56 protein-coding genes, 1 tRNA gene, 1 pseudogene and 2 riboswitches (1 of these 60 running past the window's edge) are annotated in these 55,376 nt (G+C 74.5%); of the genes and pseudogenes, 19 read left to right on the forward strand and 39 right to left on the reverse strand.

Features of this window, described 5'->3' with window-relative positions:
- Positions 1-625 (forward strand): annotated as a pseudogene (locus ACSNOB_RS13805) (hypothetical protein); the annotation flags it as partial.
- Between the two features lie 152 nt (positions 626-777).
- Here ACSNOB_RS13805 and ACSNOB_RS13810 read toward each other — a convergent pair.
- Both ACSNOB_RS13810 and ACSNOB_RS13815 read right to left on the reverse strand, forming a co-directional pair.
- Positions 778-1,644: a bifunctional 5,10-methylenetetrahydrofolate dehydrogenase/5,10-methenyltetrahydrofolate cyclohydrolase gene (locus tag ACSNOB_RS13810; RefSeq protein WP_436687005.1), complete on the reverse strand. Its 867-nt coding sequence runs from the start codon at positions 1,642-1,644 to the stop codon at positions 778-780.
- A gap of 14 nt (positions 1,645-1,658) precedes the next feature.
- Positions 1,659-1,744, reverse strand: a riboswitch (ZMP/ZTP riboswitch).
- Positions 1,742-2,539: an endonuclease/exonuclease/phosphatase family protein gene (locus ACSNOB_RS13815; RefSeq protein ID WP_436687006.1), complete on the reverse strand. Its 798-nt coding sequence runs from the start codon at positions 2,537-2,539 to the stop codon at positions 1,742-1,744. Its footprint overlaps the riboswitch before it by 3 nt.
- 210 nt (positions 2,540-2,749) lie before the next feature.
- On the opposite strand from ACSNOB_RS13815, the gene ACSNOB_RS13820 reads away from it, so the two are divergent.
- From ACSNOB_RS13820 to ACSNOB_RS13830, 3 genes are all read left to right on the forward strand, one after another.
- Positions 2,750-3,523: a sulfite exporter TauE/SafE family protein gene (locus ACSNOB_RS13820; protein WP_436687007.1), complete on the forward strand. Its 774-nt coding sequence runs from the start codon at positions 2,750-2,752 to the stop codon at positions 3,521-3,523.
- Positions 3,524-3,580: 57 nt separating this feature from the next.
- A complete protein-coding gene (locus ACSNOB_RS13825) occupies positions 3,581-4,357 on the forward strand; it encodes a GNAT family N-acetyltransferase (protein WP_436687008.1) in 777 nt (258 codons plus the stop codon).
- 266 nt (positions 4,358-4,623) lie between these two features.
- Positions 4,624-6,204: a VWA domain-containing protein gene (locus ACSNOB_RS13830; RefSeq protein WP_436687009.1), complete on the forward strand. Its 1,581-nt coding sequence runs from the start codon at positions 4,624-4,626 to the stop codon at positions 6,202-6,204.
- A 138-nt stretch (positions 6,205-6,342) separates the two neighbouring features.
- Here ACSNOB_RS13830 and def read toward each other — a convergent pair whose 3' ends face one another.
- Together def and ACSNOB_RS13840 are read right to left on the reverse strand one after the other, a co-directional pair.
- Complete coding sequence (gene def / locus ACSNOB_RS13835; protein WP_393107865.1) at positions 6,343-6,852, reverse strand: peptide deformylase; 510 nt, start codon at positions 6,850-6,852, stop codon at positions 6,343-6,345.
- Between the two features lie 10 nt (positions 6,853-6,862).
- Complete coding sequence (locus ACSNOB_RS13840; protein ID WP_436687010.1) at positions 6,863-7,651, reverse strand: TetR/AcrR family transcriptional regulator; 789 nt, start codon at positions 7,649-7,651, stop codon at positions 6,863-6,865.
- A gap of 74 nt (positions 7,652-7,725) precedes the next feature.
- Between ACSNOB_RS13840 and ACSNOB_RS13845 the strand changes: the two genes are divergently transcribed.
- The 4 genes from ACSNOB_RS13845 (at position 7,726) to ACSNOB_RS13860 (ending at position 13,169) form a co-directional block, all read left to right on the forward strand.
- Entirely contained in the window at positions 7,726-8,709 is a 984-nt protein-coding gene (locus tag ACSNOB_RS13845; RefSeq protein WP_436687011.1) for an ATP-binding cassette domain-containing protein, read from the forward strand.
- Positions 8,706-9,521: an ABC transporter permease gene (locus ACSNOB_RS13850; protein ID WP_436687012.1), complete on the forward strand. Its 816-nt coding sequence runs from the start codon at positions 8,706-8,708 to the stop codon at positions 9,519-9,521. Before ACSNOB_RS13845 ends, ACSNOB_RS13850 begins: the two co-directional genes overlap by 4 nt.
- Before the next feature lie 112 nt (positions 9,522-9,633).
- Positions 9,634-12,369: a DEAD/DEAH box helicase gene (locus ACSNOB_RS13855; RefSeq protein ID WP_436687013.1), complete on the forward strand. Its 2,736-nt coding sequence runs from the start codon at positions 9,634-9,636 to the stop codon at positions 12,367-12,369.
- The gene (locus ACSNOB_RS13860; RefSeq protein WP_436687014.1) at positions 12,366-13,169 is read left to right on the forward strand and encodes an SWIM zinc finger family protein; all 804 of its coding nucleotides are present in this window, start codon (positions 12,366-12,368) and stop codon (positions 13,167-13,169) included. The genes ACSNOB_RS13855 and ACSNOB_RS13860 overlap by 4 nt, the downstream gene beginning before the upstream one ends.
- Positions 13,170-13,192: 23 nt before the next feature.
- On the opposite strand, the gene ACSNOB_RS13865 is transcribed toward ACSNOB_RS13860, so the two are convergent.
- Both ACSNOB_RS13865 and ACSNOB_RS13870 read right to left on the reverse strand, forming a co-directional pair.
- Positions 13,193-13,879 carry a TioE family transcriptional regulator gene (locus ACSNOB_RS13865; protein WP_436687015.1) on the reverse strand — a complete coding sequence of 229 codons (687 nt, stop codon included), beginning with the start codon at positions 13,877-13,879 and terminating at the stop codon, positions 13,193-13,195.
- 116 nt (positions 13,880-13,995) lie between these two features.
- Positions 13,996-14,478, reverse strand: a complete 483-nt coding sequence (locus ACSNOB_RS13870) for a MarR family winged helix-turn-helix transcriptional regulator (protein WP_436687016.1) — start codon at positions 14,476-14,478, stop codon at positions 13,996-13,998.
- A 52-nt stretch (positions 14,479-14,530) separates the two neighbouring features.
- Here ACSNOB_RS13870 and pip point away from each other — a divergent pair, with 52 nt between their 5' ends.
- On the forward strand, positions 14,531-15,490 hold the full coding sequence (pip, locus tag ACSNOB_RS13875) for a prolyl aminopeptidase (protein ID WP_436687017.1): 960 nt from the start codon (positions 14,531-14,533) through the stop codon (positions 15,488-15,490).
- Between the two features lie 83 nt (positions 15,491-15,573).
- Here pip and ACSNOB_RS13880 read toward each other — a convergent pair whose 3' ends face one another.
- Positions 15,574-16,038 carry a DUF1801 domain-containing protein gene (locus tag ACSNOB_RS13880; RefSeq protein ID WP_436687018.1) on the reverse strand — a complete coding sequence of 155 codons (465 nt, stop codon included), beginning with the start codon at positions 16,036-16,038 and terminating at the stop codon, positions 15,574-15,576.
- A 170-nt stretch (positions 16,039-16,208) separates the two neighbouring features.
- On the opposite strand from ACSNOB_RS13880, the gene ACSNOB_RS13885 reads away from it, so the two are divergent.
- A complete protein-coding gene (locus ACSNOB_RS13885; RefSeq protein ID WP_436687019.1) occupies positions 16,209-16,652 on the forward strand; it encodes a helix-turn-helix transcriptional regulator in 444 nt (147 codons plus the stop codon).
- Between the two features lie 10 nt (positions 16,653-16,662).
- Positions 16,663-17,076, forward strand: a complete 414-nt coding sequence (locus tag ACSNOB_RS13890) for a VOC family protein (RefSeq protein WP_436687020.1) — start codon at positions 16,663-16,665, stop codon at positions 17,074-17,076.
- Positions 17,077-17,252: 176 nt separating this feature from the next.
- Here the strand turns inward: ACSNOB_RS13890 and ACSNOB_RS13895 are convergent, their stop codons facing one another.
- Entirely contained in the window at positions 17,253-17,831 is a 579-nt protein-coding gene (locus tag ACSNOB_RS13895) for a dihydrofolate reductase family protein (RefSeq protein WP_436687021.1), read from the reverse strand.
- A 305-nt stretch (positions 17,832-18,136) separates the two neighbouring features.
- Entirely contained in the window at positions 18,137-18,559 is a 423-nt protein-coding gene (locus ACSNOB_RS13900; RefSeq protein WP_436687022.1) for a MarR family winged helix-turn-helix transcriptional regulator, read from the reverse strand.
- A gap of 86 nt (positions 18,560-18,645) precedes the next feature.
- On the opposite strand from ACSNOB_RS13900, the gene ACSNOB_RS13905 reads away from it, so the two are divergent.
- Positions 18,646-19,644 carry a quinone oxidoreductase family protein gene (locus tag ACSNOB_RS13905; RefSeq protein WP_436687023.1) on the forward strand — a complete coding sequence of 333 codons (999 nt, stop codon included), beginning with the start codon at positions 18,646-18,648 and terminating at the stop codon, positions 19,642-19,644.
- A 193-nt stretch (positions 19,645-19,837) separates the two neighbouring features.
- Here the strand turns inward: ACSNOB_RS13905 and ACSNOB_RS13910 are convergent, their stop codons facing one another.
- The 3 genes from ACSNOB_RS13910 to ACSNOB_RS13920 all read right to left on the reverse strand — a co-directional run bounded on the left by ACSNOB_RS13910 (position 19,838) and on the right by ACSNOB_RS13920 (position 24,714).
- Positions 19,838-20,716 (reverse strand): alpha/beta fold hydrolase, encoded by an 879-nt coding sequence (locus ACSNOB_RS13910; RefSeq protein WP_436687024.1) that lies wholly within the window; start codon positions 20,714-20,716, stop codon positions 19,838-19,840.
- Between the two features lie 3 nt (positions 20,717-20,719).
- Positions 20,720-23,419, reverse strand: a complete 2,700-nt coding sequence (locus ACSNOB_RS13915) for an AAA family ATPase (RefSeq protein ID WP_436687025.1) — start codon at positions 23,417-23,419, stop codon at positions 20,720-20,722.
- Positions 23,420-23,493: 74 nt separating this feature from the next.
- Complete coding sequence (locus ACSNOB_RS13920) at positions 23,494-24,714, reverse strand: chorismate-binding protein (protein ID WP_436687026.1); 1,221 nt, start codon at positions 24,712-24,714, stop codon at positions 23,494-23,496.
- 96 nt (positions 24,715-24,810) lie between these two features.
- Here ACSNOB_RS13920 and ACSNOB_RS13925 point away from each other — a divergent pair, with 96 nt between their 5' ends.
- Entirely contained in the window at positions 24,811-25,011 is a 201-nt protein-coding gene (locus ACSNOB_RS13925; protein ID WP_088993863.1) for a DUF5999 family protein, read from the forward strand.
- Positions 25,012-25,137: 126 nt separating this feature from the next.
- On the opposite strand, the gene gcvP is transcribed toward ACSNOB_RS13925, so the two are convergent.
- Positions 25,138-27,960 carry an aminomethyl-transferring glycine dehydrogenase gene (gene gcvP, locus ACSNOB_RS13930; protein ID WP_436687027.1) on the reverse strand — a complete coding sequence of 941 codons (2,823 nt, stop codon included), beginning with the start codon at positions 27,958-27,960 and terminating at the stop codon, positions 25,138-25,140.
- A 73-nt stretch (positions 27,961-28,033) separates the two neighbouring features.
- Positions 28,034-28,132: riboswitch (glycine riboswitch) on the reverse strand.
- Positions 28,133-28,222: 90 nt separating this feature from the next.
- Between gcvP and ACSNOB_RS13935 the strand changes: the two genes are divergently transcribed.
- A complete protein-coding gene (locus ACSNOB_RS13935) occupies positions 28,223-28,585 on the forward strand; it encodes a YybH family protein (RefSeq protein WP_436687028.1) in 363 nt (120 codons plus the stop codon).
- Between the two features lie 35 nt (positions 28,586-28,620).
- Here the strand turns inward: ACSNOB_RS13935 and ACSNOB_RS13940 are convergent, their stop codons facing one another.
- Positions 28,621-29,493 (reverse strand): NAD-dependent protein deacetylase, encoded by an 873-nt coding sequence (locus tag ACSNOB_RS13940; RefSeq protein WP_436687029.1) that lies wholly within the window; start codon positions 29,491-29,493, stop codon positions 28,621-28,623.
- 97 nt (positions 29,494-29,590) lie between these two features.
- On the opposite strand from ACSNOB_RS13940, the gene ACSNOB_RS13945 reads away from it, so the two are divergent.
- Positions 29,591-30,250, forward strand: coding sequence for an NAD(P)H-binding protein (locus ACSNOB_RS13945; RefSeq protein WP_436687030.1), 660 nt, complete (start codon positions 29,591-29,593; stop codon positions 30,248-30,250).
- 46 nt (positions 30,251-30,296) lie between these two features.
- Here the strand turns inward: ACSNOB_RS13945 and ACSNOB_RS13950 are convergent, their stop codons facing one another.
- From ACSNOB_RS13950 to ACSNOB_RS14020, 15 genes are all read right to left on the reverse strand, one after another.
- On the reverse strand, positions 30,297-31,013 hold the full coding sequence (locus ACSNOB_RS13950) for a DivIVA domain-containing protein (protein WP_436687031.1): 717 nt from the start codon (positions 31,011-31,013) through the stop codon (positions 30,297-30,299).
- A 109-nt stretch (positions 31,014-31,122) separates the two neighbouring features.
- Positions 31,123-32,301, reverse strand: a complete 1,179-nt coding sequence (locus tag ACSNOB_RS13955) for a globin domain-containing protein (protein ID WP_436687032.1) — start codon at positions 32,299-32,301, stop codon at positions 31,123-31,125.
- Between the two features lie 2 nt (positions 32,302-32,303).
- Complete coding sequence (locus ACSNOB_RS13960) at positions 32,304-32,702, reverse strand: group I truncated hemoglobin (RefSeq protein WP_436687033.1); 399 nt, start codon at positions 32,700-32,702, stop codon at positions 32,304-32,306.
- A gap of 650 nt (positions 32,703-33,352) precedes the next feature.
- On the reverse strand, positions 33,353-33,949 hold the full coding sequence (locus tag ACSNOB_RS13965; protein WP_436687034.1) for a MerR family transcriptional regulator: 597 nt from the start codon (positions 33,947-33,949) through the stop codon (positions 33,353-33,355).
- Positions 33,950-34,139: 190 nt separating this feature from the next.
- Positions 34,140-34,604, reverse strand: coding sequence for a bifunctional nuclease family protein (locus tag ACSNOB_RS13970; protein WP_120730687.1), 465 nt, complete (start codon positions 34,602-34,604; stop codon positions 34,140-34,142).
- A 177-nt stretch (positions 34,605-34,781) separates the two neighbouring features.
- A complete protein-coding gene (gene ftsR, locus ACSNOB_RS13975; protein WP_436687035.1) occupies positions 34,782-35,483 on the reverse strand; it encodes a transcriptional regulator FtsR in 702 nt (233 codons plus the stop codon).
- Between the two features lie 50 nt (positions 35,484-35,533).
- On the reverse strand, positions 35,534-35,986 hold the full coding sequence (gene odhI / locus ACSNOB_RS13980) for an oxoglutarate dehydrogenase inhibitor Odhl (protein WP_393107919.1): 453 nt from the start codon (positions 35,984-35,986) through the stop codon (positions 35,534-35,536).
- Positions 35,987-36,201: 215 nt separating this feature from the next.
- Positions 36,202-36,582 (reverse strand): glycine cleavage system protein GcvH, encoded by a 381-nt coding sequence (gene gcvH / locus ACSNOB_RS13985; RefSeq protein ID WP_393107921.1) that lies wholly within the window; start codon positions 36,580-36,582, stop codon positions 36,202-36,204.
- 56 nt (positions 36,583-36,638) lie between these two features.
- Entirely contained in the window at positions 36,639-37,598 is a 960-nt protein-coding gene (locus ACSNOB_RS13990; protein WP_436687036.1) for a DUF881 domain-containing protein, read from the reverse strand.
- A gap of 10 nt (positions 37,599-37,608) precedes the next feature.
- The gene (locus ACSNOB_RS13995; protein ID WP_091106953.1) at positions 37,609-37,941 is read right to left on the reverse strand and encodes a small basic family protein; all 333 of its coding nucleotides are present in this window, start codon (positions 37,939-37,941) and stop codon (positions 37,609-37,611) included.
- Positions 37,938-38,876 carry a DUF881 domain-containing protein gene (locus ACSNOB_RS14000; RefSeq protein WP_436687037.1) on the reverse strand — a complete coding sequence of 313 codons (939 nt, stop codon included), beginning with the start codon at positions 38,874-38,876 and terminating at the stop codon, positions 37,938-37,940. Before ACSNOB_RS14000 ends, ACSNOB_RS13995 begins: the two co-directional genes overlap by 4 nt.
- On the reverse strand, positions 38,873-39,514 hold the full coding sequence (locus ACSNOB_RS14005; protein ID WP_436687038.1) for a CDP-alcohol phosphatidyltransferase family protein: 642 nt from the start codon (positions 39,512-39,514) through the stop codon (positions 38,873-38,875). The genes ACSNOB_RS14000 and ACSNOB_RS14005 overlap by 4 nt, the downstream gene beginning before the upstream one ends.
- Positions 39,515-39,829: 315 nt before the next feature.
- Entirely contained in the window at positions 39,830-40,300 is a 471-nt protein-coding gene (locus ACSNOB_RS14010) for a MarR family transcriptional regulator (RefSeq protein ID WP_436687039.1), read from the reverse strand.
- 53 nt (positions 40,301-40,353) lie between these two features.
- Positions 40,354-41,532 (reverse strand): PP2C family protein-serine/threonine phosphatase, encoded by a 1,179-nt coding sequence (locus ACSNOB_RS14015; RefSeq protein WP_436687040.1) that lies wholly within the window; start codon positions 41,530-41,532, stop codon positions 40,354-40,356.
- Between the two features lie 81 nt (positions 41,533-41,613).
- Complete coding sequence (locus tag ACSNOB_RS14020; RefSeq protein WP_436687041.1) at positions 41,614-42,360, reverse strand: SAM-dependent methyltransferase; 747 nt, start codon at positions 42,358-42,360, stop codon at positions 41,614-41,616.
- A 119-nt stretch (positions 42,361-42,479) separates the two neighbouring features.
- Here ACSNOB_RS14020 and ACSNOB_RS14025 point away from each other — a divergent pair, with 119 nt between their 5' ends.
- From ACSNOB_RS14025 to ACSNOB_RS14035, 3 genes are all read left to right on the forward strand, one after another.
- Positions 42,480-43,361, forward strand: a complete 882-nt coding sequence (locus ACSNOB_RS14025) for a universal stress protein (RefSeq protein ID WP_436687042.1) — start codon at positions 42,480-42,482, stop codon at positions 43,359-43,361.
- An 81-nt stretch (positions 43,362-43,442) separates the two neighbouring features.
- Positions 43,443-43,655, forward strand: a complete 213-nt coding sequence (locus ACSNOB_RS14030) for a phosphatidylethanolamine-binding protein (protein WP_436687043.1) — start codon at positions 43,443-43,445, stop codon at positions 43,653-43,655.
- On the forward strand, positions 43,652-44,131 hold the full coding sequence (locus ACSNOB_RS14035) for a hypothetical protein (RefSeq protein ID WP_436687044.1): 480 nt from the start codon (positions 43,652-43,654) through the stop codon (positions 44,129-44,131). The genes ACSNOB_RS14030 and ACSNOB_RS14035 overlap by 4 nt, the downstream gene beginning before the upstream one ends.
- Here the strand turns inward: ACSNOB_RS14035 and ACSNOB_RS14040 are convergent.
- Positions 44,128-44,331, reverse strand: coding sequence for a hypothetical protein (locus tag ACSNOB_RS14040; RefSeq protein WP_436687045.1), 204 nt, complete (start codon positions 44,329-44,331; stop codon positions 44,128-44,130). The genes ACSNOB_RS14035 and ACSNOB_RS14040 overlap by 4 nt on opposite strands.
- A 120-nt stretch (positions 44,332-44,451) precedes the next feature.
- Here ACSNOB_RS14040 and ACSNOB_RS14045 point away from each other — a divergent pair, with 120 nt between their 5' ends.
- Complete coding sequence (locus tag ACSNOB_RS14045) at positions 44,452-45,102, forward strand: hypothetical protein (RefSeq protein ID WP_436687046.1); 651 nt, start codon at positions 44,452-44,454, stop codon at positions 45,100-45,102.
- 46 nt (positions 45,103-45,148) lie between these two features.
- On the opposite strand, the gene ACSNOB_RS14050 is transcribed toward ACSNOB_RS14045, so the two are convergent.
- The 9 genes from ACSNOB_RS14050 to fdh form a co-directional block, all read right to left on the reverse strand.
- Positions 45,149-45,334: a hypothetical protein gene (locus ACSNOB_RS14050; protein ID WP_210838630.1), complete on the reverse strand. Its 186-nt coding sequence runs from the start codon at positions 45,332-45,334 to the stop codon at positions 45,149-45,151.
- A gap of 75 nt (positions 45,335-45,409) precedes the next feature.
- The gene (locus tag ACSNOB_RS14055) at positions 45,410-46,687 is read right to left on the reverse strand and encodes a hemolysin family protein (RefSeq protein WP_436687047.1); all 1,278 of its coding nucleotides are present in this window, start codon (positions 46,685-46,687) and stop codon (positions 45,410-45,412) included.
- Between the two features lies 1 nt (position 46,688).
- The gene (locus ACSNOB_RS14060; RefSeq protein WP_089000292.1) at positions 46,689-46,886 is read right to left on the reverse strand and encodes a hypothetical protein; all 198 of its coding nucleotides are present in this window, start codon (positions 46,884-46,886) and stop codon (positions 46,689-46,691) included.
- A gap of 41 nt (positions 46,887-46,927) precedes the next feature.
- Positions 46,928-48,691 (reverse strand): selenocysteine-specific translation elongation factor, encoded by a 1,764-nt coding sequence (gene selB, locus ACSNOB_RS14065; protein ID WP_436687048.1) that lies wholly within the window; start codon positions 48,689-48,691, stop codon positions 46,928-46,930.
- Positions 48,692-48,694: 3 nt separating this feature from the next.
- Positions 48,695-49,999, reverse strand: a complete 1,305-nt coding sequence (selA, locus tag ACSNOB_RS14070) for an L-seryl-tRNA(Sec) selenium transferase (protein WP_436687049.1) — start codon at positions 49,997-49,999, stop codon at positions 48,695-48,697.
- A gap of 20 nt (positions 50,000-50,019) precedes the next feature.
- Positions 50,020-50,115, reverse strand: a tRNA-Sec gene (locus ACSNOB_RS14075).
- A 45-nt stretch (positions 50,116-50,160) separates the two neighbouring features.
- Positions 50,161-51,216 (reverse strand): NrfD/PsrC family molybdoenzyme membrane anchor subunit, encoded by a 1,056-nt coding sequence (gene nrfD, locus ACSNOB_RS14080; protein ID WP_436687050.1) that lies wholly within the window; start codon positions 51,214-51,216, stop codon positions 50,161-50,163.
- Positions 51,141-52,205: a 4Fe-4S dicluster domain-containing protein gene (locus ACSNOB_RS14085; protein ID WP_436687051.1), complete on the reverse strand. Its 1,065-nt coding sequence runs from the start codon at positions 52,203-52,205 to the stop codon at positions 51,141-51,143. The genes nrfD and ACSNOB_RS14085 overlap by 76 nt, the downstream gene beginning before the upstream one ends.
- A protein-coding gene (fdh, locus tag ACSNOB_RS14090; protein WP_436687052.1) for a formate dehydrogenase crosses the window boundary here: on the reverse strand, positions 52,195-55,376 show its 3' portion. It continues 115 nt past the right edge of the window; the window shows 3,182 of its 3,297 coding nt (coding positions 116-3,297); its start codon lies off the right edge, out of view; it ends in the stop codon at positions 52,195-52,197. Before fdh ends, ACSNOB_RS14085 begins: the two co-directional genes overlap by 11 nt.

Genomic DNA, 55,376 nt, shown 5'->3' on the forward strand with positions numbered 1-55,376 from the left:
GTGTGCCGGGGTGCGGGCGCGGATCGAGGCGGGGTTGCGGGGGCTGGAGGGCTCGGGGCCGTTGCACGAGCAGGTGACGGCGTGGTTGTTCCCGACGTCGTTGACGGCGGTGCTGCCGCTGGTCGCGGCACTGGTGGAGCCGACGGTGCGGCGGCGGTACGTGGTGGCGCGGGAGGTGCTGGCGGCGTACGGCATGGCGGAGCGCTATGCGGCGGTGCTGGAGCTGTTGGACGGCGGTGGGGTGTCGGCGGGGCGGGTGGCGGAGCACCTGGCGGGGTTGGCGTGCACGTTCGACGTGGCGGCGGGTGTGGCGCGGACGCGGTTCCCCTTCAGCGCGGACATCACGGCGGTGGGGCGCCCGGTGGTGGTGGACGGTGGTGCCGCGCTGGTGGCGGCGGGCTGGCACCGGGAGGCGATGTTCTGGATCGTGGCGACGTACGCGCGGTGTCACGCGGTGCTGGCGGTGGACGCGCCGGAGCGGGGTGTGGAGCTGGCGCCGTCGTTCGAGGCGGCGGTGGCGGATCTGGGGGTGTTGTCGGCGGCGCAGCGGCGGCAGCGGGCGGACGAGGTGTTGGCGTTTCTGCCGGGGTGGTGTTCGGTGGTGCAGGAGATGGCGGCGCGGTGAGCCGTAGCGTGCGATGCGCGACGGGCCGCGGGCACGGCGGGTCCGGGCGGGTGGTGGCCGGTCGGCCCGGCGGCGGGCTGTCCGCCGCCGGGCCTGGCGCAGTCGCGGGCCGGCGGGCCCGGGCACCGTGGGTGGATGACCGGAGGGACGGGTCAGGCGTGGCCGGTGGCGCGGCGGGCGGCGTCGAGGGCGTTGCGGAAGAGCATGGCGACGGTGGTGGGGCCCACTCCCCCGACGCGGGGGGTGATGGCGCCGGCGACCTCGGCGCAGGTCTCGTCGACGTCGGGCAGCAGGCGTCGTCCTTCGTAGCGGACGCCGCCGCCGATGACGACGGCGCCGGGGCGGACGTGTTCGGGCTGGATGATGCCGGGGACGCCGGCGGCGGCGATGAGGATGTCGGCGCGGCGGGTGTGGGTGGCCCAGTCGGGGACGCCGGTGTGCACGACGGTGACGGCGGCGTTGGCGGTGGGGCGCTTCTGGGTGAGCAGCAGGGCGAGGGGGCGGCCGAGGGTGGCGCCGCGGCCGAGGATGACGACGTCGCGGCCGGCGACGGGGATGTCGTGGAAGGCGAGGAGGGCTTCGATGCCGGCGGGGGTGCAGGGCAGTGGTCCGGGCAGGCCGAGGGCGAGGCGGCCCATGTTGAGTGGGTGCATGCCGTCGACGTCGAGGTCGGGGTCCATGGTCTGCAGGGCCCGGTCGTAGTCGAGGTGGGCGGGGATGGGGTGCTGGATGAGCAGGCCGTGCACGTCGGGTGCGGTGTTGAATTCGGCGATGACGCGGTGCAGGTCGGCCTGGGTGGCGGTGGCGGGCAGGTGGACGTGGGGTGAGTCGAAGCCGAGTTCGGCGGCCTGGCGCTGTTTGATGCGGATGTAGCCGGCGCTGGCGTCGTCGTCGCCGACGAGGATGGTGGCGAGGCTGGGGGTGGTCCCGGCGGCGCGCAGGGCGGTGACGCCGGCGGCGACGTCGGTGAGGATGCGGTCGGCGACGGGGGCGCCGGGCAGGAGTCGGGCGGTGGGCATGGTGCTCCTCCGTCAGCGGGGGCCCAGGCGGTCGACCTCCGCTCGTGGAGCTCCCCGATGGTTGTTGCCCATCCCCTGGCCGCCAGTCGCGTCGGGTTCAGCTTGCCACAGGAGGGTGGCCGAGGTCGACCAGGAGGGGTCGGTGGTCGGAGATGGTGGACAGGGGCGTGTGCACGGCGGTGACGGGTGGCAGCCGGTCGATGCCCTGGCGGTCGGCGAGGATGTGGTCGAGTTGCACGCGGGGTTGCCCGGCGGGGTAGGTGGGGCGGCGGCCGAGGGGGCGCCAGCCGGTGAGGAGTCGGGCGGGGCCGGCGGGGAGGTTCAGGTCGCCGAGGAGGATGCGGGGCGCGGGCAGGGCGCGTAGGGCGCGGACGGTCTGGCGCAGTTGGTGGGCGTTCCAGCCGGGGACGAAGGACAGGTGGGTGGCGGCGACGGTGAGTTGCCCGTGGGGGGTGTCGAGGACGGCGGCGAGGACGACGCGGGGTTCGTCGTGCAGGAGGGTGAGTCCGCCGCCGGGCCCGGGGACGTAGACGGGTGAGCGTACGGGGGCGGCGCGCAGTCGGGTGACCTGCCAGCTGCGGACGCGGTAGCGGGTGACGAGGCCGATGCCGTAGCAGGGTTCGCCGTGTCCGTCGTCGTCGTGGCGCAGGGGGCGGAACTGTTCGCCGGGGGTGCCGACGACGGCGGCGGCGAAGCGGTGTTCGTCGGCGCCGAGGGCGCGGGCGGCGATGGCGGTGAGGTCGAGTTTGCCGCTGCGGCTCTGGTCGCGGTCGACTTCCTGCAGGGCGAGGATGTCGGCGTCGAGGGCGGTGACGGCGGCGGTGAGCCGGTCGGGGTCGACGAGGCCGTCGGTGAGGGACCGGCCGTGCAGCAGGTTGAAGGTCGCCAGGCGCACGCTTGCACCCTACGTGGCCGTGGGAGGGTTGCCGGGTGTTGAAGGTGTTGTGGTGTTCGGTGGTGCTTTTCGTGGCGCTGGGTGCGGTGGGTGTGTGGTTGCGTCGGCGGCGGGGTCGGTGACCGGGCTGGGTGGTGCTGCGGCCGGGTGCCGGTGAGGCTGGCCACAGGTGGTCTCGTCGGCGGGCGGCGGTGGGAAGAATGGCGGCCCGTGGATCCTCTGTCGCTGACCACCCTGCTCGCTGCGGCCGCCATGGCTGGTTGGGTCGATGCCGTGGTGGGCGGTGGCGGGTTGTTGCTGTTGCCGGCGTTGCTGGTGGCGGCGCCGGGGATGCCGGTGGCGTCGGCGTTGGGCACGAACAAGCTGGCGGCGATCGCGGGTACGACGACGGCGGCGCTGACGTACGCGCGGCGTACGAAGATCGATTGGGCGGTGGCGGGGCCGTCGGCGGGGTTGGCGGTGTTGTGCGCCGGGTTGGGTGCGGCGTTGGCGGGGGCGGTGCCGGCGTCGGCGTACCGGCCGGTGGTGTTGGTGGTGCTGGTGTCGGTGGCGGTGTTCGTGGTGTTGCGCCCGCGGTTGGGGGTGGTGGCGCAGCCGCAGCGGCGGACCCGGTGGCGGGTGGTGGCGGTGGTCGCGGTGGCGGGTGTGGGCATCGCCCTGTACGACGGGTTGATCGGGCCGGGGACGGGGACGTTCCTGGTGTTGGCGTTCACCGCGTTGGTGGGTGCGGACTTCGTGCACGGTTCGGCGATGGCGAAGATCGTGAACGCGGGCACGAACCTGGGGGCGTTGGTGGTGTTCGCGGCGACGGGGAACGTGTGGTGGCTGTTGGGTGCGGCGATGGCGGTGTGCAACGTCGCCGGTGCGGCGTTGGGGGCGCGGATGGCGCTGCGGCGCGGTTCGGGGTTCGTGCGGATCGTGCTGTTGGTGGTGGTGCTGGCGTTGGTCGGCAAGTTGGGTTTCGACCAGTGGATGGCGGCCTGACGGGTCGCCGCCCACTGGCCCGGGGGCGGACCCCGCCCGGTGTGTGATCATCATCCGATGCCGGTACGCGCCGAACACGACCGCACCGTCCTCGCCGGGCTGCTGGGGCGGGACCCGGTGCTGCACGCGTACCAGCTGGGCGACCTGGACGACTTCTTCTGGCCGTACACCTCCTGGTTCCGTCGGGGCGAGGAGGTGGCCCTGCTGTACCACGGCGCCGACCCGCCGACGCTGCTGGCGTTCGCGGCCCCGTCGCGGGTGGCGGAGCTGGCGGTGCTGCTGCGCGAGATGGCGCCGGTGCTGCCGGCGCGGCTGTGGGCGCACCTGTCCCCCGGTCTGGCGCCGGCGCTGGCCGGGGCGTACCGGATGGAGGCGGCCGGCCCGCACCACAAGATGGCGTTGACCGACCGGGCCCGGCTGGCGGCGGTCCCGCCGGCGGGGGTGGTGCTGGGCGCCGCCGACCTGCCGGCGCTGCGCCGGTTGTACGAGCAGGCCTACCCGGGCAACTGGTTCGACCCGCGGATGCTGGACACCGGCCAGTACGTGGGCGTGCGCGAGGGCCGTGAGGTGGTGGCGGTCGCCGGGGTGCACGTGTACTCGCCGGCGTACGGGGTGGCGGCGTTGGGCAACGTGACGACCCATCCCCGGGCGCGCGGGCGGGGGCTGGCCAAGGCGGTGGTGGCCGCGTTGTGCGGGCGGCTGCTGGGCGGCGTCGCGCACGTGACGCTGAACGTGAAGGCGGACAACGGGCCGGCCGTGCGGCTCTACGAGCGGCTGGGTTTCACCCGGGTGGCCGACTACGGTGAGTACGCGTTGACGGCCCACGGGCGGTGACCACCGGTCGTCCCGTGGCCACGGGCCGTGCGGGTGGGGTGCTCGAGCCGGGCGGCGCGGGGGTGCCTCCGGTCGGCGGCGCGGCCCGCACGACCGGCCGAGGGCCGACGTGAAAGCTCTTCCGCCTGCATGTCGGGCCGCGGTTGCGGGTCGGGAACCCGACGCTGAGCTGCGCTGGTGTCGGACCGGTGGGGCCCGGCCCCGGCCTTAGCGTCTCCCGGCGGAGGTCGCGCGTTCCACGCGCGGCGGAGCTGAGGGAGCAACGCATGGCAACAACAGCAGTGCCCTGGCGACGAACACGGACGGTGAGCCTGCTCGCCGGCGTGACGGCGGTGGTGACGGCGCTGGCGACCCCCGCGGCGGCGGCGCCGGGGGTGAGTCCGGCCCTCGTGGACCGCGACGCCGATCCGGGCACGACGATCGGTGTCAGCAAGGTGGTGTCCACCCCGCCGATTCCGCCGAAGCCCGACGTGGTGCTGCTGGTCGACACGACCGGCAGCATGGGCGGGGCGATCGCCAACGTGCGCACCAACCTGCAGCAGGTCATCACGGACGTGCGGGCGGCGCAGCCGTCGGCACAGTTCGCGGTGGCCTCCTACCGGGACACCGGCGACGGCGCGGAGCTGTTCCGGGTGCGGCAGGACCTGACCGACGACGCGACGGCCCTGCAGAACGCGGTGAACGGGCTGGCCGCGGGCGGCGGCGGGGACGTCCCGGAGGCGTGGGTGAACGCGCTTGTCGAGGTGTCCGAGGGGGCGGTCGCCTACCGCTCGGGCAGCAGCCGGATCGTGGTGCTGGTGGATGACGCGCCGAGCCACGACCCGAGCAACGGGCGCACCCTGGCGCAGGCGACGGCGGCGTTGCAGGCCGACGAGGCGCGGCTGCTGGCGGTGAACGTCAGCGGCGGCGGTGGCGGCCTGGACGCCAGCGGGCAGGCGACGGCGGCGGTGGCGGCCACCGGCGGGCAGTTGGTGGGCAGTTCCCCCGACACGGTGACCGCCGCCATCCTGGCGGGCCTGCGGGACCTGGACGTCACGGTCACCCCGACGGTGACGTCGTGCGACGCGGGCCTGTCGGTGGGCTTCGACGCGCCGTCGCGGACGCAGCAGTCGGGCACCGACGTGCCGTTCGCCGAGACGATCACGGTGGCGGCCGACGCCGCGCAGGGCGCGCAGTTGAGCTGCACGGTGGAGTTCCGGCTCAACGGCCTGTCCGGCGGGCCGGCGTTCACGCAGCAGATCCGTGTGCGGGTCAACGACGTCACGCCGCCGACGGTGCTCGTCGACGACCGGACGGTGGAGGCGACCAGCCCCGCCGGGGCGGTGATCGACTACCCGGCCACGGCGAGCGACAACGTCGACGGTCCGCTGAGCCCGGCGTGCGTGCCGCCGCCGGGCTCGACGTTCCCGCTGGGGGCGACGACGGTGACGTGCGCGGCCACCGACGCGGCCGGCAACACCGGCAGCGACACCGCGGTGATGCGGGTGGTGGACACGACCGCCCCGGCGACGGCGTGCGTGCCGACGAACAACCCGAGCGGGGACAACACGCCCGGCTCGTACAACCCGGACGGGTTCTACGAGCTGACGTCGACGGACGTGGTGGACACGGCGGTCGAGGTGTTCATCGGTGACGCGGCGGACCCGAGTGTGCGGTTCGGTCCGTTCCCGGCCGGCACCAAGATCAAGCTGGTGCAGGCGCCGGGGGCGCAGTCGCGGGTGAAGGACGGCACCGGCGACATCGACTACAAGGTGACGTTGCGCGGCGACGCGCTGATCGTCGGCGTGGACGACGCGGGCAACGCCTCGACGCCGGCGGTGTGCCTGGTGGCTCCCCCGCCGAAGTGACGCCCCGTCGCGCGGGGTGAGCCCCGCGGGTGACGTCGCGGCCGCCGGGCCCCGTCGGGGTCCGGCGGCCCTTCGCGTACGCGGGCGGGTCGGCGCGCCGGGTTCAGCGGCGGCGGCTGGGCGATCGGCGCGCCGGGTTCAGCGGCGGCGGCTGGGCGAGTCGAAGCGGCCGGCGCGGATCTCGCGCAGCGCCCTGCGGCGGGTGTCTCCGCGCAGGGTGTCGACGTAGAGGCGGCCGGCCAGGTGGTCGGTCTCGTGTTGCAGGGCCCGGGCGAGGAATCCGCTGCCCGAGATGGTCAACGGTTCGCCGTGCTGGTCGAAGCCGTGGGCGGTGGCGTGCATCGCCCGTGGGGTCGGGAAGTAGAGGCCGGGGATGGACAGGCAGCCCTCGTCGTCGTCCTGCAACTCCTGCGACAGCTCCAGCGTCGGGTTGACCAGGTGACCGCGTTCGCCGTCGGCGTCGTAGACGAACACCTGGGCGTTCACGCCGATCTGGGGGGCGGCGACGCCGGCGCGCCCGGGCGCGCCGAGCAGCGTGTCCATCAGGTCCGTGACCAGGGCGCGCAGTTCGGCGTCGAAGCTGGTGACCGGCTCGCTCGGGGTGCGCAGCACGGGGTCGCCGATGATCCTGATGGGCCGCATCGTCATGCCGGCAAGGTTATCCGTCGCCGGTCGCGGCGGCGGCCCCCGGGCGGCCGGCGACGAGCACCTCGATGCCGTCGAGGATGCGCGCCAGCCCGAACTCGAACGCGCGGGCGGGGTCGGCGGCGGCCTGGTACTCCTGCCCGGCGGCGGTGCCGACGCGGGCGGCGAGGGGGTAGCGGCGCGGGTCGAGGGCCTTCTCCAGGTAGGGGGCGTGGGCCTGCCACCACTGTTCCTCGGTCATGCCGGTGCGCGCGGCGGCCTGGGCGGCCTCCACGGCGCTGCGCACGGCGCCGTGGACGTACCCGGAGACGAGGGTGACCACGGCGTCCATCTCCAGGTCGGTCAGGCCGATGCCGTCGACGGCGCGCAGTTCGTACTCGTAGCGGGCGATGACGTTGGGGCCCAGCGGCGGGCGGTTGGTGGCGACCTGCAGCAGCCAGGGGTGGCGCAGGTAGAGCGCCCAGGTCTCGCGGGCGACGTGGGTGAGGCGCCCGCGCCAGCCGCCGGGCACGTCGTCGGGGCGGGCGGTCTCGCCGTAGACGGTGTCGAGCATGACGTCGAGCAGTTCGCCCTTGCCGGGGACGTACGTGTAGAGGGACATGGTGCCGACGCCGAGGCGTTCGGCGACGCGGCGCATGGACAGGGCGGCCAGGCCGTCGGCGTCGGCGACCTCGATGGCGGCGCGGACGATCCGGTCGACGGACAGGTCGGGTCGGCCCTTGCGGCTGGCGCGTTCGCGGGTGCGCCAGAGCAGGGCGAGGCTGCGCGCGGGGTCGCCGGTGCCGCTGTACTCGGTCGTCATGCTCCGGCACTCTACCGTGCGCCGTACCGTATGGTGTACCGTACGGCGTACGAAACGAGTGGGTGGGAGCGCGGATGCACCGGAACGGACCGGCCGTCGAGGCCGAGGGACTACGCAAGCGCTACGGCGACACCGAGGCCCTGGCCGGCCTCGACCTCACCGTGCCCGCCGGCACGGTCTGCGGGCTGCTCGGCCGCAACGGGGCGGGCAAGACCACGGCGGTGCGGGTGCTGACCACCCTGCTGCGGCCCGACGCCGGCACCGCCCGGGTGGCCGGCGCCGACGTTCGCCGCCATCCCGAGCGGGTCCGCGCCCGCATCGGGCTGGTCGGTCAGCACGCCGCCGTCGACGAGGTGCTCAGCGGCCGGCAGAACCTGGTGCTGTTCGGCCGGCTGCACCACCTCGCCCGGGCCCGGGCCCGCGCCCGGGCCGCAGAGCTGCTCGCCCGCTTCGACCTGACCGACGCCGCCGACCGGCCCGTCGGCACGTACTCCGGCGGGATGCGCCGCCGGCTCGACCTCGCGGCCAGCCTCATCCTCGACCCGCCGGTGCTCTTCCTCGACGAGCCCACCACCGGGCTCGACCCGCGCGCCCGGGCGCAGGTGTGGGACGCCGTGCGGGGGCTCGTCGCCGACGGCACCACCGTGCTGCTGACCACGCAGTACCTGGAGGAGGCCGACCAGCTCGCCGACAGCGTCCGGGTCGTCGACGCCGGTAGGGTGATCGCCGACGGCACCCCCGACGAGCTGAAGGCCGCCCTCGGCGGCGACCGGATCGACGTGGTGCTGTCCCGCGCCGACGAGCTGGCCCCGGCCGCGCGGGCCGTCGCCGCGGCCGTCGACGCGCCCCCGCACGTCGATGCGGCGGCCCTGCGGGTCAGCGTGCCCGTCACCGGGCGCGTCGCCGCGCTGGCGGCCGTGCTGCGGGCACTCGACGACGCCGGGCTCACGGCCGCCGACATCGCGGTGCGCCGCCCCACCCTCGACGAGGTGTTCCTGCGGCTCACCGGCGACGACTCCCCCGCCGCCCACCCCACCGAGGAGAAGGTGACCGCATGAGCGCGACCGTCCACCCGCTGCCGCACCGCCTGCGCTGGGCCGTCGCCGACGGCGTCACGCTGACCGGCCGGGCGCTGGCGCACTGGGTCCACCAACCCGCGCAGGCCATCGTCGGGCTGCTGTTCCCGGTGCTGCTGGTGCTGATGTTCGCCTACCTCTTCGGCGGCGCGATGAGCGTGCCCGGCGGCGGCGACTACCGCGAGTTCCTGCTGCCCGGCATGTTCGCCATGACGATGGCCTTCGGCATCGAGTCCACGTACGCGGCCGTGGCCACCGACACCGCCCGCGGCGTCACCGACCGGTTCCGGTCCCTGCCGATGGCCCCCTCGGCGGTGCTCACCGGCCGCGCCACCGCCGACCTGCTGCACGCCGCCGCCGGGCTGGCCGTCATGCTCGCCTGCGGCGTCGCCGTCGGCTGGCAGTGGCGCGCCGGCGCCGCGGCCGCCCTGGCCGCCGTCGGGCTGCTCCTGCTGCTGCGCTTCGCCCTGATCTGGGTCGGCATCCACCTGGCGCTGGTGCTGCGCAAGCCCGAGTCGGTGGTGGTGCTGCAGATCCTCGTCTGGCCCGTCGGGTTCACCTCCAACGCCTTCGTCTCCCCCGACACCATGCCCGGCTGGCTCGCCGCGCTCGCGCAGTGGAACCCGCTGTCGGCGACCGTCGCTGCCTGCCGGGAACTGTTCGGCAACCCCGGCTGGGGCGGCGACTCGTTCGCCGCGCAGCACGCCGTCGCCCTCGCCGTCGCCTGGCCGCTGCTGCTGATCGCCGTGTTCCTGCCCCTGGCGGTGCGCCGCTACCGCAGGCTCGGCCGGTGAGCGGCGCCGGGACCGCACGCAACGTCCCGATCCCGCCCCGCGCGGCGCGGGTCCGCGACGACCCGCCCCGCGCCGGGAACCCGACCGCCGACCCGCAGATGGAAGGACACCCGTGACGATCGGCTCCCACGCCGTCACGTTCACCCCCGCCGACCCGCCCCGCGCCGGGACGCTGCTCGTCTGGTCGCCCGACGGCGACCCCCCGCCCGACAGCCTCGGCGAACCCGTCGAGGCGACACTGGCGACGCCGCCGCACGGACACCCCGCACCGGTGCCCGCACGGCGGGTGTCGGTGGCGTCCGGCGTGCCGCTGCTGCTCACCGCCACGGTCACCGACCCGGCGGCCGCGTTCTGGGCCGCGGCCGCCCGCGAGGCCCTGCACCTGGCCGCCCGCGGCCTGCTGCTGCCCGCGGTGACCCCCGCCGGGCACGACGCCTGGCGGGTCGGGCCGCTCACCGCCGACGACGAGGCCCGGCACGCGCGGCTGGCCGCCGCGATGCCCGCCGCCGCGCGCGCGACGCCGGTGCCCGGACGCACCCCGACCTGGCTGCCCGACCCGGGGCGGCTGCTGCGCGACTTCCTCGACGCCGTCGCCGACACCCTGCCCCGCGCCGACGACGCCACCGGCGCGTGGTCGGCGCAGCCACCCACCCCGGTCGGGCGGCTGCGCGACTGGGCCGCCCGGGTCGCCGAACACGCCGACGCGGCGGTACGGCTGTCGCTGCGCCTGGAACACCTCGACACCCCCGACGAGCCGTGGCGGCTGGTGGCCCAGGCGCACCGCCCGGCGACGCCGGGGCTGCTCACCGACGCCGCCGCGCTGTGGCGCGCCCCGGTCCCCGGCTTCCCGTCCGGGTCCCGCGACGCCGTGCTGCTGGCCCTGCGGCACGCCGCGCGGGTGTGGCCGCCGCTGGCCGGGCTGCTGGAGGCGGCGGTGCCGGACGCGCTGGCGCTGACCGACGCCCACGTCGTCGACCTGGCCACCGGCGCAGCCGCCCGCCTCGCCGCCGACGGGATCGACACGCACTGGCCGGCCGGGCTCGACCGCGACCTCACCGCCTCGGCGGTGCTGCGCGCCCCGGCCCGCCGCGCCGGCGGTCCCGGGCTGCTCGCCGAGCCCGGCGACCTGGCGCTGCACTGGCGGCTGAGCCTGCACGGCACGCCGCTCACGCCGGCCGAGCTGGCCCGGCTCGTCGACGCGCACCGACCCGTGGTACGGCTGCGCGAGCGGTGGGTGCTGGTGCCCCCGGACCTGGCCCGCCGCGCCCGCGATCCGCACGCCGCGACGCTGGCCGCGATGCCCGCGCTGCGCGCCGCGCTGACCGGGGCGGCGCACGTCGACGGCGAGCGCGTCGACGTGACCGCCGAGGGTTGGCTGGCCGACACCGCGCGGCGCCTCGCCGACGGCGACACCGCCGCCCCGGTGCCCACGCCGGCCGGGCTGACCGCGACCCTGCGCGACTACCAGCGCCACGGGCTGCGCTGGCTGGCCCGACTGACCGCGCTCGGCCTCGGCGGCTGCCTCGCCGACGACATGGGGCTGGGCAAGACCGTCACCCTCATCGCCCTGCACCTGCACCGGCAGGCCGACCCCGCCACCGCCGGCCCGACCCTCGTGCTGTGCCCCGCGTCGCTGCTGGGCAACTGGGAACGGGAGATCCGCCGCTTCGCCCCCGGCACCCCCGTACGCCGCTTCCACGGCCCCGACCGCCACCTCGACGGCCTCGACGGCGGGTTCGTCCTCACCACCTGGGCCACCCTGCGCCGCGACGCGGCCCGGCTGGCCGCCCGGCGGTGGCCGCTGCTCGTCGCCGACGAGGCCCAGCACGTGAAGAACCCGCACTCGGAGACCGCCACGGCGCTGCGCGCGATCCCCGCCGCCGCCCGGGTCGCGCTGACCGGCACCCCGGTCGAGAACGACCTCACCGACCTGTGGGCGATCCTGGACTGGACCACCCCCGGCCTGCTCGGCACCCTGGCGGAGTTCCGCGCCCGCTGGGTGAAGCCGGTGCAGACCGACCGCGACCCCGACGCCGGGCGGGACCTGGCCCGGCTGGTCGGGCCGTTCCTGCTGCGCCGGCGCAAGAGCGACCCCGGCGTCGCCCCGGAACTGCCCGGCAAGACCGAAACCGACCAGCCGGTCGCGCTCACCGCCGAACAGGCCGCGCTCTACCAGGCGTGCGTCGCCGAACTGCTCGACCTGATCGCCGGCACCGACGGCTTCGCCCGACACGGGCTGGTGGTCAAGCTGCTCACCGCGCTCAAGCAGATCTGCAACCACCCCGCCCAGTACCTGCGCCAGAGCGCGCCGCTGGCCGGCCGCTCGGGCAAGCTCGACCTGCTCGACGAACTGCTCGACACGATCCTGCCCGGCGGCGGCGCGGTGCTCGTGTTCACCCAGTACGTCGCGATGGCCCGGCTGCTGCACCGGCACCTGAGCGACCGGGGCGTCGGCGCGCTGCTGCTGCACGGCGGGCTGCCCGTCGCCGCCCGCGACGAGCTGGTCCGCCGGTTCGACGCCGGTGAGGCCCCGGTGTTCCTGCTGTCGCTGCGCGCCGCCGGCACCGGCCTGAACCTGACCCGCGCCGACCACGTCGTGCACTACGACCGGTGGTGGAACCCGGCCGTGGAGGACCAGGCCACCGACCGGGCGTACCGCATCGGGCAGACCCGGCCGGTGCAGGTGCACCGGCTGATCGCCGAGGGCACCGTCGAGGACCGCATCGCCGCGCTGCTCGCCGGCAAGCGGGAACTCGCCGAGGCCGTCCTCGACGCCGGACCGGCGGCCCTGGCCGCGCTCAGCGACACCGAACTGGCCGACCTGGTGACCCTCGGAGGCAACCGATGACCCCGCGCGGCTTTCCCGCCTTCGCGCCCGGCCGGGCCCGCCGGCCCCGCACCTTCTGGGGTGCGGCCTGGAACCGGGCGTGGGAGGCCGACGCCCTCGACGCCGGGCCGCTGCGCGCCGGACGCCGGCTGGCCGCCGCCGGGCACGTCGGCCCGATCACCGTCAGCCCCGGCCGGCTCGCCGCCGCCGTGCACGACGGCGACACCGAGCAGGCGTACGCCACCCGGGTGCGCGTCGCGCCGCTGACCGACGGCGACTGGAACCTCCTGGCCGCCGAGGTGGCCGCCCGCGCCGGGCACCGGGCGGCGCTGCTGGCCGGGCAGTTGCCGCGCGAGCTGGCGGACCTGGCCGGGGTGCGGCTGCTGCCCGGGCTGGGCGAGGTCACCCCGGAGTGCGACTGCCCGGAGTGGGACCACCCCTGCCGGCACGCCGCCGCCCTGTGCCACCAGGTGTCCTGGCTGCTGGACGCCGACTCCGCCCTGCTGCTGCTGGTTCGGGGCCGCGACGCCCGGACGCTGCTCGCCGCCGCGCCGGGCCCCGGTCGCGTCGGCGCGCCGCCGGGCGCCGCACCGCAGCCGGCGGCCGCGACCATCCGGCGCCCCGACGCGCCGGATACGGCGGGGACGGCGGCCGCCGAGGCGTACGCGTGCCCGGCGCCGCCCCTGCCGCCGGCGCCGGGCCCGGCGGGCGCGCCATTCCCGCCGCTGCTGCCGCCGGGCCCCGAGGTCGACGTCGACGCGCTGCGCCGTCTCGTGACGGTGGCCGCCGACCGGGCGGCGGCGTTGCTGCGGCAGGACTGACGGCGGGTCGCGGCGGCCAGGCGCTACGGCGTGTCCAGGTAGGTGTCGAGGGCGGCCGCGCCCGTCAGCATCGCCCGGCCCCGCGCCGTCAGCCGGTCGCGCCACTGCCGCAGCGTCGCCTGCAGCGGCTCCGGTCCGCCCGCCGTGCGTACCCGCTGCAGCACCCCGGCGATCTGCTCCAGCCCGTGCCCGCCCCGGCGCAGCTGGTGGGCCAGCAGCGCGTCGCGCACGTCGGCGGAGGTGTAGACGCGGTAGCCGGTGCGCGGGTCGCGCCGGGGCACGATCAGCCCGGCCCGTTGCCATTTGCGCAACGTCGCCGGCCGGATGCCGAGCCTGCGCGCCAGCGGCCCGATGAACGTCACACCCGGCTCCCGTTCACGCGGCGGCGCCAGGTCGCGCAGCGCCCCTTCCACGGCCTGCAGCGTGCGCCGGTCGTCGGCCAGTTGCGCGTGGCTCTCGTCGATCAGCCGCAGCGCCTCCTCGACGGCGCCGCCGTTCACGGCCCGCATGATCGCCGCCGCGGTCGCGTGACCGTGCGCGGGGATCAACGCCAGGAACGTCCGCAGCGCTGCCGCGTGGCGCGCGGCGTAGACGCGGTAGCCGTGCGGCGAACGCTCGGCCGGCGGCAGGATCCCCGCCTCCTCGTAGTTGCGCACCGCCTGCGTGGACAGGCCGTGCTCGCGCGCCAGATCGATGGGCCGCAGCCGCATGTGAAGGTACGTCCTCGCCGACAGCCGGAAATGCCGTCGAAGTTTACAGCGACGGCGCAACAATCCGGTTGAGGCAATGACGGCCTCGACGCGGGACGCCGGCTTCCCGGTCGCGCTCAGGCGGGTGGCGGCAGGCCCGCGTCGGCGATGCGCTGCCGCATCGGGCGTCGGCGCACGGCGGCGAGGACCTCGTGCAGCAGGTCGGCCAGCGGCACGGACAGCTCCGCGTCCAGCCCGCGCATCGCGGCGGTCGTCGCCGCCCACTCCGCCTCGATCACCGGCAGCAGCTCGCGGGCCCGGTCGCTCAGGCGCACGATGCGCTGCCGGGCGTCCGCGCCCGGGGCAAGCTCCACCAGGCCGGCGCGGGCCATCTGGGCCACGGTCTGGCTGGCCGCCGAGTGGGTGACCCCGACCCGGCGGGCCAGGTCACGGATGGACAGCGGCCCGTCGGCCACCAGCACCCGCAGCGGCGGGGAGAACCGGGGCCGGTAGTCGGCCAGGCCCCGCTCGGCGTACACCGCGGCCACGTCGCCGTCGAGCACGTCGAGGACGTGCCGCAGCAGCGTACCCACGGCCTCCCGGTTCGGCGCGTCAGTCACCCCGCTAATGTAACAGCGCTGTTGTATCGGTCGGGACGAGGGAGGACAGGCGATGACGCAGCGGTACCCGCTGACGGAGCCGTACGCGCACGGGATGCTCGACGTGGGCGACGGCCAGCTCGTGTACTGGGAGACCTGCGGCAACCCCGACGGCAAGCCGGCGGTGGTGCTGCACGGCGGTCCCGGCTCGGGCTGCGCGCCCAGCTGGCGGACATTCTTCGACCCGGCCCGCTACCGGGTGACCCTGTTCGACCAGCGCGGCTGCGGTCGCAGCCTCCCCCACGCCGCGGACCCGACGGTGGACCTGTCCACCAACACGACCGACCACCTGATCGCCGACATCGAACTGCTGCGCGAGCACCTGGGGGTGGACCGCTGGCTGGTGCTGGGCGCCTCCTGGGGCTCCGCCCTCGGCCTGGCGTACGCCCAGCGGCAGCCGCAGCGGGTCAGCGAGCTGGTGCTGTTCAGCGTCACGGCCGGCACCCGGCGGGAGATCGAGTGGATCACCCGGGACATGGGGCGGGTCTTCCCCGCGGAATGGTCCCGGTTCCGCGACGGCGTGCCGCCGGCCGACCGCGACGGCGACCTGGCCGACGCGTACGCCCGGCTGCTGGCCGATCCGGACCCGGCGGTGCGGGACCGGGCCGCGCGGGACTGGTGCGACTGGGAGGACACCCACGTCGCCACCGTGCCCGGACACCGGCCCGATGCCCGCTACGCCGACCCGGTGTTCCGGATGGTGTTCGCCCGCCTGGTCACCCACTACTGGCGGCACGCGTGCTTCCTGACCGACGGCGAGTTGCTGCGCGGCGCGGGGCGGCTGACCGGCATCCCCGGCGTGCTGCTGCACGGCAACCTCGACATCAGCAGCCCGCCCGACGTTCCGTGGCTGCTGGCGCGGTCCTGGCCGGACGCGCGCCTGGAACTGCTGGACCGCGCCGGGCACGGCAGCGGGCACGGCATGGCCGAGCGGGTCGTGGCGGCGCTGGACGGCTTCGCCGACCGCCGCTGACGGCCCCGCGACGCCAGCCGTCGCCGACTGATCTCCAGCCGATGGTGCAGCCGCGGCTCGGTATCGCGGAGGCGCGCGGTACGTCAGCTCACGGCCTTCTTGACGAGGGTGGTGATGGTGTTTGCGGCTTCGTCGCTGAGGTCGCTCACGCCGAAGGACGTGGGCCACAGGCCGCTGCCGTCGGCGAGGTTGGCTTCGGCGGTGAAGCTGAAGGTCGAGTAGGGCTCCTTATCCACGTGCCCGCTACGGAAGAAACACACGACCCTGCCTTTCCTGGCGTAGGCCGGCTGTCCGTACCACAGCTTCGGCGACAGTTGCGGAGCGTTGGTGGTGACGATGGCGTGGATGCGTTCGGCCAGTGCACGGTCCGCCGGCTCCATCTCCGCGATCTTCGACAGCACGTCGAGTTCCTCGGCGGCTGCCTTGTTGCGACGACCGCGGCCCGCCTCCTTCTTCAGTTCCGCGGCGCGTTCCTTCATGGCAGCGCGTTCGTCCTCGGAGAAGGCGTACGTCCTGGTCCCGCTCGTCGCATTGCTGCTCGTGCTCATCGCGTCGCTCCCTGGCCGTTGTCGCTGTGAGGTGATAGTGACGCTAACTGTGCCGCGGATGCTGGTGCTTCTCGATTCTTGATCGATGCCCGCCCCGTGCTTGCGCGAGACACCCCGCACCTGCCGCCCGGTCGCCCGCGTGGCGGGTGCGGGGTGCAACGATGGTGTGCGTGGGTGTCGGGCGTGCGCAGGCGCAACGGTTGCGCGACATCGCCGTGATCCGTCGGGTCCGCGACCGGATCGATCGCGAGTACGCGAAGCCGCTGAACCTCGAGACACTGGCCCGTGGGGCGCACCTGTCGATCGGGCACCTGAGCCGGGAGTTCCGCCGCGTCTACGGCGAGTCTCCGTACTCGTACCTGATGACCCGGCGGATCGAACGGGCGATGACGCTGCTGCGCCGCGGCGACCTCAGCGTCACGGACGTGTGTTTCGAGGTGGGCTTCTCCTCGCTGGGCACGTTCAGCACGAGGTTCACCGAGCTGGTCGGCGTGCCCCCGAGCGTCTACCGACGTGACCATTCCCGGGCCGCGGCGGGTATTCCGCCGTGCCTGAGCAAGCAGGTGACCAGACCGGTCAAGAATCGAGAAGCCCGCCCCGGTGGTCCTTCATAGCCTGACGGGCATGAACATCACCATCCAGCACGCCTTCCTCCCGCACACCGATCCCGAGGCCGCTCTGGGTTTCTACCGCGACGTACTGGGCTTCGAGGTCCGCGGCGACGCCGGCTACGCGGACATGCGATGGATCACCGTCGGCCCTGTCGGACAGCCCGACACCTCCATCGTGTTGCACCCGCCGGCAGCCGATCCGGGCGTCACCGAGGAGGAGCGCCGTATCATCCTGCAACTCATCACCAAGGGCGTCTACACCGCCGTCACGCTGGCCACCGACGACCTCGACGGGCTCTTCGACCGTCTCCAGGCCGCAGGTGTCGAGGTGGTCCAGGAACCCATCGAACAGGACTACGGGGTCCGCGACTGCGCTTTCCGTGATCCCGCCGGCAACCTGATTCGCGTGACCAGCGCACCCGCGTGAGCCGGCCCGCACGACTCTCCCACCGGATCGGCCGACCCCGGAACGTCTCGCTACGACGGCGCGCCGGGCGGCGCGGACCTCGCTCGGGCGCCGCCGCGCTCACGCCACGGCCTCGCTGCCGTCGCGCACCACGAACTCGCCGGAGGTCGTGGTGCCGAGCCCGGTCCGGCGCAGGGTCAGCGCGACCGCACCCGCGCCGCCGCTCGCCACCTCCGACTCGGTGATGCGGTACGACGCCGGCGCGGCTCCCTCGGCGAACAGGCGCTTGCCCTCGCCGAGGACGACCGGGAACTGCAGCAGCCGGTAGGTGTCGACGAGCCCGCGTCGTGCAGCGTGCGCACCAGCCGCCAGCTGCCGTGCACCTGCAGCTCGCCGCCCGGCCGCTCCTTGAGCCGGCGCACCTGGGCAACGATGTCGTCGCCGCGCAGCACGCTGGTGTTCCCCCACGCGGCGTCGGCGTCGGCGAGGGTGTTGCTGACGACGTACTTCGGCCAGGTGTTGAGGGCGGTGGCCACCAGGTTGTCGGGGTCGGTGACCTGCGGCCAGTAGCCGCGCATCAGCTCGAAGGTGGTGCGGCCGAGCAGGAAGGCGTCGGCCTGCCGGAACCACCGGTCGACGCAGTCGAGCTGCCCGGCCTGGCTGTGCGGCACGAGCCAGCCGCCGCGGGTGAAGCCGTCGCTGGTGTCCTCCTCGGCCCCGCCCGGGCCCTGCATGACGCCGTCGAGGCTGACGAAGGTGTGGACGCTGATCTCCATGGCTGTCTCCCTGGTGTGTGGCCCCGTGCAGGCGAGCGCGGGCCGCTTCGCCGTTCCCCTCGCGGAGGAACATGCGAGAAGCCTCGCACCGACAGATTGAGCTGTCAAGACAAGAAATATTGTCGGTGCACCGTGCGTCGATTCGGCGACGAGTCGGATCACGGCGAGGAACAGGGGCAGCCCGCGGCCTCCAGCGAGGAACCAACGCTGAGGACTTGATCTGAGGGCGCTGGGGGTCGGATGGGCGCGGGTGCCCGTTGCTCCGGACGGCGTGCGCCCGGCACCCACTCCCTGGGCGCCGGGCGTCAGCCCAGCGCTTTTCGCAGCAGCGCCGTCAACTGGTCCTGCTCGTCGGGTGTGAGGCGTCCGACCGCTGTGCGGGCGAAGGTGAAGGCTGTCTCGAACCGGCGGTTGACCTCGTCTCCTCGGGGGGTTCGCGCGACGAGTCGTGCGCGGCGGTCCCGGGGGTTCGGTTCGCGGACCACGAGGCCGAGCGCTTCGAGACGCGCGACGATCTGGGTGATGTTGGAGGCGTCGCAGCCGAGTTCCTCGGCCAGGGCGCCCATGCCCCGTCGCTCGTCGAGTCGCCCGAGCACACAGGCCTGCGCCGAGCTGAGCGACAGCTCGGCCGCGGCCGCTTCGTAGGCACGGTCGTACACGTCGACGAGGTCGAACAAGACGGCCTCGGCGTCGGACGAGGTGCTTACGGGCCCGTTCGGCAGCGCCACGGCTCCCAGCCTAGACGATTTACTTGATCCGCTCAAATAGTCGTGATCCAATGATCCTTGATTCACTCAAGTAAATCGGAGGACCGATGGACAGCAGAGTCGAACGCACAGCGGGCGGCGCAAGCATGGTGCCGCAGATGAACGCGGTCGTTCTCGACCGGTTCGGCGGAGTCGACGAACTCTCCTCGCGCCGGATACCGCTCCCGGAGGTCGGCGACGACGACGTTCTCATCCGGGTGGAGTTCGCAGGGGTCGGGTCCTGGGACGCGGTCGAGCGGGAGGGCCACTACGACGGTGCCTTCGGTGTCGCCTCGACCTTCCCCTATGTCCTCGGCTGGGACGCGGCAGGCACGGTGGCCGCGGTCGGACGCAACGTCACCCGGTTCGATGTGGGCGAGCGTGTCTACGCCGCGACGATGCCGGTACCGCGGGGCGGCTTCTACGCCGAGTACGGCGTCGTCGAGGCGGAGTTCGTGGCGCGCGTGCCCGAGCGGATGCCGACCGAACAGGCCGGCGCGATGGCCTGGGATGCCCTGACCGCGCTGAGCGGCGTCGATCTGCTCGGCCTGCGGCCGGGCCAGACGCTCATGGTCTTCGGCGCAAGTGGGGGCATCGGGCACCTGGCCGTGCAGCTGGCGCGGCACAGCGGCATCCGGGTGTTGGCCGTGGCCTCCGGCGACGACGGTGTCGCCCTGGCCCGCCGACTGGGCGCCGACGACGCCGTCGACGGTCGCAAAGACGACGTGTTGGCGGCGGCTCTCGAGTTCGCACCGGGCGGGCTTGATGCGGCTCTGGTCACCGTGGGAGGCGAGACTGCCGAACGGTCGCTCCGCGCGATCAAGAACTCGGGGCGGATCGCCTGGCCGACCGGTGTCCTGCCTATGCCCGCAAAGTCGCTGGGCGCGATGGTGTCCTCCTTCGACGGGGACCGAAGCCGCACCGCCACCGATCGGCTGAACGCGATCATCGAGGCGAGCTCCTTCGAGGTCCACGTCGCCCGGACGTTCCCGTTGGAGCGAGTCGCGGATGCGCATCGTGCTCTGAACGATCACTACGTCGGGAAGTTGGCCCTCGATGTCAGATAGGACGCAGGAAACGGTCATTCGACGTGTAACGCGGGCTGCTCGGCTCTGAACGGTCACCCCCGTGTCGTCTGCGAGGCAGCGGTGCGGCGAGGTCTGCGGGATGCCGGTCTTGGCGGAAATCGCGCGAGACCGGCGCCTTGACCCTTGAGTAGGCGCGCGTACTCGATCGTGGCCGGGACCGTACGGGCAGGCGTCACCCGGCCGTATGCGCGAGGATGGCGGTGGCCAGTTCCTCGTGCACCTCCGGCGGCAGCGTGTGGCCCATGCCCGCCACGATCATCAGCCGCGCCCCCGGGATCTGCTCGGCGATGACTGCGCCGTGGCCCGGCTTGACCGGCTCGTGGCTGCCCTCGATGACCAGCGTGGGCGCCTTCACCTGGTGCAGCACGCCCACCGGCTCGAAGTCCGGCTTGGCCGCCGCGGCCAGCCGGTGGTTGGCCGCCGCCGACAGGTCGCCGGCCCGGTCGTAGATCCGTTCCTGCAGCCGGCGCGCCGCGTCCTCGTCGAACGGCAGCCCGGTGCCGTGCAGCAGGCGCTGCTCGGCGATCATGCTCTCGATCCGGGCGCGTCGGTCCTGCGCCGGTGGGGCGGCCATCAGCGCGCGGTAGAAGGCCACGAACTCCGCCGCCGGCTCGGGCAGACTCCCCTCGGACTGCGGCTGCCCGAGCAGCGCCCGCATGATCACCTGACCCTCGCCGCCGCCGAGCGGGGAGGAGCCGATGACAGTCAGCGAGCGCACCCGCTCCGGCCGCTCCACCGCGACGTACTGGCCGAGCAGCCCGCCCGCCGAGTGGCCGACCACGTGCGCGCTCTCCAGGCCGTGAGCGTCCAGCACGCGGTACACGTCGTTCTTGATCTCGTCCCACGTGTAGGGCTGCGCCGCGAAGTCGACCGTGCCCGACATGCCGGTGTCCCGGTGGTCGTACCGGATCACCCGTCGGCCGCCGGCGACAAGGCGGCCGACGAACTCGTCCGGCCACAGGACCCCCTGCGACATCGAACCCATGATCAACAGGATCGGCGCGTCCGTGACGGCCCCGAACTCTTCACTCCAGATGTTCACGTCATGCATGCCTCAAAGCATGTCCGCTTCCGCCGCCGGTGCCTTCCGTAGAACTACCAGCCGCGCCAGTTCCGTACGCGATCCGATGCCCAGCTTCGGATAGATCTTGTACAGGTGGTACTCGACCGTGCGCGGGCTCAGGAAGAGCTGGGCGGCGATCTGCTTGCTCGACAACCCGTCGGCGACCAGGCCCGCGATGCGCAACTCCTGCGGGGTCAGCGCGTCGAGCACGGCCGAGGGTGGGGCCTGCCCGCTCTCGCCCGCCGCCCGCAGCTCACCCTGCGCGCGCCTCGCCCACGGCCGCGCGCCCGCCCGCTCGAACGTCTCCCACGCCGTCCGCAGATGCGCCCGTGCCTCGCCCGGCCGCTGCGCGCGGCGCAGGCGCTCACCCAGCAGCAGAGCCGTCCTGGCCGCCTCGAACGGGTTGGTGTGCAGCCGCAACGCCTCGCCGAAGGCGTCCTCGTTCGACTCGGCCAGGCCCCGGCACCGGGCCAGCAGGGCGCGCGACTCAGGCGTCGCCGCGTGCGCCGACCACCGCTCGTACGCCTCCAGCGCCGCCCGCGCACCCACCTCGTCGCCCGCGCCCACGGCGGCCTCCACGCGGTCGGGCGCCGTCCGCCACACCACCGTGGGATGCCCGGCACCCGGTCCCGCCGCGGCGATGGCCGTGAAACGGTCGTGCGCCGTCGCGTAGCGCCCCAGGCCCAGGTCGAGCAGCGCCAGCGCGTACGCGGCGACGCCCACCCGCAGACCGACCCGATGCGGTACGGCGATGGCCAGCGCCTCGCGGGCCCGCCGTTCGCAGGTTTCCTCCTCGCCCCGCAGCGCCGCCAGCACCGCCAGGTTGGCCAGGTGCGCCGCCACGGTGTTCTCGTAGCCGGCCTCGCGCGCCAGTTCCAGGCCCTCCTCGGAGACGGCCTGGCTGTCCGCCAACCGCCCGGCGAGGCGATCGGCTGTCGCCACGAACTCCAGCACGACCGGCAGTTGCCCGGTCATCCCCGACACCCTGGCCACCCGTCCGGCCCGCTCGGCCATCTCGGTCGCCTGATCCGACTCGCCCAGTTGGCTGGCCGCGGCCGCCGCCCACAGGTACTCCGCCGCCTCCCTGAGCTCGCCGACCCGCGTCAGCGCCCGCCGCAGCAGGCCCGGCCCGGCAGCGTCGCCGTCCAGCGTCAGGCCGATCCCGGCCACCGTGTCCCGCAGGAATCCCTCCGGGTGCGCTGCCGCCCTGCGCCCGAGCGCGATGACGGCAGCCGTGTCGCCGACGTACGAGGCGGCCTCCGCGGCGTCGGCCAGCATCTCCAGGCTGTCACCCGCCGCCAGGATCCGCACGGCCTCGGCGGCGTTGCCGGAGTTCAGCTCGAAGCGGCCGCGGAGCTGGGCGATCTCCATGGCGAGGCCGGCGTCCGCGCCGGCGTGGTCGCGGGCCTCGGCCAGCAGCGACTCCGCCTGCCCAGGGCGGCCGCCGAGCCAGGCCGCGATGGCGGCGTCCTTCAGGCGGGCGGCTCGGGCGGGCGGCTCGGGGGTCAGCTCGGCGGCCCGGGCCAGCGCGGTGGCGGCGGTGCCGTACCCACCGCGGTCGCGCGCCCGCTGCGCGGCGGCCACCAGCTCGGCGGCGACCCGCTCGTCCTGGCCCATGGCGGCGCCGGCCAGGTGCCAGGCGCGACGGTCACCCTCGGTGAGCTCCGCGAGCACGGCATGCACCCGGCGGATCTCGGCGGGGGTGGCCGCCTCGTACACCGCCGACCGGATCAGCGGATGGCGGAAGCGCACGCGCGTGCCCGAGAGTTCGGCCAGGCCGGACTCCTCCAGCTCGGCCAGCGCCGTCCGCCCCGTCGGGGTTCCCAGGTTCTTCCCGGGCCGTGTCGTCCGCTCGGCGGACAACCGGTCGGTGGCGCGCAGGACCAGGTCGAGGTCGGCCTCCACGGCGGCGACCAGCGCGAGCAGCCGGGCGGCGGCGGACAACGCGGCCACCTGATCGCCGAACAGCCGGGCACCACCGGGCAGCGGGTCGGGCAGCGGCTCGCGCCCGGCGAGCTGCGCGGGTGTCAGGCGGGCGGCGATCTCGCCCAGGGCGAGCGGGTTCGCGCGGGTCAGCGTGACGAGTTCCCGCGCCACAGCGGGCCGCACGCCGCTGCGCGACGCCAGCATCTCGGCCGCCGCGGCACCGGGCAGGCCCCGCACCCGCACCGTCCGGGGCACACCCTTGACCGGAGCGTCCCCGCGTACGGCGAACAACATCGCGACCTTTTCCGTCCCCAGCCGCCTGGCGGCGAACAGCAGCGCGTCGGCCGAGGCCCGGTCGACCCATTGGAAGTCGTCGATGACGCAGATCAGCCCGTCCGGCGTGGCGGCTTCGGCCAGCAGCGAGAGCACGCCAGCGCCCAGCAGGTACCGGTCGCCGGCGGTGTCCGCGGCGAGCCCCAGTGCCGCGCGCACCGCGTCGCGCTGCGGTTCGGGCAGCGCGTCGAGCGAGCCGGTCACCGGCCACAGCACCTGGTGCAGCGCTGCGAACGCGAGGTCGGCCTCGGCCTCGACGCCGGTGGTGCGCAGCACGCGCATCGCGCCGCCTCGTGTGGCCGCCGCGTCGAGCAGGGCCGTCTTGCCCACGCCTGCCTCACCCCGCAACACCACCGCGCCGCCGCAGCCGTCGCGGGCCCGGGTGATCACCTCGTCGAGCGCGCTGATTTCCGCGTGTCTGCCGTAGAGCACGATCACCGACTGTAGGAGATCCGCCCGCTGCCCCGTCCGCACGGGGCGGCGGGGTGCCCGCCGGCGAGCGCGGGTCAGCGCCCGGCGAGCGCGGCGCGCACGGGGCCGGTCTTCGCGGCGGCCTCGGCGACCTCGGCGTCGGGGTCGCTGCCCCAGGTGATGCCCCCGCCCGCCCAGACGTGCACGCGGTCGGCGTCCACGGCGGCGGTGCGGATGGTCAGCCCCAGGTCGATGCGCCCCGGGGCGACCCAGCCGAGGGCGCCCATGCTCGCGCCCCGCCCGACCGGCTCGAGGGCGGCGATGTGCGCCAGCGCGGCGAGCTTCGGGGCGCCGGTGACCGAGCCGCCCGGGCAGACCGCGCGCAGCAGGTCGGCCAGGCCGAGCCCGTCGGCGGGCGCCGCCGACACCGTCGACTCGGCCTGCCACAGGTCGCACCAGCGGCGTACGGCGAACAGCTCGTCGACCCGCACGCTGCCGGTGCGGGCGATCCGGGCCAGGTCGTTGCGCTCGAGGTCGACGATCATGACGTGCTCGGCGCGTTCCTTCGCCGAGGCCAGCAGCTCGGCGCGGCCGGCGGCGGTGGCCGGCCGGGTGCCCTTGATCGGCCGGGTGACCAGCCGCCCGTCGGCCAGCTCGACCAGCGTCTCCGGGCTCGCGCAGCCGATCGCCCAGCCCGGCCCGGTGAGGGTGCCGCCGTAGCGGGCGCCGGGCAGCGCGGCCAGCCGGCCCAGGGCGGGCAGCGGGTCGCCGGTGTACGGGGCGGCGGCGTGCCCGACGAGGTTGACCTGGTAGACGTCGCCGCGGCCGATGGCGGCGCGGACGGCGGTCACGGCGTCGGCGTGCTGGCGGGGGGTCCAGCTCTCCGCCCACCCGCCCAGCCGCCACCGGGCGTGCGAGGCGGCCGGCGCGCCGGCCGGACCGTGGCCGTAGACGACCACGGCGACCTCCGGCAGCGCCGGGACGGGGTTGGCCGCCCCGGGCGGCGCGCCGAGCAGGGCGGCGCCGGCGGCGGCGGAGACGTAGAGGGCCGCCCCGCAGGCTCCGGCGGGGTCGTGACCGGCGGCGGGGCGCGCCAGGTCGTGCAGGGGCAGGCCGTGCGCGGCCAGGAACTCCTGTGCCAGCGCCGCCGGGTCGCCGCCGTCGGCGGGGCGCCACTGCCAGCGAGCCCGCTCGACGAGGGTACGGCGGCACGCGGCCGGCGCCGCCGGCACATCGACCGCTATCGTCCGTGGGAGCGTTTCCACGCCGTCTGGCCCATTCTGCCTCATCCGTTCAGTGGATTTCCCGAAAACCACGCGCATACCTGCTCGATGCCGGCCACTTTCGCTTGGTACTGTGCGTCACTGGTCATGTGAACCATGACACAGTGCCCCCACAGTCCGGAGATCCCGATGTGCCAGCACCAACCCACCTGCCCCTCCGCCGAAGCGACCGACCGGGAAGCCGCCCGGGTCATCGCCTGCTTCCCTGAGCAGGGCTGGAGCCTGCTCTGCAACGGTGTCATCGTCTTCGAGGACACCGGCGAACTACTCCCCGACGGCAGGACCATCGCCCCGCACCGCGGCCCGGCCCGACACGCCCTCGTCGCCTAACCTGTCACGCTCCGTCACGCACCATTTTGGCGTCGACCCAGGCTAGTCCCCCGGTTCGGGACACCCGCCGCCCAGGTCGGCGCACCCGCCGGGGCGGCACCACGACCGCCCCGGCGTGACGCGACATCAACTCTCGAACGCCTCCGGCGCCGGGCAGGAACACACCAGGTTCCGGTCGCCGTACGCGCCGTCGATGCGCCGCACCGGCGGCCAGTACTTCCCGGCCCGGTCCACCCCGCCCGGGTACGCCCCCACCGACCGCGGGTACGGGTGCGGCCACTCGTCCCCGGACACCATCGCCGCCGTGTGCGGCGCGTTGGCCAGAGGGTTGTCGCCGGCCGGCCACTCCCCGGAGCCCACCTTGTCGATCTCCGCCCGGATGGCGATCATCGCGTCGCAGAACCGGTCCAGCTCGGCCAGGTCCTCGCTCTCGGTCGGCTCCACCATCAGCGTCCCCGCCACCGGGAACGACATCGTCGGCGCGTGGAAGCCGTAGTCGATCAGCCGCTTCGCCACGTCGTCCACGCTCACCCCGGTCGCCTTCGTCAGGGGCCGCAGGTCCAGGATGCACTCGTGCGCCACCAGGCCCTTGTTGCCGGCGTACAGCACCGGATAGTGGGCGCGCAGCCGCGCCGCCACGTAGTTCGCCGCCAGCACCGCCACGCCGGTCGCCCGGGCCAGCCCCGCCGCCCCCATCATCCGCAGGTACGCCCACGGGATCGGCAGGATCCCCGCCGACCCGTACGGGGCCGCCGAGATGGCCGGCCTGCCGTCGACGTGCGCGCCGAGCGGGTCGCCGGGCAGGAACGGCGCCAGATGCGCCCGCACCGCCACCGGCCCGACACCCGGCCCGCCGCCGCCGTGCGGGATGCAGAACGTCTTGTGCAGGTTCAGGTGCGACACGTCCGCCCCGAACCTGCCCGGCTTGGCGAACCCGACCAGCGCGTTGAGGTTCGCCCCGTCGACGTACACCTGACCGCCGGCGTCGTGGACCTTCGCGCACAGTTGCGCGATGCCCGTCTCGTACACCCCGTGCGTCGACGGGTAGGTCACCATGATCGCGGCGAGGGCGTCGCGGTGCTTGTCGATCTTCGCGTCGAGGTCGACCAGGTCGACGTTGCCGTCGGCGTCGCAGCCCACCACGACGACCCGCATGCCGGCCATCACCGCGCTGGCCGCGTTCGTGCCGTGCGCCGACGACGGGATCAGGCACACGTCCCGGTGCCCCTCGCCGCGGCCGCGGTGGTACGCCCGGATGGCCAACAGACCGGCCAGCTCGCCCTGCGAGCCGGCGTTGGGCTGCACGCTGACCGCGTCGTAACCGGTCACCTCCGCCAGCCACGCCTCCAGCTGCGAGATCATCTCCCGGTAGCCGGCGGTCTGCGCCTGCGGCGCGAACGGGTGGATGTGAGCGAACTCCGCCCAGCTCACCGGCTCCATCTCGGTGGTGGCGTTGAGCTTCATCGTGCACGACCCGAGCGGGATCATCCCCCGGTCCAGGGCGTAGTCGAAGTCCGACAGCCGCCGCAGGTAGCGCAGCATCGCCGTCTCGGAGTGGTGGCTGCGGAACACCGGGTGGGTCAGGAAGTCCGACGTGCGGGCCAGGTCGGTGGGCAGCGCCACGTCCACGTCGCCGCTGACAGCGTCCACGCCGAACGCGGCCCACACGGCCGCCAGGTGCGCCGGCGTGGTCGTCTCGTCGCAGGAGATCCCCACCCGGTCGGCGTCGACCAGCCGCAGGTTCACCCCCCGCTGCGCGGCGGACGCCACCACCTCGGCGGCCCGGCCGGGCACCGTCGCGGTGACGGTGTCGAAGAACGCGACGTCCGCCACGCCCACCCCACCGGCGCGCAGCCCGGCCGCGAGCCGCGCCGCCATCTCGTGGGTACGCGCCGCGATGGCGCGCAGCCCGTCGGGGCCGTGGTACACGGCGTACATGCCGGCCATCACCGCGAGCAGCACCTGGGCGGTGCAGATGTTGCTGGTCGCCTTCTCCCGGCGGATGTGCTGCTCGCGGGTCTGCAACGCCAGCCGGTACGCCGGGTTGCCGTCGGCGTCGCGGGACACCCCCACGAGGCGCCCAGGCAGCATCCGCTCCAGCCCCGAGCGCACCGCCAGGTAGCCGGCGTGCGGCCCGCCGAAGCCCATCGGCACGCCGAAACGCTGCGTGGTGCCGGCGGCGATGTCCACGCCGATCTCCCCCGGCGGGCGCAGCAGCGTCAGGGCCAGCAGATCCGCCGCCACGGTCACCAGCGCCCCCACGGCGTGCGCCGCCTCGACCAGGCCGGCGTGGTCGCGCACCGCCCCCGACGCCCCCGGGTACTGCAGGTGCAGGCCGAAGAACTCCGCCGGCAGCTCGTCGCGCTCGACGTCGACGACCCGCACGTCGATGCCGAGCGGCTCGGCCCGGCTGGTGATCACCGCGATGGTCTGCGGCAGCGTGTCGGCGTCGACGACGTACACCGGGCTCTTGCTCTTCGACGCGCGGCGGGCGAGGGTCATCGCCTCGGCCGCCGCGGTGCCCTCGTCGAGCATCGAGGCGTTCGCGGTGGCCAGCCCGGTCAGGTCGGTGACCATCGTCTGGAAGTTCAGCAGCGCCTCCAGCCGCCCCTGGCTGATCTCCGGCTGGTACGGCGTGTACGCCGTGTACCAGGCCGGGTTCTCCAGCACGTTGCGGCGGATCACCGCCGGGGTGTGCGTGCCGTGGTAGCCCAGACCGATCATGGACACGGCCACCGTGTTGCGGGCGGCGAGAGCCCGCAACTCGGCGAGGGCGTCGTGCTCGGTGGCCGGCTCCGGCAGGTCCAGGGTGCCGTGCCAGCGGATCACCTCGGGGATCGCCGCGTCCATCAGCTCGTCGATCGAGCCGTAGCCGACGGCCTCCAGCATCCGGCGCTCGTCGGCCGGTTCGGGGCCGATGTGGCGGGCGGCGAACTGCTCTGCGGTCATGGGCGGCGCTCCCCTGAGGCGAGGTCGACAGGTCGGCCTCCCCCTCTGTCGCGCCGCGCAGCGCTCCACAGTGCCTGCCCACGAGGTCCTTTTGCCTGAGAGGTTCCGGGGAGGATTTGCCCCTTCGGCGCCGCCCGAGATGCTGCTGGGCGGTCTCTCCCACGTGGGTGGTACCGGCATGGTCAACGCTACCAGCGCCCGGTTCCCCGGCGGATGTCGTACCCCCGCAGGACGATCACGGTGAGCTGTGGAGGTGTGACAGATGCCCGAGTCCGCGACCCACCCCGAACCCGCGACCACCCCCGAGGACCTCGGCCGGTTCTTCGTCGCCCGCGCCAACGCCGGTGACGTCGACGGCCTGCTCGCCCTCTACGAGCCCGACGCGGTGCTGGCCACCCCCGCCGGCCCGGCCACCGGCACGCAGGCCATCCGCGCCGCGTTCACGGCGCTGCTGGCCGACCGGCCCACCTTCACCCCCGGCGAGCCGCGCCCGACCCTGCGCGCCGGGGACCTGGCGTTGACCTCCACCCGGCTCGACGGCGGCGGCGTCACCGTCGAGGTGGCCCGCCGCCGCCCCGACGGCACCTGGCGGTGGGTCATCGACCAGCCCCGCGCCGCCGGTTGAAGCAGGCGACGACGGCCGTCACCGGGGCGGGCGGGCTACCGCACCGCGGTCAGCCCGGCCGGCGCCACGCCCATGCCACCGTCCCCCACCGTCCGGTCGGCCAACGCCGGCAACAACCGGCCCAACGGCTTGTCGATGGTCAACGCCGCGTACCCGTCGCCCCGCGTCGGCCCCTGGTTGACGATCACCACCGGTATGCCGAGCTTCGCCGCCCGCAGCACGAAGCGTCGTCCCGACATCACCGTCAACGACGACCCCAGCACCAGCAGCAGCCGCGCCCGCTGCACCATGTCGAAGCAGCGGGCCACCCGCGGTGCCGGCACCGTCTCGCCGAAGAACACCACGTCGGGCTTGAGCACGCCCCCGCGGCAGAACCCGCAGTCGACCGTGCGGAACCGGGCCACCTCGTCGTCGGCGAGATCCACGTCACCGTCCGGGTTCACCGCCGCGACCCGCGCGTCGAACCCCGGGTTCGCCTCCCGCAGCCGCCGGTCCAGTTCCTCCCGCGACGTCTGGTTGCCGCAGTCCAGGCACACCACCTCGTCGAGGCGACCGTGCAACTCCACAACCCGCGAGCTGCCCGCCGCGGTGTGCAACCCGTCGACGTTCTGCGTGATCACCCCGTCGACCAGGCCACCGCGCTGCAGGCGGGCCACCGCCCGGTGCCCGTCGTTCGGCGCCGCGCGCGCGATCACCCGCCACCCCAGGTGGCTGCGCGCCCAGTAACGCCGCCGCGCGTGCGCGTCCCGGGTGAACACCTGATAGGTCATCGGGGTGTGCCGCCGCGCCGCCCCGCTGGGCCCCCGGTAGTCCGGGATGCCCGACTCGGTGGACAGGCCCGCGCCGCTCAACACCACGACACCACCGCCGGCCACCAGGCCCGCCAGCGCGTCGATCGTCTCCGTCACCCGTCCATGCTGCCTCAACGACCCGCGCCCCGGCGAACACCCCGCCGGCCCCCGCGACCCCGCCCGCCGCACCGCAGCGGCGACTAGGTTGGCAGGTATGCGCGTCGTCATCGCCGGAGGCCACGGCAAGATCGCCCAACTCACCCACCGGGAACTCGCCGGGCGCGGCGACACCGCCGTCGGCCTCATCCGCAACCCCGAGCACGCGGCCGCGCTCACCGCCGCCGGCGCCCGTCCCGTCGTCGCCGACCTGGAACACGTCGGCGTCGACGAACTCGCCGGGCACCTCGACGGCGCCGACGCGGCGATCTTCGCTGCCGGGGCCGGTCCCGGCAGCGGCGCCGCCCGCAAGGACACCGTCGACCGGGCCGCCGCCGTGCTGCTCGCCGACGCCGCCGAACGCGCCGGCGTCCGCCGCTACCTGCTGGTCTCCGCCATGGGCGTGGAAGACGAGCCGCCCACCGGCACCGACGAGGTGTTCGCGGCGTACCTGCGGGCCAAGAAGGCCGCCGAGGACGACCTCACCGGCCGCGACCTCGACTGGACGGTGCTGCGACCCGGCCGGCTCACCGACGACCCGCCCACCGGGCGGATCACCCTCGCCCGGCACGTGCCGCCCGGCGCCGTCACCCGCACCGACGTCGCCCGCGTCCTGGTGGCCCTGCTCTACGAGCCCCGCACCGCCGGGCTGGTCCTGGAACTGGTCGGCGGCGACACCACCATCGCCGAAGCGATCGCCTCCGTCACCGCCGGCTGACCGCCCGGGCCGGCCCCGGTGCACGGACCGACCCGGACGACCGACGTCAGCGCTGACCGTGCCGGGGCAACGCGCCCCGCGCGGCACCCGCCCCCACGGGCGGCGCGCCACCCGACCCGACCGGCGGCGCGCCACCGTCACGGGCCAACCGCTCCATCGTCCGGGCCAACTGCTCGGTGCCGTCGTCGAGATGCCGGGCCGCCGCCTGCATGTGCGAGATCATCATCTCGCCGTAGATCCGCAGCGCCTCCCGGGCCGCCACCCCGTCGTCGAAGTTCGGCCCGGCCGTCGCGCGGTAGTCTTGCACCGCCCGCTCCGCCTCCTGCCGGGCCTCCTCCGCCGCCGCCCGCATGTAGCTCTCGTACTGCACCCGGGCGTACTCGGCGACCCGCCGGGCGTAGTCGTGCGCCTGCGCGATGATCTGCTCGGCCTCCCGCTGCGCCGCCGACAGCAGGTTCACCTCCTTCGCCGCCGGCACGGCCGCCGCCGCCGGCGCGCTCGGGAGCACCCCGTGCCGGTGCAGCTCCAGATGGTCGTTGAGCCGCTCGTTCTCCGCCCGCAGATTCGCGATCTGCGCCGCGAGCAGGTCCAACTCGTCGGCCACCTGCATCCGGAACCGGTCGACATCGGCGTTGTCGTACCCCCGACGGGTGAACGAGGCCGTGCCGAACTCCCACCGCCGCACCCGGTCGGCGGTCATCCGCACCTGCACACCGCCCGAGACGTGCACACCGTCGTACCTGCTGATCGGGGTAGCGCTCACCGGGACCGCCTTTCGTTCGCGACTGCGGGGCTCGCAAGCTCACTCCTCGCGCTCACGAGCGTCGCCGTTTCGTTCGCGACTGCGGGGCTCGCAAGCTCACTCCTCGCGCTCACCGGGCACCTCCGGAATTGTCAGGAGCGGACGCCTGCTCCATGGCCGTCCGCCACGCCGGGCCGTACCAGTGCGTGCCGAGCCCCTCGTGGTGCAACTGACCGGCGTGGTAGCCGGCCCGGGCCAGCGCCGACAGTGAATGCGACACCATCTCGTCCGAACCGCACACGTACACGTGCCGCGAGCGCCAGTCGCCGTCGGCCAACGCCCGGTCCACCGGATGCGTGAACTCACCCGGACGGTGCAGGTCCGCGCCCACCACGTACGTCACGGTCAACCACGGAAACGACGACGCGAACTTGTCGATCGCGTCGCTGTCGTAGAACTCGCTGCGCGACCGGGCACCCACGTACAGGTCCACCGTGCGCCGCGAACCCTCCGCCGCGACCTGCTCCACAAGGGCCTTCACCGGCGCCCAGCCCGTGCCCGAGGCCAACAGCAGCAGGTCCGCCGACCCCGCCGACCACAGGGTCAACCGGTCACCCACCGGCGCCGCCAGGTGGATCTGGTCCCCCACCGTGCACCCGTACACCAGGCGCGACGACACCGCGCCACCCGGCGCGGCCCGCACGTGCAGCTCCAACGTGCCGTCCGCCCGGGGCGCGTTCGCCGGGGAGTAGTACCGCCACGACCGCACCGCCGGGTGCGACACCCCGATCGACTGGCCCGGAGCGAACGGCAGCAGGTACTGCGGCCGCAACGTCAGCACCGCCACGTCGAAGCCCCGCCGCTCGTGACCCACGATCTCCGCCACCCACCACGGCGGGTTCACCGCCTCCGCGGCCTGCGCGGCGTCGATCATCACCTTGGACACCAACCCGTACGCGGCGGCCCAGTCCTGGGCCAGGTCCTCGGTCCACTGCTCACCGAGGAAGTGCCGCAACGTCGCCAGCAGCGCCTCCCCGACCGCCGGATAGTGCTCCGCGCGCACCGCGAACTTACGGTGGTCGGCGCCGAGGTCGGTCAGGAAACCGACCAACCGGTCCACCTGGTCCACGTTGGACACGATGTGCCCCAGCGCCGTGACCAGACGGTCCCGCTGCCCCGCCATGTTCGTCGGGAACATCTGCCGGGTGTCGGGATGCGCCAGGAACAGCGTCGAATAGAAATAGAGCGGCACCTGGTCGCCGTGCGCCGCGACCAGGGACCAGCTCTGCTTGAGCCGGGCGGCGTCCACGCTCAGGCGCCCGACCCGTCGCCGGCGGCCACCACCTGGTCCTGCACCTGCGCCAGCACACCCTGCACGTCCGTGATGATGTCGGCCGGAACACCCAGCTCGGTCAGCGTCGCCGTCAGGTGCGCGCCCACCATCGCGTAGTGCTCCACCGGGATGTTCAGCGGCTGGTGCGCCTCGGCGAGACCCCGTCCGGCGTACTCGTTGGGCCCGCCCAACACCACCGTCAGCATCAACGCCAGGTGCCGGCGCTGACCCACCATGTCCACGTTGGAGAAGTAGCCGGCGAGTTCCGGGTCCGCCAGCACCTTGTCGTAGAACAGCTCCACCGCGGCCTTCACCGAACTGGCGCCACCGATGCGCTCGTAGTGGGAGATGGGGGTGGCTTCTTCCGTAACCGTCACGGTCGTTCCTTCCGCTTGAGGGGTTCGCGCGGGGTGGGCGCAAAGGGGCAGACGGTCCGCCCGGCGCGCGACGTCAACCGTTTGGTGACACCCGCATCAGCCGAACCGCGTGTGGGACCATAGCGCGTCGTGCCGCCGCGGTCACCGCCGCCCTATCGGATGCCCGACAGCGTCGGTCACACAGAGTCACATTACGCAGGGCGCCAGATCTACAATGGGCCCACGGCCCGACACGTTCCGTCATCGCCGGCGCGTTCCGCGCCCCGCGACGCTCCACACCGGACCCCGGCGGCCGGCCAACCCCGACGACGGCCTCCCCACGCGGCTGACCACCACAAACGCCCGGCCGATCGAGGGCGCGACGGCGCAGACCCGCCCCGGGCGCACCACGTCGCCACGTCGAGGGGCCTGCCACGGACACAAGTCGCCCGAAAGCCGCGTACATACCCTGCGTCATCACGAAACAGGAGAAAAGCCCGGGCGGGTCACGTCACCGGATCCCACCTGACAGTTCGCGCGCTCACCCGCACGACCGGGCCACGCGACCACGGCGAACTCCACCGGCCCCGACACCGGAGCCGCCGGCCGGACCGTACCCGGCCGCGCCGCAGCGACCGCCCAGCCGGGGGTCGCCCAGCCGCAGCGACCGCTCAGCCAGCCCGGCGTCGGGCCCGGCGCGCCGCCAACTCGTCGCCCACCGACTCCCCCGCCGACGTCACCGGCGGCCCCGCCGGCGCCGACGTCGCGGGCTCCGCCGGCAGATGCGACAGCGACCCCTGGATCTCCTTGAACGCCCCACCGATCGCGATGCCGAACACCCCCTGGCCGCCCTGCAACAGGTCGACCACCTCCTCCGGCGACCGGCACTCGTACACCGTCGTGCCGTCGGAGATCAACGTGATGCCCGCCAGGTCTGCGACCCCACGCGACCGCAGCGCCTCGATCGCCTTCCGGATGTTCTGCAACGACACCCCGGCGTCCAACAGCCGCTTCACGACCTTCAGGACCACCAGGTCCCGGAACGAATACAACCGCTGCGTGCCCGAACCCGACGCGTCCCGCACACTCGGCACCACCAACCCGGTGCGCGCCCAGTAGTCCAACTGGCGGTAGCTGATCCCCACCGCGTGGCAGGCCGTCACACCTCGATAGCCCACGGCGTCGTCACCCTCGGTCGCCGACCCCGGCGGCGCCACACCCGGCTCGTCCAGCTCCGTACCCGGATCGGGATCTCGCGGCTCGTGCATCCGGACAACCTCCCCGCCAGTGCGGTGACACGTCGTTTCCGGGACGTGCACCCCTCGACACGGCAACCCTATAGCCGCCTTCAGGAATTGCCCCGGAGGAACCGTCGCGACACGCCGCGCCACGACAACGAAGATCACCCAACGCGCCGGGGCGTCACGCTGGGTGACGCCCCGGGGGAAAGGAACGGACTCAGCCGGCGAAGTCCTCCGGACGCACCTGATCCAGGAACTCGCGGAACTTCTCCACCTCGTCCTCCTGCTCGTCGGGAATCACGATCCCCGCCTCGCTGAGGACCTCCTCGGCACAACGAATCGGCGCACCGACCCGCAACGCCAAGGCGATGGAATCACTCGGCCGGGCCGACACCCGCACGCCGTCACCGATCAACAGATCGGCGTAGAAGACGTTCTCCTTCAGCTCGGTGATCTCCACCGCCCGCAACGGCGCCTTCAACGCCGCCAGCACATCCCGCAGAAGATCGTGGGTCAGCGGCCGGGCCGGCTTGACCCCCTGCTGCTCGTAAGCGATCGCCGTCGCCTCGACCGCGCCGATCCAGATCGGCAGATAGCGGTCCCCCTCGACCTCCCTGAGCAGGACGATCGGCTGGTTGCTGGGCAGCTCCACCCGAACTCCGACCACGCTCAGCTCGCGCACCGCCGCCTCCGTGTCGTTGTCACCTACGCCGCACCGTGCCCTTCCCTGCACGGTACACGGACCGCGACACGGCCGTCCCATGCGCTACCTGCACCACGCCCGCGCCAGAAAGGGGTTACCCCGGCAAGCCTACGACACGCTTCCCGGGACAGATCTTTCCCCACGACCCCCGCCGGATCACCGACCCAACGTCGACCGCAACCCCACCCGCACCAACGCCGCGTGCAACTGCTGCGACAACGCCACCAACTCCCGCGCCGTCTCCGCCGCACGCGCCCGCGCCGCCGGATCACTCTGCCGCGCCAACGGCGCCACCAACTGCGCGAACAAACCGACCTCCCGGTCCGCCGCCGTCCGGTAGGCCCGCAGATGCCGCGGCTCCAACCCGTACGCCGCCAGACCCGCCACCGCCCGAGCGATGATCAACGCATCGTCGTCGTACCAACCCGGCGGATCCGACACCAGCACACCGAGCCGCTCCAACTCACCCAACGTCGACTCGTCGATACCACTGCGCGCCACCAGATCCGCCCGGCCGAGCCGCACCTGCGGCGACTCGGCCGGCTCATCCGACGCCCGACCCGGCACCTCGCCACCCGGACCCACCGCCACCAACGTCGGCCGCTGCCGACCCGGCGACTCCCCGGACGCGTCCCACTGCGCCAACTGATCACGGATCACCCGCAGAGGCAGATACTGGTCCCGCTGCGCGGTCAGCACAAAACGCAACCGCGCCACGTCATCCCAGCTGTACTTCCGGTAACCCGCCGCCGTCCGCTGCGGCTCCACCAGGCCCTCGGCCTCAAGGAACCGCAACTTCGAAATGGTCACGTCCGGAAAATCCACCCGCAACTGGCCCAGCACCTCACCGATACTCATCAACGGTTGGGCACGGGCCGCCCCGGGCGGCGTGGAGGCCGCAGGCTCGTTCACCCCCGGCCGGCCTCCGCCTCCGGGCGCGGACCGGCGATGAACACCACCCGGAACTTGCCGATCTGCACCTCGTCACCGTTGCTCAACGTGGCCGCCTCGACCCGCTCCCGGTTCACGTACGTGCCGTTCAGGCTCCCCACGTCCCGCACCGTGAACGTGCCACCGTCACGGTGGAACTCGGCGTGCCGCCGCGACACCGTCACGTCGTCCAGGAAAATGTCACTGTCCGGGTGCCGGCCGCTCGTCGTCACATCGTGGTCCAACAGGAACCGGGCACCCGCATTCGGACCACGGCGAACCACCAGCAGCGCCATACCCGGCGGCAACGAACCGGACATCCGGCTCGGCACCACATCGGTGTCCGGCCCTTCCAGCACTTCGTCGAGCGAACCGAGATTGAGCGTCGAAGTGACGTCGAGCGGGGGGAACTCGTCGCCTGGGCGCGTCATGGGACCACCTCACGGATCTGTTCGGTCGGCGTCGGGTAATGGCGGGTCTGGCCGCCGGGCACTCCAACACCCGGCGGCTGGCTCCCCGTGCCCGGGAAGGCAATTCCGCAACGCTCAACTATTGGGTTCTCGGTCGACTGGGCGAGCCTAGCCAGCGCCGAAATGCAGGGCAACCGGACGCGCGGACACAGCCACCGCGCCCGGAGGGGACGCACTCAGCTCTCGGTGAGCTCACGATACGCGTCCGCGGACAGCAGCCCGTCGACCGCCGCCGGATCGTCCGGGGTGATCTCCACCAACCAACCCGCACCGTACGGATCAGTGTTGATCACCTCAGGGGTGTCGCCGAGCGCCTCGTTGCGCGCCGCCACCGTACCGCTGAGCGGGGCGTAGATCTCCGACACGCTCTTCGTCGACTCGATCTCACCCAACGACTCACCGGCCGCCACCACCGCACCCTCATCGGGCAGCTGGACATACACGATGTCACCCAGGGCGTCCTGCGCGAAGTGGGTGATGCCGACCCGCACCGGGCCGCCACCGTCACCCGCCACCCACTCGTGCTCGGCGGTATACCGCAGATCCTCAGGAATCACCAGACGCGTCCTTCACCATCGACGCACCGGACAACCACCGGTGCGAGCCGCGCCGGTCAGGAGACCGGACGGGCGTGTTCCAGCTTGATCGGCGCGTGCAGCGCCGAAACCTCGGCAGCCTCACGATCCTCAACGATCAACTTACCGCCGTCACCCGTCACCGACGCCACCACCCCGCCAGGAATGTTCAACGCCGTACGCATCGTCGCCGGATCACCGATCACCGTGATCGTGAACGGGCCCGTCAACCGACGCCCGTCCACCACCAACGACCCGCCCTCCCCGTCCAGGAAGTACGTCGACGCGATGATCCGCACCGTCGCCCGGTCACCACCGGAGATCTGCATCGCCTCCGCGCCCGCGCCCCGCAGCTCCTGCACCGCGTCCAACACCCGCGACGCCGAGATCGGCCTCTCACCGGCCTCGAACCGCACCGCCAACCCCGGACCCTTCGCCGGCAACGTCCCCGCCAGGATGCCCAACTCGTCGGCCCGCCGCGTCGCCTCGTCCAACGCCGCCTGCCGCCCCTGCTCACCCGAACGCAACTGCCGCTGGCTCTCCTCCAGCGCCGCGATGTCCTGCCGCAGCCGGACCTCCCGCGAGTTCAGGTCGTACAGGATCCGGACCAGGTCCTCCTGCCGCGTCGCAGCCACCGTCGGATCCGTCGACGTCGACTTCAACTGCACCACCAGCGTGAAGCCCAACAACGCCAGCAGCGCCGAGATCATCACCCCGGCCGAACTCACCCGCCGCCGCGGCGACGACCCCGCGCCCTCCGCCACCGACCCGCCCGCGCCGGCAGCCCGGCTCAGGTCCACCGTCGCGCCCTCGTCCGGCTCCGCCACGTCCGGCTCCGCCGCCGGCGCCGACCGCTGCGGCGCCAACGGGCTCAACTCGTCCGGATCCGGCGCGTCCGGCCGCGGATCCGGCTCCCCCGCCGGGCCCGACGGCCGCACCGGCCCCGCCGGCTGCGGCCAACCCGTGCCCGTCTCCGTGTGCTCGTCGCTGCTGCTCATCGCCACAAACCTACGCCCGGAACAGGTGCCGACGGATCGCCGCCACATTCCCGAAGATCCGCACACCGAGCACGACCACCACGCCCGTCGACAGCTGACCACCCACGCCGAGCTGATCGCCCAGATAGACGATCAGCCCCGCCACCAGCACGTTGGAGATGAACGACACCACGAACTGCTTGTCGTCGAAGATCCGGTCCAGCTTCGCCCGCACCCCGCCGAACACCGCGTCCAACGCCGCCACCACCGCGATCGGCAGGTACGGCTGCAACCCCGCGGGAACCGTGGGATCGAGCCACACCCCGAGCACCACACCGGCGAGCAACGCCAGCACCGCGATCATCGACCACCTCCGGAGGGGCTGGGAGACGTCCTCGAACCGGACGGCTGAGGACCGGCGGAACGGTCCGCCCCCGACGGCGACGGACTCGCGCTCACCGGAGGCTCCGCGTAGCGTAGCCGCGGCTCCGGAGCGGCCGGCAGGGTGAGGTCCTCCGCCTCCCGAACCCCGAACGACAACCCCGTGTCCTCGGCCACCTTCCGCATCGTCAACGCGCTGCGGCTGTCCTCGAACCGGTCCCGCATCGACCCCGGACCGATCGCCGACACCTCGTACGGCCCCGTCACGGGCCGGAAGTCCACCAGGATCGCCTGCCCCGCCGACCGGATCGTCGACGTCGCCGTCAACCGCTGCCCGTTGATCGCGATCGCCTCCGCGCCGGCGGCCCACAGGTCGTTGGCGACCCCCTGCAGGTCGCTGTAGATCACCCTGGACGGACCCACGTCCCTGCCCGTCACCGCGTCCGGATTCTGCGGCGCGTCCGCCAGCCGCACCACCACACCGTCACCGCGCACCCGACCCAGGCCCGTGCCCGCCTCCAGGTTGCGCAACCGCGCCGCCTCCGAGCCGCCCAGCGCCGCGGCCCGCTGCCGCGCCACCTCCGCGCGCAACTGGTCCGCCCGCGCCGACAACTGGTCGGTCTCGCTCTCCCGCTGCTTAATCTGCTCCACCAGCCCGGACCGGGCCTGACTGCGCCCGGGCTCGGCCTCCAGCGTCTGCCGGTACGCCACCGCGAACAGGAACCCCAGCAACACCGCCACGACCAGGCTCACCGACCGCGCCGACCAGTGCCGCCAGCCCGACGGCGGCGCCTGCCGCTCCCGGCGCCGGGCCGCCGCGTCGGCGTACCCCGGGTCCAACGGGTTGCGGAACAGCTCGGTGAGGAAGTCCGGGGCGTACACCCGGTCGGAGCGTCCCGCGCCCGACGGGGGCGTCATGCCGACGCTCCCCCGGCCCGCACGGCCCTGACCAGCCGGCTCGCCTGCACCACGTACATCGCGCCGGCCACCCAGTAGAGCACCAGGCCCCACCACGCCAGCCCCCAGCCGATCGCCCCCGCCACCGCGGCGGCGTCCGGGACCGCCGCCGCCAGCAGCAGCACCGGGAACGCGGCCAACAGCAGGAACGTCGCGGTCTTGCCCACGTAGTGCACCGGCGGCGGGCCGTACCCGAACCGGCGCAGCACCGCCAGCGACCCGAGCAGGAGCAGCTCCCGGGCCAGCAGCGCCGCGGTGAACTCCCAGGGCACCACGTCCCGGGCGGTGAACCCCACCAGGGTGGCGAGGATGTAGAGCCGGTCGGCGGCCGGGTCGAGCAGCTCACCCAGCCGGCTGACCTGTCGCATCCGGCGCGCGACCCACCCGTCCACCCAGTCCGTCGTGCCGCCGACGGCCAGCACCACGATCGCGGCCACGTCGGCGTGCGCCACGAGCAGGAGGTAGAGGAAGAGCGGGACGCCGAGCAGCCGGACGAAGCTGATCAGGTTCGGCAGGGTCAGGACGCGGTCCCCCACGGCCGGTGCGCTCGTGCCGGCGCCGGCCTCCGGGTGCTCCGAGCGAGCCGGCCGACGCGACACCGAACCTCCTCCGCCGCACGTCCGCGCCGCCCGACCGAGGACGGGCGGCGCGGAGGCACGTGCACGCTGTCGGGCCGGCTGACGCCGGCACCCCCTGCGATCCCTGACGGGACCGGCGCCTGACTCGGCCCGCGACCGTGACGATCTCGGGCCGGCTGACTGCGCTGCCACTATATCGGGCCCCCCGTCGCCCTCCCGGCCTCAGGCGCGGTGCGCCCTCGGCGGTCCGTTCGTTTCGGTCGGGACCGTCACTACCCCTAAGGCATCCTAGGACACTAGAGGGAAGCATCGAACCACGGCGGGCGCGGACGGGCGTCAGGCGGTACGGACCGACGCGTCCGGCTGCGGCTCCGCCACGGCCGCGGCGGCGGCCTGCTCGAATGCCTGCAGGGCCAGCAACAGCTCGTGCTGCGCCCGACCCGGCATCCGGTCCAGCACCGCCTGCACGGCCCGCTGGCGGCGTTCCTTCAACTCGCGCAGCAGCGTCTCGGCCGCGGCGGTCGGCACCAGCCGCACCTCCCGCCGGTCGCGGGGGTCGGCCACCCGACGCAGCAGGCCGGTGGCCTCCAACCGGTCGCAGAGCCGGCTCGCCGAGGACGGTACGACGTCCAGCAACTCGGCCAGGCCGTTGACGTTGGTCTCCGGCCGGCTGCTGATCAGCGACAGCACGCGCAGCTGGGTCGGCGAGACGGGCATCTGGTGCCGGGAGGCGGCGGAGTCGAGCACACCGACGAGCGCCTCGGCGGCGGCGTCGATCGCCGCGGCGAGATCCGGAGGTCGTTCCACCAGGTGTCCCCTGCGATCGTCCCGCTCGTGCCCGGCCGTCCCGGCGACGGCTCTCACCCGTCGCCCCGGCCGCCGGAACCGCGCCAGTCCAGGCAGACCACGACCGCGTCGTCGCCGAGATCGGTGTCCGCGTGCCAGGCGTGCAGTTCGCGCATCACCGTACCAACCGCCTCGGCCGGCGGTTGCAGCCGCGTGGAGCGCATCGCCCGCGCCATCGCCCGCTCGCCGTACGCCCCCCGGTCACCGGGGTCGGCCGCCCACACCCCGTCGCTGACCACGAACAGCCGGTCCCCCGGCTCCAGGTCGAACTCCTGCACGTCGTAGCGGGCCTCGGCGAACATGCCCAGCGGCAGCTGCTGCTCCAGCCGGATCGGCGTGACGGTGCCGCCGCGTAGCCGCAGCAGGTGCGGGGAGCCCGCGTCCACCGCCCGCACCCGACCGGTCACGGTGTCCAGTTCCAGCAGGAGCGTGGCCACGTAGCGGTGGCCGCGGTGCTGGTAGAAGACGGTGTCGGAGGCCAGCTCGGCCTGCTCGACGAGACCGCCGCCGGAGCGCCGGGCGTTGCGCAGCGCGTTCACGGTGACCGCCGTGAGCAGCGCCGCGGCCAGCCCGATGCCGGAGCCGTTCAGCACGGTCGTCGTGAGCCGGTCACCGTCCACGGACCAGTCGAAGTGGTCCCCGCCCACCGTGTACGCCGGCTCCAGCTGGCCGGCCAGCTCGAACGCGCCATGGCTGACGCTGCGGCCCGGCAGCAGCTCCCACTGCATCTCGGCGGCCATGCTCAGCCGCTCCCGCCGGCGGACCCGGCGGTACCGGTCGGTCTCCCGGTCCGCCGCCCGCAGCACCACGGCCAGGTCGCCGGCGATGTCGGCCACGCGGTCCACCGTGTCCGGGCCGGGCGCTGCCGGCAGCTCGACCAGGAGCACGCCCAGCCGCTCCCCCCACACCGACAGCGGCAGGTAGAGCCGGCACCGGCCCGCCTCGTCCGCGTCGGTCACCGGCTGCTGGCTGCTGAAACAGCGCTGCGCCATGCTGCGGCAGGCGAGGAATCCCCCGTCGGGCAGCTCCGGATCCAGCACCGGCCACAGCCCGCTGATCCGGTAGTCGGCGATGAACACGTCCGTGCGGGACGCGCCCAGGCTGGCCCGGAGTGCCTGGTCCGCCGCCTCCACCACCCGATCGGGTGGCGCCGTCCGCAGCGCACGCGAGACCTGGCCCGGTGCCTCCAACATTGATCACCCTCCGGAACACTTGCCGTAGGGCAAGCATCATACGGAGGTGGCCCCGGCGACCGGTCGGCGGGCGAGGCCGGGTCAGCCGGCCGAGCGGACGGCGACCGCGCCGTGAAAGGCGTCCGGAACCTGCGCCGGCGGGCCGTCGGGACGCCACCGGGTGATCGGCACGATGCCGTCGGCGGTGGGCGTCCAGCGGCCGAGCAGCGGCGCGAACGCGGCCGGCGGGCGCATCCGGAACGACGGGCCCATCATCGCGAGGGCCTCCGGGTACGCGGCCAGCTCCTCGGTGTCGAAGTCGACCGCGAGCAGGCTGCCCGGCGCCGTGGCCTCGTAGAGCTCGTCGAGGGTGCGGGCCAGCGTCTCGTCGTCGAGGAACGCGGCCAGGCCGAGGAAGACCACCCCGACCGGCCTCCTCCCCCACCCCGGCAGGAACCGGTGCAACTGGGCGCGGTCCACCGTGCCGATGTCGGTGGCGTCGCCGAAGCCGTAGCCGGCCCGGTCGCTGCCGGCGAGCAGGCGCTGCCCGAGGCGGATGGTGACCGGGTCGACGTCGGTGTAGAGCACGGTGGCCTCCGGGGCCACCTCGTGCACGTTGCCCATGGTGGGCACCCCGGCGCCGAAGACCAGGAAGCTGTCCACCCCCTGCGCGACCATCGCCCGCACCGCACGGCCCAGGAAGGCGCGCAGCTCGCGGAAGACCGGCGCGCACGGCCCGTACGCCTGCTCGAAGGCGCGGGCCGCCGCCACGTCCACCGGGAAGTGGTGCTCCCCGCCGAGCCAGAAATCGATCATTCGCGCGGTGCTCGGCTGGTCCGGCTCCACCATCGACGACGCTCCCTCCCCGGCGGTCGTCGACAGCGTACCGACCGGTCGTCCTGGGCGGTATCGCCCCGCCGACAGCCGCCGGACCGCGATACTGGCCGGGAACCGGCGGGAGGTGGGCGGTGAACTCGGCGAACGGCGCGGCGGTGGTCGTCGGCGTGGACGGCTCGGAGTCGGCCCTTCGCGCCGTACGGCTGGCGGCCGTCGAGGCGGCCCGCCGGCACCGCCCGCTGCGGATCGTGCACGGGTTCATCTGGCCCCTGCTGCACGTGCCGGTGGACGCGCCCGCCGCCGGCCCGCCCGGCGCCGGGCTGCGCCACCAGGCGGAACAGCTCGTCGCCGCCGCGACCGACGAGGCCGAGGCGACGGTGCCCGGGCTGCGGATCTCCGGCGAGATCATCGACGGGGAGGCCGCCGCGGTGCTGCTCGGCGAGTCGCCGACCGCCGCCATGATCGTGCTCGGCGACCGAGGGCTCGGCGGCTTCTCCGCCCTCGTGGTCGGCTCCGTCGCCGTGCAGGTCGCCTCGTACGCCGACTGCCCCGTGCTGGTCGCCCGCGGCACGGACCGCCCCGACGGGCCCGTGGTGGTCGGGGTCGACGGCTCCGAGACGTCCCGGCTCGCCGCGGAGTTCGCCATCGAGGAGGCGTCGGTGCGCGGCGCCGAGCTGGTCGCGGTGCACGCCTACCGGCACCCGGCCTCCAGCGGCCCCGGCGACATGCAACCCCTCGTGTTCGACGAGAGCAAGCTGCGCTCCGAGGAGGATCGGGTGGTGGCCGAGTCGCTGGCCGGGCTGACCGAGCGGTCGCCACAGGTGCCGGTCCGCCGGGAGACCGTCCGGGGCCGCGCCACGACGGTACTCGCCGAGGCCTCCCGGTCGGCCCAACTGCTGGTGGTGGGCCGGCAGGGACGCGGCGAGCTCACCGGGCTGCTGCTGGGCTCGGTGAGCCAGTCCGTACTGCACCACGCCGACTGTCCGGTCGCCGTCATCCGCGCGCCCCGCTGAGCCCGCCGCGGGGTTGGCCCCGGCGCAGACGGGTAGACGACCGCGGTACGCCAACGGCGAGGACGACCGGAGGAGGCAGTGATGCCAGGACCACGGCCGGGCAGCAACGCGTACGACAAGCAGCGGGCACGCATTCGCGACGCCATCGACGATTCGGGACGACGGGTGCCGGACCGCAAGGCGAACGAGGTCGCCAACCGGATCCTGCAGTCCGACCGTGGGCAGCGGGGCGTGGTACGCGGTGACCGGGTGTACGGCCCCAAGGGCGAGCGAGAACCGGGCGACCCGAAGTGAGGGCGCGGCTCCTGGCCGACGGGGCGATCGCCGGCGCGGTCGGCAGCGCCGCCCTGAACGTGGTCAGCTACCTCGACATGGTGCTCCGGGCGCGGCCCGCGAGCAGCACCCCGGAGGACACCGCCGGGCGGCTGGCCGGGGTGGCGCACGTGGACCTGGGGCCCGAGGACCGGGCGGCGAACCGCCGCTCGGGCCTCGGGCCCCTGCTCGGCTACGGGTTGGGCGTCGCCGCGGGCGTCGGGTACGCCCTGCTCGCCCGGGGCCGCCGGATGCCCCTGCCGCTGGCCACCGGCGTGCTCGGCGGCGGCGTGATGACGATGTCCGACGGGTCGATGACGCTGCTCGGCGTCACCGATCCCCGCACCTGGCGCCGGTCGGACTGGGTGGCCGACATCGTGCCGCACCTCGCGTACGGCGTGGCGGCCGCAGCCACGTGGAACCGGCTGCGGCCGCCCGTGTCGGGACGGGACGGCTAGCCCCCGGCGCTCTCGTCGTCGGCGACCGGCTCCATCGCCGGCCCGTACGGCGAGACCTGCCCCCGCGGCACCGGCCGGCCCTCGTCGCCGCGCGACGAGCCGCGGTTGAGCGGGTGGCCGGTCGGGCGCGGGCCCTTGCTGTCCTGGCTGGTGGCGCCCTTGTTGTTGCGGCGGAACTCCTCCTGCTGCGGGTTCACCACGGGTCTCTCCTTCCGGGATTCGACCGGGTCCGGCACCGGTTACCCGGTGCCGTCTGCGGCATGCCGGCCGGGGCGAACGGCCGCGGGGGTGACCCGGCCCGCAGCGGGTACACACCGAGGATGGGCGACGACCGGAGGGTGGCGCGGATCCTGCTGGAGCGGCGGGGCCGCACGTACGCCGAGGACGCGGGCATCCGGCTCGCCGACCGACCCGGCCCGCTCTACCAACTGCTGGTGCTCGCCACGCTGCTGAGCACCCGGATCCGGGCCGGGGTCGCGGTGGCCGCCGCCCGCGAACTGTTCGCCGCCGGCTACCGGACCCCCCAGGCGATGGAGGCGGCGAGCTGGCAGGACCGCGTCGACGCGCTGGGCCGGGGCCACTACCGCCGCTACGACGAGCGGACCTCGACGATGCTCGGCACCGGGGCGCGGCTGTGCCTGGACCGCTGGCGCGGCGACCTGCGCCGGCTGCACCGCGAGGCGGGTGGGGAGCCGGCGGCGCTGCGCCGCCTGCTGACCGAGTTTCCCGGCATCGGCCCGACCGGGGCCGACATCTTCCTGCGCGAGGTCCAGGTGGTCTGGGCGGACCTGCGCCCGTACGCCGACCGGCGGGCGCTGTCCGGCGCGGAGCGTCTCGGCCTGCCCCGCTCGCCGGACCGGCTGGCGGGGCTGGTGCGGCCGGGCGACTTCGGCAGGCTGGCATCGGCGCTGGTGCGGGTGGCGCTCGGCGAGGAGTCCCCCGGCGAGGTCGCCCGCGCCGCCGGCCGGTGAGGCGCCCCGACCCGCCGGGTCGGCAGGCGTGCCGCGTGCGGCGGGTTCACTTGACGGTCTTGTCGCCCGGCTTGGTCAGGTGCCACACCAGCAGCGCCGCGAGCAGCGCGAGCACCACGAGCCCGCCGGAGACCCCGCGGCCGTCCTCCTCGCTGCGGCCGGTGGTACCGAAGTAGATCACCGCGAGCCCGGCCAGCACGGTGACGAACGTGCGCATCCCTCGGTCCTTCACGTACCGGACGGTACGGCCGTCGCCCGCCCGGGTGTGGCCGGTTCGTCCGGGTTCACCCGACCGTGGCGGGCCCGGTCAGGGCGCGGCGGAGAAGCCCCGCAGGCGGACCCGGCGGATCGTGCGGCCGGAGACCTCCACCACCTCGACGGTCAGCCCCGGCAGGTGCACCGTCTCCCCCGGGCCGGTCGGCAGGTGGCCCAGCCCGGCCAGCACCAGCCCGGCCACCGTCGTGTACTCCCGTGACGGCCGGAACTGCAGCCGCACCCCCACGTCGGCCAGGTCGTGCAGCGGGAAGTCGCCGGACACCAGCAGCGAGCCGTCCGGTTCCCGGGTCACCCCCGTCACGTCCCGGTCGGTCTCGTCGTACAGCTCTCCCACCACCTCCGCCAGCAGGTCCTCCATGGTGACCATGCCGTCGACCCCGCCGTGCTCGTCGACGACCACGGCGAGCTGCTGGTGGCACACCCGCAGCCGGCGCAGCGCGTCGGACACCGGCAGGGTGCCCGGCAGCAGCAGCGGCGGACGGGCCCGGTCGCCGACCGTCGCGGCCCCCGCCTCGACGAGGTCGCGGATGTGCACCACCCCACGCACCTCGTCGAGCCCGCCGGGCCCGACGACCGGGGCGCGGGACCGCCCGGCGGCGGCGAGGCGGCGCAGCCCGTCGGCGGCGGGCAGGGTCGCGGGGAGCACGGTCACGTCCAGCCGGGGCACGAGGATCTCCCGCAACGTCCGGCCGGCGATGTCGAACGCGCCGGTGAGGATCTCCCGCTGCTGCGCGGACAGGCCCCGCTGGCTGACCAGCATCTCCCGCAGCTCGTCCTCGGTCATCTCCGTCCGGCTGGCCCGCGGATTCCCGCCGGCGAGCCGCACCACCACGTCGGTGGCCTTGCTGAGCAGCCAGACGGCCGGCCGGGACAGCCGGGCCAGCAGGTCCAGCGGGCCGGCGCTGAGCAGCCCCCAGCGTTCCGCGCGCTGCATCGCCAGCCGCTTGGGCGCCAACTCCCCGACGACCAGGGTGACGAAGGTGAGCAGCACGGTGACCAGGACGACCGCGGCGCCGCGCGCGGCCCCGCCGAGGAAGCCCAGCGGCCCGACCAGCGGCTCGGCCAGGGAGACCGCGGCGGCGGCGGAGGCGAGGAACCCGGCCAGGGTGATGCCGAGCTGGATGGTCGCCAGGTAGCGGTTGGGATCGCGGACCAGCCGGGCCAGCCGCTCCCCGGAGCGGCTGCGCCGTCCCAGCTGCCGCACCTGCCCCTCGCGCAGCGTCACCAACGCCATCTCGCTGCCCGACAGGGCCGCGTTGACGAGCACCAGCACGGCCACCAGCGCGAGCTGCCCGAGCAGCGACCCCATGTCAGTCGACCTCCAGGTCGTCGAGGGAGATCTTGTGCGTCATCAGCCACCGGGCCAGCGCCGACATCCCGAACAGCCACAGCGGTGCGGACTCGGTGGTGCCGTTGGTGGCGAAGATCGCGAAACGCAGGTCCGGCGCCCGGTACGCCTCGATCCGCCATTTGTGCTGCCTGTCCCGCCAGACCGCGGAAGGGTCCATGGGCGTCACGGTAGGCGACCATCGGCCCCGCCGGGGCGGCTTCAGGACCCGGCCGCGACCACGACCCGGGCGTCGTCGGGCAGTCGCCGGGTCGCCCCCCGGCGGTCCAGCAGCTCCAGCAGCGGCACGGCGACGCGGCGGGTGGTGTCCAGCGCCTGCCGGGCGGCGCTGAGCGTGAACGGCTGCGGCAGCCCCGCCAGCACCCGGACGGCCTCGTCGACCGCGCCGGGCAGCAGCACCACGTTCTCGGCGAGCCGCAGCAGCGCCCCGGCGCGCACCGCCGCGCCGATCTCGCGGGGCCCCAACCCCAGCTCGGCGAGGCGCTCGGCTTCGGGGGCCCGGAACGGACGCTCGGCGTACTCGGCGCGGACCCGGGCGACGGCGCGGGCCACCGGTTCCGGCAGCGCGTCGGCGGCGGACGCGGTCACCCGGCCGGCGTGCGTCCGCAGCGGCGGCCGGACCAGCGCCTCGACCAGCGCCCGGTCGGGCAGGTCGAGACGCTGGCGCAGCAGCTCGACCGGCGCGCCCGGCTCCAGCGGGTGCTCCCGGGCGTGCCGGGCCACCTCCTCGGCGAGCCGGGCGCCGAGCCGCCGCCAGTGCTCCGGGTCGGCCAGCCAGTCGCCCGCGACGGGCCGGCCGGTGACCTCGACCCCGGTGCGGCGCAGGTCGCCGGCGCGGGCCAGCCGCCGGCGGCGCAGCTCGCCGGCCAGGTCCGGCCGGCCGTCCACGGTCGCCAGCACGCCCGCGCGGGCGGCCGCCGCGCCCCGGCGGGTCAGCGGCGGCGGGGCGACGTCCAGCACGGTCACCCCGCCGGCGACGTGGTGCCGGCCCGGGTCGCGCAGCAGCGCCCGGTCGCCGATCAGCAGCGGCAGCGGCCGGGCCAGCCGCAGCCGGACGGTGTCCGGGCCCAGCGGCCGCACCCGGGCGGGCACCGCCGCCGCGCCGACGTGCAGGGTGAGGGTGGCGGGCAGCTCCGCCGCCGGGTCGCCGGCCAGCCGGACGTCCAGCAGGTCGGTGCGGTGGAACCGGCCCGGGGTGAGCAACGCGTCGCCACGCCCCACCCGCTCCCGGGGCGTGCCGCGCAGGTTCACCGCCACCCGGGCCACCGCGGCGACCTCGTCCCGGGCCGCGCCGAGGCGGTGCAGGCCGCGCACCCGCACCGGCTCCCCGGTCGCGGCGAGCTCCAGCTCGTCGCCGACCCGCAGCCGGCCGGCGCCGAGGGTCCCGGTGACCACGGTGCCGGCGCCCCGGACGGTGAACGCGCGGTCCACCCACAGCCGCACCGGGGCGTCGGCCGCCGGGGACGGCAGCCGGGCGGCGAGCCGGTCCAGCGCCGCCCGCAGCTCCGGCAGGCCCCCGCCGGTCACCGCGCTGACCGCCACCGCCTCGACCGCGCCGAGGGAGGTGGCCGCCAGCTCCGCGCGGGCCCGGGCCGCCGCCGGCGCCGGGTCCGCCAGGTCCGCGCGGGTCACCACCAGCAGGCCGTACGACACCCCGAGCGCGTGCAGCGCGGCCAGGTGCTCGGCCGACTGCGGCATCCACCCCTCGTCGGCGGCGACCACGACCAGCGCGGCGGGCACCGGGCCGACGCCGGCGAGCATGTTCGGCACGAAGCGCTCGTGCCCCGGCACGTCGACGAACGCGACCGTCGCGCCGGAGGGCAGGGTGGACCAGGCGAAGCCGAGGTCGATGGTCATGCCCCGGCGGCGCTCCTCGGCCCACCGGTCGGGCTCCATCCCCGTCAGCGCCCGGACGAGCGTCGACTTGCCGTGGTCGACGTGCCCGGCGGTGGCCACCACGAACACGTCTCAGTCGTCCCCCGGCACCCGCAGCACGGCGGCGCGGACGGCGGCGTCGGCGTCGGCGGGGACGCAGCGCAGGTCCAGCAGCAGCCGGCCGCGGACGACCCGGCCGAGCACCGGCGGGTCCCCGACGCGCAGCGGCTCGGCGTACCGCTCGGGCAGGCTGAGCGCCCACGACGCCAGCTCGACGCCGGGGGCGCCGCCGCCGCCGACGACCGCGCCGGCGGGCACCACCTCCGCCTTGCGCCCGTCGGCGGCGAGGGCGTCGCGCAGCCGCTCGGTGCGCCCCCGCAGGGCGCCCGGGTCGGCGTGCAGCGCGTACCGGGTGGGGGTGGCCGGGTCGGCGAGGGTGGCCGCGAGCGCGGCGAGGGTCAGCTTGTCCACCCGCAGCGCCCGCGCGAGAGGGTGCCGGCGCAGCCGTTCGACCAGGTCGGCGGCGCCGAGCAGCAGCCCCGCCTGCGGCCCGCCGAGCAGCTTGTCGCCGCTGGCCGTGACCAGGGCCGCCCCGGCCCGCAGGGTGCCGGCGGCGTCGGGCTCGTCGGGCAGCAGCGGGTCGGGGGCGAGCAGCCCCGAGCCGATGTCGGCGACCACCGGCACGCCGAGGGTGGCCAGCCGCCGCACCGGCACCGCCGAGGTGAAGCCGGTGACCTGGAAGTTCGACGGGTGCACCTTGAGCACGAAACCGGTACGCGGGCCGATCGCGGCGGCGTAGTCGTCGAGCGTGGTGCGGTTGGTGGTGCCCACCTCGCGCAGCCGCGCGCCGGTGCTCTCCAGCAGGTCGGGCAGGCGGAACCCGTCGCCGATCTCCACCAGCTCGCCCCGGCTGACCACGATCTCGGCGTCGGCGGCGAGAGCGGTGGCGGCGAGCACCAGCGCGGCCGCGCCGTTGTTGACCACGTGCACCGCGCCCGCGTCGGGCACCGCGGCCGCGAGGGCGTCGAGGGCGTCGCGGCCGCGCCGGGCCCGCCGGCCGGTGCGCAGGTCCAACTCGACGTCGGTGTGCCCGGCGGCGGCGGTGACCGCCGCGACGGCGGCGGGCGACAGCGCGGCGCGGCCCAGGTTGGTGTGCAGCACCACACCGGTCGCGTTGAGCACGGCCCGGGGGCCGGGCGCGGGCAGGGCGGCCAGCGCGGCGTCGCGCACCGCCTCGGGGGCGATCTCGCCCCGGCGGGCCCGCTCCTGCGCGCCCCGGACGGCGGCCTTGACGCGGTCCCGGCCCAGGGTCGCCGCGGCGGCGGCCAGCCGGGGGTCGGCGAGCAGCGCGTCGGTGCGCGGCACCCGTCGGCGCGGATCGGCGGCGACGTCCCCCATGGCCCCCTCTTCCGGCAGCTTGGCGGAGACGGACGGGAATCGAACCCGCCTGGCCCGGATCCCGGACCACACCGGTTTTGAAGACCGGGAGGGGCACCAGCCGCCTGAACGCCTCCACGCAGCAGTGAACCACAGCCCCCGCGCGCGGGTGCGGTCGGGCGTCAGCCGTCGGCGGCGCGCCGCCGGGCGATGCGTTCCCGCTGCGGCACCACCGTGTACTTCGGATCCTTCGCCGAGGCGACGCCACCGTGGAAGATGCCGAAGCGGGTGGCGACCGACGCGCCCAGCAGCGCCGCCCCGGACAGCGCGGAGACCGTCCGGCTGCGCCGCCCGAGCAGCGCGCCGGCCACCCCGGCCGCCGTCAGCGCCCGCCCGACGCGCAGCAGCCGGCCGGCCCGCCCGGTGCGGTAGGGCTCGCTGAGCAGCCCGAGCCGGGTCTCCACCCGGTGCGAGCCGAACAGTTCGAGGGCGGCGCCGGCCACCGCCATCCGCCGGGCCGGACCGGCCTGCGCGGTCGGCGCGGCGATCAGCCCCACGCCGGCGCCGCTGGCCAGCGCGCTGCCCGCGAAGATGGTGGGCAGCTCCGGGTACGCCTCGTGCCAGGACGGCACGGCCGTGTCGGCGAGCAGCACCCCGGTGTACGTGGCCAGCGCCGGCGCGGTCACCGCGGCGGCCAGCCCGGCGGCGTGCCCGACCGGTGGTAGCACCCGGCGGGCGAGCCCCGGCAGGCCCCGCTCGGGCAGCCACGCGGCGCCCTCGGCGACCGCCGCGATCCCGGCGGCCGGGCCGTACGCGCTGAGGATCCAGGTGCCCACGGACATCGGCGAGGTCGGCTTGGCCACCCGCAGCATGTGGTGGAACCGGGCCGGCCGACCCAGGTCCCTGATCAGGAAGACGGCGCTGGCGGTGACCGCCGCCAGCGAGGTGACCCGGCCGGCGCGGCGCAGCGCGGGCCGGCCGGTGACCTGCCCGCCCGCCGCGAGCAGCGACGAGCCGGCCGCCAGCCCGCCGGTGAACAGGTACGCGGCGATGTCCCACTTCCAGACGGGGGCCTTGAGGATCGGCCGGCCGTAGTAGGAGGTGAACTCGGCCTCGGGGACGGCGAGTTCCTCGCCGCCGCGCCGCCCACCACGCTTCTGACTCACGAGGAACCTCCGACAAACGCGGCGACGGCCGCCGCCGCCATGGCCAGGGCGGCCAGGCCGGCCCGCTTCCACATCTTCGGCAGGTCACGGGTCGTGACCACCGGGTCCGGCGGCAGGCCGTACACCTCGGGCTCGTCGAGCAGCAGGAAGAACGCGCCGTCGCCGCCCACCCCGTCGTCGGGGTCGTGCCCGTAGAGCCGCGCCTCGGCGACGCCCCGCTCGTGCAGGGTCGCGACCCGGGCCGCGGCTCGCTCCCGCAGTTCGTCGAGGGGGCCGTACTGGATGGACTCGGTCGGGCACGCCTGCGCGCAGGCGGGGGTCATCCCGGCGCCGATCCGGTCGTAGCACAGGGTGCACTTCCACGCCCGGCCGTCGCCCGCGCGCTGGTCGATGACGCCGTACGGGCAGGCGGAGATGCAGTAGCCGCAGCCGTTGCAGATGTCCTCCTGCACCACCACCGTGCCGAACTCGGTGCGGAACAGCGACCCGGTGGGGCAGACGTCCAGGCAGGCCGCGTGGGTGCAGTGCTTGCAGACGTCGGACATCATCAGCCAGCGGAAGTCGGTGCGCCCCTCCGCGCCGCCGGCGCGCCCCGGCGGCTGCGCCCCGGGCATGCCCAGGAACTCCGGCCCGGCCGGCGCTCTCCCGGGGCCCGCCATCCGCGCGGCCGCGTCCGGAGAGCCCGGCGGCACACCCGGATCGGTGCCGGTCGGGTTGCCGGTGCCGGCGGCCACGGCCGCGGACGAGGCACTGACCGACCCGCCGGTCGGGGTGCCGGCGAACGGCGGGCTGCGGTGCCCGGCCGGGCGGGGCTGTTCGACGAACGCCACGTGCCGCCACGAGTTGGCGGTCAGCGCGCCCGTGTTGTCGTACGACATGCCGAGCAGGTCCAGCCCCGAACCGGGGACGTCGTTCCACTCCTTGCACGCCACCTCGCAGGCCTTGCAGCCGATGCAGACGCTGGTGTCGGTGAAGAAGCCCATCCGGGGCGGGGCGTCGGCCCAGCCCGCCTCCGGGGCGGGATCGAGCGGCCCGGACAGGCTGTTCGGGTCAGGAAGCACCGCGGCCCTCCCCGCCGTCGCCGGCCGTCTCCGCCGGGACCGCCCCCGGCGTCACGGTCGGCGGCGGGTGGCCGGGTTCGATGCCGGCGCGCCGCCGGTAGTCCGCCACCAGGTCCCGCAGGGCCGGGCCGGTGGGCCGGCGGCCCGGACGCACGTCACAGGTACCGATCTTGCTCTCCTGGATCAGCACGTTCGGGTCCAGGGTGATCCCGAACAGGTCGTTGGCCGAGTCGCCCGTCACCAGGCCCTCGAACCCGAAGTGGTACGGCAGCCACACCTGGTGGATCACCCGGCCGTCCACCCGCAGCGGCGTCAGCCGGTCGGTGACCAGCACCTTCGCCTCGATGACCGCCCGCCCGCTGACCAGGTGCGCCCAACCCAGGTGCGCCAGGCCCCGCTCGGCGGCCACCTCCGGCGACACCTCGACGAACATCTCCGGCTGCAACTCCGCCAGGGGCCGCACGGTGCGGCTCATCCCGCCCGCCGTGTGGTGCTCGGTGAGCCGGCTGACCGTGAACACGTACGGGAAGACGTCGCTGTGCTCCTGCGGCGGGCTCGGGTTCACCGAGTTCACCGGGTGCGCGTACACCTTGCGCGTGGGGTTGGCCTGCTGCCGGTACAGCGGGTTGCGCACCGGCGACTCGGCCGGCTCGTAGTGCGTCGGCAGCGGGCCGTCGAGCACCCCGCTGGGCGCGTACAGCCAGCCCTTCCCGTCGCCCTGCATGACGAACGGGTCGTCGCCGGCGATCCCCTCCGTGCCGGACGCGCCCTCCGGCGGCCGGTACGTCGGCGGCTTCGTCCGCTCGAAGTCCGGCACGTCGTAGCCGGTCCACTCCGCCGCGTCCGGGTCCCACCAGACGTACTTCTTCCGCTCGCTCCACGGGCGGCCCTGCGGGTCGGCGGAGGCGCGGTTGTAGAGGGTGCGCCGGTTCGCCGGCCAGGCCCAGCCCCACTCGGCGGCCACCCAGTCCTGCTCGTGCCGGGGCTTGCGCCGGGCGGCCTGGTTGACGCCGTCGGCGTACACCCCGGAGTAGATCCAGCAGCCGACGGCGGTCGAGCCGTCGTCGCGGGCCTCGGCGAACGTGGACAGCGGCCGGCCGGTCGCCACGTCGTACCCGTTGATCTCGCGCAGCACCGCGTCGGCGCTCGGCTCGGCGTGCGGGCCGTGCGTGGGGTAGTCCCAGGCCAGATCGAGCAGCGCCCGGTCGCGCGGCAGGTCGGAGCCGGCCAGCTTCTCCCGCAGCCGGCGCCCCAAGTGGTAGAAGAACCACAGCTCGGAGCGGGCGTCGCCCGGCGGGTCGAGGGCCTTCTCCCGCCACTGCAGCAGCCGCTGGGTCTGGGTGAAGGTGCCCTCCTTCTCCACGTGCGAGGCGGCCGGCAGGAAGAACACCTCGGTCCGGCACTCGGTCGGAACGATCTCGCCGGTGGCGACCTCGGGGCCGTTGCGCCAGAACGTGGCGCTCTCGATCATGAACAGGTCGCGGACCACCAGCCAGTCCAGGTTGGCCATGCCCAGGCGCTGGGCCCGACCGTGCGCCGAGCCGACCGCCGGGTTCTGCCCGAGCAGGAAGTAACCCTTCACCTTCCCGTCGATCATGTTCAGCACCTGCTGGTACGTGCCGTGGTCGCCGGTCATCCGGGGCATGTACCCGTAGCAGAAGTCGTTCTGCGGCGTCGCCGCGTCCCCCCAGTACGCCTTGAGCAGGCTCGCCGCGTAGGCGCGGGCGTTGCCCCAGAAGCCCTTCTGGCCCGGGTGGCGGATGCTGTCCACCCACGCGTCGAAGGTGGGGTGGTCGGCGTGGTGCGGCATCGGCAGGTAGCCGGGCAACAGGTTGAACAGGGTCGGGATGTCGGTGGAGCCCTGGATGCTGGCGTGCCCCCGCAGGGCGAGGATCCCCCCGCCGGGACGGCCCATGTTGCCCAGCAGCAACTGGATGATCGCGCCGGTGCGGATGTACTGCACGCCGACGCTGTGCTGCGTCCACCCCACCGAGTAGATCAGCACCCCGGTGCGTTCCCGGCCTGAGTTCTCCGTCCACGCCCGGGCCAGTTCCAGGAACTTCTCCCGCGGGATGCCGCAGACCCGCTCCACCATCTCCGGGGTGTATCGGGCGAAGTGCCGCCTCAGGATCTGGTAGACGCAGCGCGGGTGCTGCAACGTCTCGTCCCGCTCGGTCTGCCCGCCAACCTGCGCGCCGTGCGACTCGTGGCGCAGCCCGGCGGCGGTGTCCCGCTCCTTCGCGGTGTGCCCGCTGCCCGAGTCGGACTCGTGGCCCGCGTACTGCCAGGAGTCCTGGACGTAGCTGCCCGTCTCCGGGTCGAAACCCGAGAAGAACCCGTCGCCGTCCTCGGTGTCGACGAACCGCTCGCTGACGATCGTCGCGGCGTTCGTGTAGGCCAGCACGTACTCCCGGAAGTCCAGCTCGTTCTCCAGGATGTACCGCACCACGCCGCCGAGCAGCGCGATGTCGGAGCCCGCACGGATCGGCAGGTAGGTGTCGGCCAGCGCGCTGGTGCGGGTGAACCGCGGGTCGACGTGGAACACCTTGGCGCCGCGCCGCTTGGCCTCCATCACCCACTGGAAGCCCACCGGGTGGGCCTCGGCCATGTTCGAGCCCTGGATGACGATGACGTCAGCGTTGGCGACGTCCTGCTGGAAGTCCGTCGCGCCACCGCGACCGAAGCTGGCCCCCAGACCGGGGACGGTGGCGGAGTGTCAAATGCGCGCCTGGTTCTCGATCTGGAGCGCCCCCATCGCCGTGAACAGCTTCTTGATGAGGTAGTTCTCCTCGTTGTCCAGCGTCGCCCCGCCCAGGCTGGAGATGCCCAGCGTGCGATTGAGCGGCCGGCCCTGGGCGTCGACGTCCTCCCAGGTCTCGGCGCGGGCGGCGAGGATCCGGTCGGCGATCATGTCGAGCGCGACGTCGAGGTCCAGGTCCTCCCACTCGGTGCCGTAGGGGCGCCGGTAGCGGACCTTCGTCTGCCGCAGCGGGCTGGTGACCAGGCTCTTGCTGGCGGAGCCCTTCGGGCAGAGCCGCCCCCGGGAGATGGGGCTGTCCGGGTCGCCCTCGATCTGGGTGACCCGCTCGTCCTTGACGTACACCCGCTGCCCGCAACCGACCGCGCAGTAGGGGCAGACCGAGCGGGCCATCCGGTCGGCGGTCTCGGTGC

Source organism: Micromonospora sp. URMC 106 (genome assembly GCF_051386395.1).
GTDB lineage: Bacteria > Actinomycetota > Actinomycetes > Mycobacteriales > Micromonosporaceae > Micromonospora.

What these genes read in the sequence shown, in the direction of transcription:
- ACSNOB_RS14000 (WP_436687037.1), bottom strand. Translation starts at nt 38,876, where the DNA reads ATGACGCCCCCGTCGGGCGCGGGACGCTCCGACCGGGTGTACGCCCCG.
- ACSNOB_RS13905 (WP_436687023.1), top strand. Translation starts at nt 18,646, where the DNA reads ATGGACAGCAGAGTCGAACGCACAGCGGGCGGCGCAAGCATGGTGCCG.
- ACSNOB_RS13990 (WP_436687036.1), bottom strand. Translation starts at nt 37,598, where the DNA reads ATGAGCAGCAGCGACGAGCACACGGAGACGGGCACGGGTTGGCCGCAG.
- ACSNOB_RS13865 (WP_436687015.1), bottom strand. Translation starts at nt 13,879, where the DNA reads ATGCGGCTGCGGCCCATCGATCTGGCGCGCGAGCACGGCCTGTCCACG.
- ACSNOB_RS13810 (WP_436687005.1), bottom strand. Translation starts at nt 1,644, where the DNA reads ATGCCCACCGCCCGACTCCTGCCCGGCGCCCCCGTCGCCGACCGCATC.
- ACSNOB_RS13830 (WP_436687009.1), top strand. Translation starts at nt 4,624, where the DNA reads ATGGCAACAACAGCAGTGCCCTGGCGACGAACACGGACGGTGAGCCTG.
- ACSNOB_RS13840 (WP_436687010.1), bottom strand. Translation starts at nt 7,651, where the DNA reads ATGACGACCGAGTACAGCGGCACCGGCGACCCCGCGCGCAGCCTCGCC.
- ACSNOB_RS13910 (WP_436687024.1), bottom strand. Translation starts at nt 20,716, where the DNA reads ATGCATGACGTGAACATCTGGAGTGAAGAGTTCGGGGCCGTCACGGAC.
- def (WP_393107865.1), bottom strand. Translation starts at nt 6,852, where the DNA reads ATGACGATGCGGCCCATCAGGATCATCGGCGACCCCGTGCTGCGCACC.
- ACSNOB_RS14030 (WP_436687043.1), top strand. Translation starts at nt 43,443, where the DNA reads ATGCCAGGACCACGGCCGGGCAGCAACGCGTACGACAAGCAGCGGGCA.
- ACSNOB_RS14060 (WP_089000292.1), bottom strand. Translation starts at nt 46,886, where the DNA reads ATGGACCCTTCCGCGGTCTGGCGGGACAGGCAGCACAAATGGCGGATC.
- ACSNOB_RS14055 (WP_436687047.1), bottom strand. Translation starts at nt 46,687, where the DNA reads ATGGGGTCGCTGCTCGGGCAGCTCGCGCTGGTGGCCGTGCTGGTGCTC.
- ACSNOB_RS13965 (WP_436687034.1), bottom strand. Translation starts at nt 33,949, where the DNA reads ATGCACGAGCCGCGAGATCCCGATCCGGGTACGGAGCTGGACGAGCCG.
- ACSNOB_RS13895 (WP_436687021.1), bottom strand. Translation starts at nt 17,831, where the DNA reads ATGGAGATCAGCGTCCACACCTTCGTCAGCCTCGACGGCGTCATGCAG.
- ACSNOB_RS13845 (WP_436687011.1), top strand. Translation starts at nt 7,726, where the DNA reads ATGCACCGGAACGGACCGGCCGTCGAGGCCGAGGGACTACGCAAGCGC.
- ACSNOB_RS13825 (WP_436687008.1), top strand. Translation starts at nt 3,581, where the DNA reads ATGCCGGTACGCGCCGAACACGACCGCACCGTCCTCGCCGGGCTGCTG.
- ACSNOB_RS13890 (WP_436687020.1), top strand. Translation starts at nt 16,663, where the DNA reads ATGAACATCACCATCCAGCACGCCTTCCTCCCGCACACCGATCCCGAG.
- selA (WP_436687049.1), bottom strand. Translation starts at nt 49,999, where the DNA reads ATGGGGGACGTCGCCGCCGATCCGCGCCGACGGGTGCCGCGCACCGAC.
- ACSNOB_RS13850 (WP_436687012.1), top strand. Translation starts at nt 8,706, where the DNA reads ATGAGCGCGACCGTCCACCCGCTGCCGCACCGCCTGCGCTGGGCCGTC.
- ftsR (WP_436687035.1), bottom strand. Translation starts at nt 35,483, where the DNA reads ATGAGTATCGGTGAGGTGCTGGGCCAGTTGCGGGTGGATTTTCCGGAC.
- gcvP (WP_436687027.1), bottom strand. Translation starts at nt 27,960, where the DNA reads ATGACCGCAGAGCAGTTCGCCGCCCGCCACATCGGCCCCGAACCGGCC.
- ACSNOB_RS14020 (WP_436687041.1), bottom strand. Translation starts at nt 42,360, where the DNA reads ATGGTGGAGCCGGACCAGCCGAGCACCGCGCGAATGATCGATTTCTGG.
- ACSNOB_RS13880 (WP_436687018.1), bottom strand. Translation starts at nt 16,038, where the DNA reads ATGAGCACGAGCAGCAATGCGACGAGCGGGACCAGGACGTACGCCTTC.
- ACSNOB_RS13925 (WP_088993863.1), top strand. Translation starts at nt 24,811, where the DNA reads ATGTGCCAGCACCAACCCACCTGCCCCTCCGCCGAAGCGACCGACCGG.
- pip (WP_436687017.1), top strand. Translation starts at nt 14,531, where the DNA reads ATGACGCAGCGGTACCCGCTGACGGAGCCGTACGCGCACGGGATGCTC.
- ACSNOB_RS13860 (WP_436687014.1), top strand. Translation starts at nt 12,366, where the DNA reads ATGACCCCGCGCGGCTTTCCCGCCTTCGCGCCCGGCCGGGCCCGCCGG.
- ACSNOB_RS13935 (WP_436687028.1), top strand. Translation starts at nt 28,223, where the DNA reads ATGCCCGAGTCCGCGACCCACCCCGAACCCGCGACCACCCCCGAGGAC.
- odhI (WP_393107919.1), bottom strand. Translation starts at nt 35,986, where the DNA reads ATGACGCGCCCAGGCGACGAGTTCCCCCCGCTCGACGTCACTTCGACG.
- ACSNOB_RS14015 (WP_436687040.1), bottom strand. Translation starts at nt 41,532, where the DNA reads ATGTTGGAGGCACCGGGCCAGGTCTCGCGTGCGCTGCGGACGGCGCCA.
- ACSNOB_RS13945 (WP_436687030.1), top strand. Translation starts at nt 29,591, where the DNA reads ATGCGCGTCGTCATCGCCGGAGGCCACGGCAAGATCGCCCAACTCACC.
- ACSNOB_RS13995 (WP_091106953.1), bottom strand. Translation starts at nt 37,941, where the DNA reads ATGATCGCGGTGCTGGCGTTGCTCGCCGGTGTGGTGCTCGGGGTGTGG.
- ACSNOB_RS14045 (WP_436687046.1), top strand. Translation starts at nt 44,452, where the DNA reads ATGGGCGACGACCGGAGGGTGGCGCGGATCCTGCTGGAGCGGCGGGGC.